Raw genomic sequence first — 57,671 nt, 5'->3', positions numbered from 1 at the left:
GGTGGAGCTGATGCCGATCGCGCAGTTTCCGGGCGAACGCAACTGGGGCTACGACGGCGTGCTGCCCTTCGCGCCAGCGGCGGCTTATGGCTCGCCGGAGGATCTCAAGTCGCTGGTCGACACGGCGCACGACCTCGGCCTGATGGTGTTCCTCGACGTGGTGTACAACCACTTCGGTCCCGAGGGGAATTACCTCGGCGCCTACGCGTCGCCGTTCTTCGACGAGTCGGCGCACACGCCGTGGGGCGCGGCGATCGGCGTCGCCACGCCGCAGGTCGGCGATTTCTTCGTGCACAACGCGCTGTACTGGCTCGAGGAGTTCCGCTTCGACGGCCTGCGCTTCGATGCCGTGCACGCCATCGGCAATCCGGGCTGGCTCTCGTCGCTGGCCGCGCGCGTGCGCGCGGCGACGGGCCCCGACCGCCACGTCCACCTGGTGCTCGAGAACGAGGCGAACCAGGCGAACCTGCTCGGCCCGGGACGTTTCGACGCGCAGTGGAACGACGACTTCCACAACGCGCTGCACGCGCTGGTCACGGACGAAAACGAGGGCTACTACGCGCACTACCATCCCGCGGCGATGGAGAAGTTGCTGCGCAGCCTGCAGGAAGGCTTCGCGTTCCAGGGCGAGGCGATGGGAAACCGTCGGCGCGGCGAACCGAGCGGTCACCTGCCCGCCGCGCGCTTCGTCAATTTCGTGCAGAACCACGACCAGGTCGGTAATCGCGCGTTCGGCGATCGGCTGACGACGCTCATCGCACCCGAGACGATGGAGGCCGCGCTGGCGCTGCTGCTCCTCGCGCCCTTCGTGCCGCTCTTGTTCATGGGCGAGGAGTGGGCGAGTCGCACGCCGTTCCTGTTCTTCACCGACTTCCCCGACGAAGATTTGCGCAAGGCCGTCCGTGACGGCCGGCGCAGGGAGTTCGAGGCGTTCACCAGCTTCGGCGGCGAGGAGATTCCCGATCCGAACGACGGCGACACCTTCCGCTCGTCGATTCCGTCGCGCGACCCCGACGTCGGCGAGGCACGACGCGTGCTGCTCCGCGAGTTGATCGCCCTGCGCCAGAAGCACGTCGCGCCGCATATCGAGAGCGCGCGCGGAGCGGGCGCGGTAGCGCTCGGTGCGCGCGCGCTGCGCGCGTCGTGGACGCTCGGATCGTCGACGCTGACGCTCTTCGTCAACCTCGGAGACGAGGACGTCACGGTCGACCCGCCACCTTCTCCGACATCGGCATGGCTCCACGGCGATGCCGCCGACATCGCGACCCTTTCCCGCGGCGTGCTCCCCGCGCGCCGCACCCTTGCCAGCCTGGAGTCCTGATCCCGTGAACGCCTCTCTCGACGATCGCCTTGCCGTACTGGCCGAACAGGCAGGCATCGACGTGCACTGGCGGGACGCGCTCGACCGGCCGCAGGTGACGCCTCCCGACACCTTGCGCGCCGTGCTGCGTGCCCTCGGGCTCGCGGCGGACAACGCCGACGACATCGAGGCCAGCCTGCGGCGCATCGAGGACGAGCGCAGCGGTCGCGAGATCCCGCGGTTGCTGACCGCCGACGCGGCGGGCCGGCTCGCGCTGCCGGCCTCGCCACGCGGACGGGCCTGGAAGATCCTGCGCGAGGACGGCGGCGTCGTCTCCGAAGGCGAACTGCCGTCGAGCGAGCGCGAGATCGCGGCGCCTTCCGAACCGGGCTATTACACGCTCGCCCTGGGCGACGACGAGGTCACGCTCGCCGTGGCGCCGTCGCGTTGCTTCGGCGTCGCGGACGTGCGCGACGCGCATCGTCCCTGGGGCATCGCCGTGCAGATGTCCGGCCTGCGGCGGCCATCCGACGGCGGCATCGGCGATTTCACCGCGCTGGAGCTGTGCGCACGCGCCGCGGCGGAGAAGGGCGCCGACGCCCTCGCCATCAGTCCGCTGCACGCGCTGTTCGCGGCGGCGCCGGAGCGATACAGCCCGTATGCCCCGTCGAGCCGCCTCTTCCTCAACGGCCTGTACATCGACCCGACGCGCACGAGTGGCGAGCAGACGGTGCGCGCCGTGATCGACACGCACAACCTGCGCCAGGAGCTGGCCGAGCTCGAGTGGCTGGAGCTGATCGACTGGCCGCGCGCGGCGCGTGCGCGCATGACGATCCTGCGTTCGGTCTACGAGTGGGCCTCGGTCGACCTCGCGGGCTCTGAACGTTTCATGGCGTTCCGACGCGAACAGGGCGAGCCGCTCGAACGGCATGCGCGCTTCGAAGCGTTGCATGCGGACTTCACCGCGCATGGGCGTCCGGGCGGCTGGCAGGGATGGCCGGCGGAGTTCCACGATCCGGCGGGCCCGGCCGTGGCGGCGTTCGCGCGCGAGCACTCGCGCGAGGTGGCGTTCCACGCCTGGCTGCAATGGCTCGCGTCGCAAGGCCTGGCGGGTGCGCAGCATACGGCGCGCGACGCCGGCATGAAGATCGGCCTGATCGCAGACCTCGCCGTGGGCGCGGATTCGGGCGGCAGCCACGCCTGGGCGCACCAGGGCGAGGTCCTCAGCGGCCTGTCCGTCGGCGCGCCGCCCGATGCGCTGAACCGGCTCGGACAGGACTGGGGCCTGACGACGTTCTCCCCGCGCGGCCTGCGCGAGTCGGGGTTCCGTGGATTCATCGGCATGCTGCGCGCGGCCCTCGCGCACGCGGGTGGCGTCCGCATCGATCACGTGCTCGGACTGAAGCGCCTCTGGATGGTGCCGCACGGCGCCGGCGCGACCGAAGGCGCGTACGTGCGTTACCCGCTGACGGACATGCTGCGCCTCATCGCGCTGGAGTCGCACCTGCATCGCGCGATCGTCATCGGCGAGGATCTCGGCACGGTGCCGTCCGATTTCCGCGGGACGATCGGTGAAAAAGGGCTGCTTGGCATCCGCGTGCTCTGGTTCGAACGCGCCGCGGACGGCGGCTTCATCGCACCGACGGAGTGGTCGCGCGAGGCGATGGCGACGACGAGCACGCACGATGTGCCGACGGTCGCCGGGTGGTGGAGCGGTCGCGACGTCGAATGGCGACGCCGGACCGGTCTCGACAATCCCGAGGTCGACGAGGTCGCCGAACGCGAGAACGATCGGCACATGCTCTGGCGCGCGCTCTACGCCTCCGGCTCCGCGTGGAACGAGGAGCCGCTTCCCGCTCAGGACGACATCTCACCGGTCGTCGTGGCGGCCGCGCGTCACGTGTCCCTCGCGCCCGCACCTTTGGCGATCTTCCCGGTGGAGGACGTGCTCGGACTGCACGAGCAGCCGAACCTGCCGGGCCCGACCGACGCCGTGCATCCCAACTGGCGGCGGCGCATGCCCGATTCCTCGGCGCGTCTGTTCGACGGCCCCATCGCCCATGCGGTCTGCTCCGCCATCGACCAGACCCGGAACCGTTCATGAGTCCTCCGCGCGCACTGGCGCGCCTGCAGTTCCATGCGGGCTTCACGCTCGACGACGCCGCGGGCGTCGTTCCTTACTACGCCAGCCTCGGCGTCAGCCATCTCTACGCCTCGCCGATCCTGCGCGCGCGCGCCGGTTCGACGCATGGCTACGACGTGGTCGATTGTCATGAGGTCAATCCCGAGATCGGCGGCGAGGACGCGCTGCGTCGTCTCGTCAAGGCGTTGCGCGAACATCGCATGGGCCTCGTGGTCGACATCGTGCCCAACCACATGGGCGTGGGTGTGGAGAACGCATGGTGGATGGACGTGCTCAGGCACGGCCGCGAGAGCCGCTACGCCGGCTACTTCGACATCGACTGGCAAGCCCCCGATCCGTTGCTGCGGGGAAGGCTGCTGCTGCCGATCCTCGGGGCGGGCTACGACGAGGCGCTGCGCGCCGGGCATCTGAAACTGGAACACCGACGCGGCGAATGGGTGCTGCGGGTTTACGACGATCGCCTGCCGCTCGCGCCGGCGACGGTGGCCGGCTTCGCCGACGATGCCGCGGCCACGCACGACACGTCGACCGACGAGGGCAGGGCGGCGCTGCATGCGCTCATCGAGAAACAGCATTACCGCCTCGCGTTCTGGAAGCTCGCGAGCGACATGGTCAACTACCGCCGCTTCTTCGACATCAACGAACTCGCCGGCCTGCGTATCGAACGCACGGCCGTGTTCGAGGACACGCACAAGACGATCTTCCGGCTTTACGCCGAGGGGCTGATCGACGGCGTGCGCTGCGACCACGTGGACGGCCTCGCCGATCCGCGCCGCTACTGCCGCCAGCTGCGGCATCGGCTGGAACGCCTTCGTGCGACACGGCCTGAGGGTGCGCCGCGCGACGCCGCGTACCTCGTGGTCGAGAAGATCCTCGCGCACGACGAGGCGCTGCGCCTCGACTGGCGCACGGACGGCACGACGGGCTACGAGTTCATGGACCAGGTGTCGGCCGTGCTCCACGACGAAGCCGGCGAGTCGTCGTTGACCGGTCTGTGGCGCAGCCTCACGGGCGACGCCGCCGACTTCGGTACGCAGGCGGTGCGCGCGCGGCGGCAGATCCTCGTCGACAGCTTCGAAGCGGAACTCGATCGCACCGCGCGTGCGTTGTTCGCCGCGGCGCGCGCCGACGTGGCGACGCGGGACGTGTCGCTGGCCGCCATCCGCCGTGTGCTCGTCGAGCTGCTCGTGCATTTCCCCGTCTATCGCACGTACGCGGGAGGCACGGGGCGCGACGCGTACGACGAAGCGGTGTTCTCCCGCGCGGTCGAGGGCGCGCTGCGCACCATCCGCGTGGAAGACGTCGAGCTGCTGCACCTGGTGGCCCGTTGGCTGGGCGGCGAGGCGCCGCGCGCGCTGCCGCCGGGCCCGGTGCGACGTGCGCGCGAACGGGCCATCGCCGTCTTCCAGCAGGCCACGTCGCCGGTCGCCGCGAAAGCCGTGGAAGACACGGCGGGCTACCGATACGGCCGCCTGCTGTCGCGTAACGAGGTGGGCGTGGACGCCGCGCACCTCGCGATGCCCCCAGCGGAATTCCACGCGCGTTGCATCGAGCGCGCCGACACCGTGCCGCACAACCTGCTCGCCACGGCCACGCACGACCACAAGCGGGGCGAGGACCTCAGGGCGCGGCTCGCCGTGCTTTCCGAGGAGGCCGGTCGGTGGGTGGTGACGGTCGAGAGATGGCGGGCGCGTCACGCCGACCTGCGCCAGCGGGCCGAGGGCCGCATGGCGCCGTCGGCGTCCGAGGAACTGATGCTCTACCAGATGCTGGTGGGCGCCTGGCCGCTCGATCTGGCGCCCGACGATCAGGAAGGCGTCGAGCGCTTCGCCTCCCGGATCGCCGCGTGGCAGCGCAAGGCGCTGCGCGAGGCCAAGCGCTGGACGCGCTGGACCTCGCCCAACGAACCCTACGAGGACGCCTGCGAGGATTTCCTGCGCGCGCTGCTGTCGGGCGACGCGGCGGCCGAACTGGCGGCGTTCGCCGGCTACATCGCGGCGCCCGGCGCGGCGAACGGCCTGGCCCAGACGGTGCTCCGCCTGACCACGCCCGGCGTGCCGGACCTGTATCAGGGCACCGACTACTGGGATTTCAGCCTGGTCGACCCGGACAACCGGCGGCCGGTAGATTTCGCGGCGCGCCGGGCGTCGCTCGAAGGGGACATGGCTCCTGCGGAGCTGCTGCCGACGTGGCGCGGGGGAGGGATCAAGCAGGCCGTCATCGCGCGGCTCCTGCGGCTGCGCGCGAAGCATCCTGACCTGTTCGCCCAGGGCGGGTACAGGCCGCTCGACGCGACGGGACCCGCGGCGGACCATGTGCTCGCGTTCGTCCGGGAGCGCCGCGGCGAGCGTCTCGTGGTGGCCGTCGCCCGGCACACGGCCCGCTGGCTGGGCGGTGCCGACGGCCCCGCGATCCCGGCGGCGTGCTGGGAAGGCACGACGTTGCAGCTTCCCGACGGGGACTGGACGTCGGTGCTGGGCGAGGGGAACGTCGAGGGCGGGGTGATCGCCGCAGCCGACCTCTTCGGCGGACTGCCCTGCGCCGCGTGGCTGTCCCGGCACGGTTGATCCTCGTCGCGAACCCATCGCCGATACGATCGGCTCCCACCCTCCGGTAGCCACACCCGGAGGTGGGAGCCGATCGCATCGGCGATCCCGCGAAGCGGGCACCTCGCGACAAGCCGCGACCGAAGGGGTGGGAGCCGATCGCATCGGCGATCCCGCGTCAGCGGGCCGGGTGCCGGGGACGCGGCGATTCAGGCCCGGAGCGACTCCACCAGTGCGACGTAATCCCGCATGGCCTGCTCGCGCGTGGTGCCCTTCAGCTTGCCCCAGGCCTCGTACTTGGCCGTGCCCACGAAGTCGAAGAAGCCGGGCTTGCCGCCGTGGACGTCGCCCTCCGACCCCTGCTTGTAAAGCGCGTACAGCCGCAGGAGCGTGTCGTTGTCCGGGCGGTCGTCCAGGCCCATGACCGCATGGGCGGCCGCCTCGAACCGGCGCTGGAGCTCATCGGACATGCGGCGATCGCCACCGGCACAGGGGAAGGTTCCGGGCTTGTAGCACGGCCCCCGGAGGCTGTCCATGGCCGGAATCCGGCCGCCGACGCGATATCATGGCGGTTTCGCGCGAGAGGTTGTTCCCATGGCCCATCCGGCTGCCGTCCCCGTCCTGACCATCGACGGCCCCTCCGGTTCGGGCAAGGGCACGATCAGCCGCCTCGTCGCCGAGCGACTGGGCTGGCACCTGCTCGATTCCGGCGCGCTCTACCGCGCCGTGGGCTACGCGGCGGGCGAGGAGGGCATCGATCTTTCGGACGCCGAGGCGGTCACCCGCTGCGCCGAAACGGTGAAGATCCGCTTCCGGGCCAGCGCCGACGGCGGCGAGACCCGGGTGCTGGTCAACGGGCACGACGCCACCGACGAACTGCGCACCGAGACGGCCGGCGCCGCCGCCTCCGCGATCGCCGTGATCCCGTCGGTCCGCCAGGCCCTGGTGGACCTCCAGCACGGCTTCCGCAAGGCGCCGGGCCTCGTCGCCGACGGCCGGGACATGGGGACGGTGATTTTCCCCGATGCCGCCCATAAGTTCTTCCTGACCGCCAGCGCGGCCGAGCGCGCGAAAAGGCGCTATAAGCAGTTGAAGGATAAGGGGCTCAGCGTTACACTTGCGGTCCTGCAACGAGAGATCGAGGCGCGCGACGAGCGTGATGCGTCGCGGCCGGTCGCCCCGTTGAAGCCCGCCGAGGGGGCCGTGGTGATCGATACCACGGGCATGCCCATCGATGCGGTGGTGGCGAAAGTATTCGCCGTGGTGCGTCCGTAAGGCGCATCCGGCATTGGTGTCCGCGCAGTGCGCGCGGGCTCTTGGCAACGGTGCAGGGCGTCCCTTTTCAGGCATTCCCGCACCCACAACCGGTGGGTCCCCCGTCCGTTTGCGATCACGAAGGTACGCGAACGCGGGTACGGCCTTTCATAACCCTGGAATCAACATGACTGAAAGTTTTGCCGAACTGTTTGAACAGAGCCAGCAGGCCATTTCCAAGCTGAAGCCCGGCTCCATCGTCACCGGTATCGTTGTGGAAATCCGCAACGACGTGGTGGTGATCAACGCCGGCCTGAAGAGCGAAGGCATCGTCCCCATCGAGCAGTTCAAGGACGAGTCCGGCGCGCTGGAAGTGGAAGTGGGCGACGAGGTCAAGGTCGCGCTCGACGCGCTCGAAGACGGCTTCGGCGAGACCAAGCTCTCCCGTGAGAAGGCCAAGCGTTCGATGGTGTGGGACGACCTCGAGCAGGCGTTCGACAAGGAAGAGACCATCACCGGCAAGATCTCCGGCAAGGTCAAGGGCGGCTTCACGGTCGACATCAAGGACGTCCGCGCGTTCCTGCCGGGCTCCCTGGTCGACGTGCGTCCGGTCCGTGACCCGGTCTACCTCGAGGGCAAGGACCTCGAGTTCAAGATCATCAAGCTCGATCGCAAGCGCAACAACGTCGTCGTCAGCCGCCGCGCGGTTGTCGAGACCGAGTTCTCGGAAGAGCGCGAGAAGCTGCTCGAGCGCCTGACGGAAGGCGCGGTCGTGAAGGGTGTGGTGAAGAACCTCACCGATTACGGCGCGTTCGTCGACCTCGGCGGCATCGACGGCCTGCTGCACATCACCGACATGGCGTGGAAGCGCGTGCGTCACCCGTCCGAAGTCGTCAACGTCGGCGACGAGCTGGACGTCCGCGTGCTCAAGTACGACCGCGAGCGCAACCGCGTGTCGCTCGGCCTCAAGCAGCTCGGCGACGACCCGTGGGTCGCCATCGCCCGCCGCTACCCGGTCGGCAGCCGCCTGTTCGGCAAGGTCTCCAACGTCACCGATTACGGCTGCTTCGTCGAGATCGAGCCGGGCGTCGAAGGCCTCGTGCACGTGTCCGAGATGGACTGGACCAACAAGAACGTCAACCCGGCCAAGGTCGTGCAGGTCGGTGACGAGACGGAAGTCATGGTCCTCGACGTGGATGAAGAGCGTCGTCGCATCTCCCTCGGTATCAAGCAGACCCGCTCGAACCCGTGGGAAGCCTTCGCCGCCATGCACAAGAAGGGCGACAAGGTCTCCGGTCAGATCAAGTCGATCACCGATTTCGGTATCTTCATCGGTCTGGAAGGCGGCATCGACGGTCTCGTCCACCTGTCCGACATCTCGTGGCAGGCATCGGGTGAAGACCTCGTCCGCAACTTCAAGAAGGGCGACGAAGTCGAGGCCGTGGTTCTCGCGGTCGATCCGGAGCGTGAGCGCATCTCCCTCGGCATCAAGCAGATGGAGCAGGATCCGTTCGGTCAGTTCATGGCCACGAATCCGCGCGGCACGGTCCTGACCGGCACGGTCCGCGAAGTCGACGCCAAGGGCGCGACGATCGACCTCGGCGAAGGCGTCGAGGGCTACATCCGCGCGAACGACATCGCCAAGGAACGCGTGGAAGACGCCACGCAGTACCTGAAGGTTGGCGACGCCGTCGAGGCGAAGTTCACCGGCATGGATCGCAAGGGCCGTCAGCTGCAGCTGTCGATCCGCGCGAAGGACGAGGAAGAGCTGGCCGATACGATGGCCGACTACCAGTCCGCCGCCGGCGGCACGACCAAGCTCGGCGCGCTCCTCAAGGAGCAGATGAACAAGGCCGACTAACCGTCGGGCGAGGGGCGGCCAACACCGCCCCTCGCTGTTGTTCCACCGTATTTGCGTCAGTTCGAGAATCACCAGGGGACCCATGACAAAGTCGGAACTGATCGAGGCGCTGGCGCGGCGCCAGACCCACCTTGCGTTCAGCGACGTGGAACTAGCCGTCAAGAGCGTGCTCGAACAGATGAGCCACGCCCTCTCCACGGGCGAGCGCATCGAGATCCGCGGCTTCGGCAGCTTCGCGCTCCATTTCCGTCCGCCGCGCATGGGACGTAACCCCAAGACCGGCGAGGCCGTCGCCCTGCCGGGCAAGCACGTCCCGCATTTCAAACCTGGCAAGGAACTACGCGAACGCGTGAACCTCGTCGAGGAAGCGAACGCCGCGCTCTGACGCGGCGTTTTTTTGGCGCGGCCGACGGCCGTCTGCCGTCCCAAGCGCCCGAAACCTGTACGAAAAGCGAACCGGTGGGCACCACCGTGTTCAGCTTTCGGGTACAGTCGCCGGATGCGTCTCATAGCCATCCTTTTCCTTTTGCTCTTCGTCGCCGCGGGCATCGTCTTCGGCGCGCTGAACGCCGATCTGGTGCCGTTCGACCTAGGCTTCGCCCGACTTTCGCTCCCCAAGGGCGGCGCCATGCTCGCCGCGGTGCTGGTCGGCTGGATCCTCGGCGGCATCACGGCCTGGCTGGGCACGTCGCTGAGCCATCGGCGGCGACGTCGGCGCGAGCGCGACGGAAGCAAGGTAGGCAACGCGACCACCGCATGAATCCGATCTGGCTGCTGGCGCTCGTTCCCCCGCTTGCCTTCGCCTGCGGCTGGTGGCTCGCCCGCCGGAATCTCGCGCGGCGTTCGGGCGATCGCGTCAACGAACTTTCGTCCGATTACTTCCGTGGCCTGAACTACCTGCTCAACGAAGAGCAGGACAAGGCGCTGGAGGTGTTCCTGCGCCTGGCCGAGTACAACCGGGACACCGTCGAGACGCATCTGGCGCTGGGCAACCTGTTCCGCAAGCGCGGCGAAGTCGACCGCGCCATCCGTCTCCACCAGCACCTCGTGTCCCGGCAGGGGCTGTCGGATGAGATGAAGACCGTGGCCCTGCTGGAGCTCGGCGAGGATTACATGCGCGCGGGCCTGCTCGATCGCGCGGAAACGTTGTTCTCCGATCTCGTCGCGATGGACGCGCTGGCGCCGTCGGCGCTGCGTCACCTCATCGCGATCTACCAGCACGAGCGCGAATGGCACAAGGCGATCGATCATGCCCGCCGCCTCGAGGCGATGACGGGCGAGGACGAGTCGCCGATGATCGCCCAGTTCTATTGCGAGCTGGCGGAGCAGTCGCGCCAGCACGGCGCGCGTACCGAGGCCCGCGACTACATCCGCGAGGCCTTCGTGTGCCAGCGCGACTGCGTGCGCGCGCACATGATCGCGGGTCGCCTCTCGTCGGAAGACGGCGAAATCGAGCAGGCGATCGCCTCGTACGAGGCCGCGATCGCCGCCGACATCGCGTTCGTGCCGGAGATCCTCCCGCCGCTGCTCAACTGCTACGCGCGCTCGCAGCAGATGGACCGAGCCGAGTCCTTCCTGCGCGAGATCATGGAGCGCTACCACGGCATCTCGCCCGTGCTCGCGTTGACGCGGCTCTACGAGGGCAGGGACGGCGAGCGCACCGCGATCGACTTCCTCACGGGCCAGCTGCGCAAGCGGCCGTCGGTTCGTGGCCTGATGGCGCTGATCGACGCGACGATGGACAAGGTGTCCGGCGAGGCGCGAGAGAATTACCTGATCCTGCGCGACCTCACGCGCAAGCTGCTCGAAGGGCAGGCGATGTATCGCTGCAGCCGTTGCGGATTCGGGGCGAAGGCGCACCACTGGCAGTGCCCGAGTTGCAAGAGCTGGGGCACCGTCCGCCCCATCCACGGCGTCGCCAACGAATGACGCTTCCGGTCTCGCCCGTCGCCACGCTCGCCGGCTGCACGCTCGTCGCCTTCCTCGTCTCGTTCGCCTGCGTTCGCGCGGCGATCGCCTATGCCCATCGCCGCGGCATGCTCGACGCGCCGGGGCGCCGGCGCTCGCACACCCTGCCCACGCCACGCGGCGGAGGCATCGGGATCGTCCTCGGCGCGCTGGTGGGCATGCCTGCCGCGCTGCTGCTCCTTCCCGTGTCCCCCGGGCCCGCGACGGTCGGGGCGTTCACGGTGGCGACGATCGCGGTCGCCGCCATCGGCTGGCTGGACGACCACGGTTCGCTGCCGATCCGCCCACGGCTGGTGATCCAGCTGGCCGCGACGCTGCTGCTCTGTGTCGCCATCGCGTCCCTGAGCACGAGCCTCTGGTGGGCCCTCCCGCTCCTGGTCGCCGGCGTCTGGTGCATCAACCTGCATAACTTCATGGACGGCATCGACGGACTCGCCGCGCAGCAGGCGATCTTCTTCGGCGCCGCCTCGGCCGCGCTGGCCTGGGCCGCGGGCAGCCCTGCGATCGCGGGGGCCGGCCTCGCGATGTCCGCGGCGGCGCTCGGGTTCTGGTGGTTCAACCGCTCGCCGGCGCGAATCTTCATGGGGGACGTGGGCAGCGGCACCCTAGGTCTCATGGTTTTCGCCATTTCGGCGATGTTCTGGGCTTTTCGCACGAACTTACTCTGGCCGTCGTTGATTTTTTCGTCGGCCTTCGTCATCGACGCCACTTTGACGCTGCTCGTGCGAATGCTGCGCGGTGCGCGCTGGTACACTCCGCACCGCGAGCACCTGTACCAATGGCTCGTGAGACGAGGGTCGTCGCACCGGAAGGTGGCCGCCGGCTATTTCGCATGGAACGTCCTCGTCTGCGTTCCCGTCGCATGGATCGCGTTCCGCCTGCCGGCGGTGGCGCCCTTGTGCTTCGGGCTCGTGTATCTGGTTGGAGCAGCGGTCTGGCGTACTGGCAAGCGTGGTTGCTTGCGTCGAAGGGAGCGACATGTTTCTGCGTAGGTTCATAGGCATCATCCACCCCCGCACGGCGGTCGTCGCGCACGACCTGGCCATGGCGGCGTTCGCATGGTGGATCGCCAAGTCGTTGCGCTACGCGCTGATGCCCGACCTCGCGCCGGTCACGTACCTGCCGATGGAGTTCCCCATCGTGCTGCTCGTGCAGGGCGCCGTGTTCAACTGGACGGGGCTGTACAAGGGCGTCTGGCGGTTCGCCAGTCTTCCCGACCTGTGGAACATCATCCGCGCGACGGTGATCGGCGCGTTGATCATCGGCCTGGCCATGGTCATGTACGCGCGCCTCGACGGCGTGCCCCGGTCGGTGCTTCTGGTCTACCCGGTCGTGCTGGTCGTGCTCCTCGGCCTGCCACGCCTGAGCTACCGGTTCTGGAAGGACAGCCGCATCGACCTGTTCCAGTCGGCGCCGACCAAGCGCGTGCTGATCGTGGGCGCGGATCGCGCCGGCGAAGCCCTGTCGCGCGATCTGCGGCGCGACAGCCGTTACAGCGTGATCGGCTTCGTCGACGACAACCTGGCGCTGCGCGGCGCGCAGATCGGCGGCATACCGGTGCTCGGCACCGTCGATCAGCTCGCGGAGTTGTCGAAGGCCGTCGCGGTGCAGATGCTGCTGATCGCCGTGCCCGGCGCGACGACCGCGCAGATGCGCCGCATCGTGGCGTTCTGCGAAACGACGGGCCTGCCGTTCCGCACGGTGCCCCGCCTGGAAGACGTCGTGGCGGGCAGGGCGCAGTTCAACGAGATCAAGGAAGTCGCGATCGAGGATCTCCTGGGCCGCGACGCCGTGGAGCTCGACTGGACCGCGATCCGCGAGAACGTCAGTGGCCGCCGCGTCCTCGTGACGGGCGGTGGCGGCTCGATCGGTTCGGAGCTGTGCCGCCAGGTCGCGCGCCTCGGCGCCAGCTCGCTGACCGTCGTCGAGATGTCCGAGTACAACCTGTACCGCATCGGTCAGGAGCTCACCTCGGCCTATCCCGAGCTCATCTTCAACGGCGTGCTCGCCGACGCGCGCGACGCCACGGCGATCAACCGCCTGTTCGAGGACACCCAGCCGCAGATCGTGTTCCACGCATCGGCGTACAAGCACGTGCCGATGCTTCAGGGGCAGCTGCGCGAGGCGTTCCGCAACAACGTGCTCGGCACCCGCATCGTGGCCGACGCAGCCGTGCGCTGCCGTGCCGAGTCGTTCGTGCTCATCTCCACCGACAAGGCGGTCAATCCGACCTCGGTGATGGGCGCCTGCAAGCGCATGGCGGAAATCTGGTGCCAGAACCTCGCAGCGCATACCTCGACACGTTTCATTACGGTTCGATTCGGTAACGTACTGGACTCCGCCGGTTCGGTGGTCCCGCTGTTCCGCCGGCAGATCCGGCAGGGCGGCCCGGTGACCATCACCCATCCGGAGATCTCGCGTTACTTCATGACCATTCCCGAGGCCTGCCAGTTGATCCTGCAGGCGGCCAGTCTCGGCAAGGGTGGCGAGATCTTCGCGCTCGACATGGGCGATCCGGTGAAGATCCGCGACCTCGCCGAGCAGATGATCCGCCTGGCGGGCAAGCGGCCGGGCTCGGACATCCAGATCGTCTACACGGGACTCCGTTCGGGCGAGAAGCTGTTCGAGGAACTGTTCCACCCGCTGGAGAACTACACGAGCACGACCCACGCAAAGATCTTCCAGGCCCAGCACCGACAGGTGTCGTGGGAACTGCTGCAGACCCAGCTGGCACGCGCCGAAGAGGCCGTGGCCGCGTTCGATGAAGAAACCCTGCGCCGGTGCGTGTCGCAGCTGCTGCCTTCCTTCCGTTGGAGCGAGCCGCAGAGCGACAACGTTCTGCCGCTACGCCGAAACGAAAGTGGAGACATTGCATGACCCAACCCCTGCGCAAGGTCGTATTTCCGGTTGCCGGCCTCGGTACGCGATTCCTTCCCGCGACCAAGGTGGTGGCCAAGGAAATGCTGCCGGTGCTCGATCGTCCGCTGATCCAGTACGCGGTCGACGAAGCCGTGGATGCGGGCGCCGATACGCTGGTGTTCGTCACCAACCGATACAAGCATGCGATCGCCGACTACTTCGACAAGGCCTACGAGCTCGAAGAAAAGCTCGCCGAGAAGAACAAGGACGAGTTGCTCTCGATCCTGCGCGGCATTCTTCCGCGCCACGTTCGATGCGTGTTCGTCACGCAGCCGGAGGCCCTGGGCCTCGGTGACGCGGTGCTTCGCGCCGAAGCCGTCGTCGGCGACGAGCCGTTCGGCATCATGCTCCCGGACGATCTGATCTGGACCAAGGGCAAGGGCGCCCTGCGGCAGATGGCCGATGTCGCGTTCGCGAACGACGCCGGCGTGATCGCCGTGGAAGAAGTGCCCGAGAAGGACACCGACAAGTACGGCATCGTCGACGCCACGGAAGCGCTCAGCGACCGTGCCACGGTGATCCGTCACATGGTCGAGAAGCCGAAGCCGGCCGATGCGCCGTCCAACCTCGCCGTCGTGGGCCGTTACGTGTTGCCGGGAAGCATCTTCGGTTACCTGCACAAGACGACCCCCGGTGCCGGTGGCGAGATCCAGCTCACCGACGCCATCGAGAACCTGCTCAAGGACCAGGGCAAGGTGCTGGCCTACCGCTTCGAGGGCACGCGCTTCGACTGCGGCAACAAGGCCGGCCTCGTGCAGGCCACCATGGCCATGGCGCTGGAAGATCCGAAGCTCGCGCCGATCGTCCGCGAGTTCGCTAACAAGGCCTGATCCAGCCGGGGCCATCACGGCCCCGGTTCCCCTGCCGTAGGAGCGCGCCCTGCGCGCGACAGCTTTTCGCGAAACGCAACACGACCTGCTGCATCAGGCGAGAAGATGTCGCGCGCAGGGCGCGCTCCTACGGCGCCTTGCCGTCGCTCGCGGAACGGCGGGCACGCTTGCGAAAACCCACCCTCTTTGTTGCCAGCCGGACATCGCGATGATGCATGCATCGGAGCTACCCGGTGCGCGTCGCGTTGCCTAGCCTAAGGGCCATGTCATCGCCCCCGGCGCCCCCCGTCGGCCGCGACGTCCAACCGCATCGAAGAGGTCCTCATGAATCTGCCATCCCGAGGCGCGCTTGCGCGCGTCCTGCTCTGCATCGCCTCGGCGACGTCCCTCACGGGTCCGTCCGGTTCCGCGTTCGCGGCCGCTCCTCTGCACGGCGGGCAGGCGCCGGGCTATTACCGCGTCATGGTCGGCGACATCGAGGTCACGGCGCTCAGTGACGGCACCATCGATTTCCCGATGGACGAGCTCCTGACCGGCGAACGCCCCGAGGCGATCCGTAGCGCTTTCCGGAAGGCTTTCCAGCCGCTGCCCGCGGAAACGTCGATGAACCAGTTCCTGGTGAACACGGGAAGCCGCCTGGTGCTGATCGACACCGGTGCCGGCGACGCTTTCGGCCCGACGCTGGGGCGCATGCTCGCCAGCCTCCGGGCCGCCGGTTACGCGCCGGAACAGGTCGACGACATCGTGATCACCCACATGCACGCCGACCACACCGGTGGACTCGCGCGCGACGGTGAACGCGTCTTCCCGAACGCCGTGCTGCACATCGCCCGCGCCGACCTCGATTTCTGGATGAATCCCGCGAATCAAGCGCGGGCTCCCGAAGGCGTCCGCGCGAGCTTCGCGGTCGCGCAGAAGGCGCTCGGTCCCTACATCGCCGCCGGCAGGCTTGCGCCATTCGATGGCGCGACGCAGATCGTGCCGGGTGTCAGGGCGTTGCCCACACCGGGACATACGCCGGGACATACGTGTTACGCCATCGAAAGCAGGGGCCAGATGCTCCTCGCCTGGGGCGATGTCGTGCACGCCTCGCCCGTGCAGTTCGCCGATCCGTCGGTGCGGATCGCCTGGGACAGTCACGACCGCGCCGCGGAGCACGAACGCGAGAAAGTGTTCGCCGACGCCGCCGCCCGGGGCTTCCTCGTCGCGGGCTCCCACCTGCCATTCCCGGCGATGGGCCATGTCGCCCGGGCGGCGGATGGAAAGGGCTACGCGTTCGTTCCCGTGACCTACTCGGTCAACCGGAAGCCCGCCCCGCCGGCACCGACATCGAAGTGACGCCCCGCGAACCGGACACACCCATCGTTACACTGGAGAAGACCTCATGAATCCATCGTTTGCGAGCGCGATCGCCCCCCTGTTTTCCGACGGCGACGCCCGATGCATGGGCGGCATGGGCGTCATGCTGCGCGACTTCGTCTACATGGCCGACCCGGCGGGCGACGACGTCTACGCCGACCATGCCAACGCGCGGCACGTCCTCGCGCGGCTGAAGGGGCAGGAGGCTCCGCGCATGCCGCCGGGCGGCACGCCGTGGGCCGACGAGAAGATCGCGCTTTTCGAGGCGTGGATGCGGGCCTGGCAGCCGTAATGCCGGCAGCGACGATGGCGGTAGCGAGTCAGGCGGTCACGGCGAGGCTGACGCAGGCGGCGATCTTCCTGGTGGCGGTGATCCACACCGGCGACGAAGCGGTCGATGCGGTGCGCGCGTTGTGCTCCGACATGGCCGGGCTCACGCGCGGTATCGGCTTCCGGTTTCCCGAGCGGCACCTGTCGTGCGTCACCGGGATCGGATCCGAGGCGTGGAGTCGCCTGTACCCGGGCCCAAGGCCCGCAGGCCTGCACCGGTTCCGCGAACTGCGCGGTGAGCGGCACGCTCCGTCGACGCCGGGCGATCTCCTGTTCCACATCCGCGCGACGCACATGGACCTCTGCTTCGAACTCGCCACCCAGGTGATGGAGCGGATCGGAGCACACGTGACCACCGTCGACGAAGTGCACGGGTTCAAGTATTTCGACGAGCGCGATCTGCTCGGCTTCGTCGACGGCACCGAGAATCCGGTCGGTGCCGAAGCGGTGGCCGCGACGACGATCGGCGACGAGGACGCCGCGTTCGCCGGAGGCAGCTACGTGATCGTGCAGAAATACCTGCACGACCTGCGCGCATGGAACGCGCTGCCCGTCGAACGGCAGGAGACGATCGTCGGCCGGCGCAAGCTGTCCGACGTGGAACTGCCTGCGAGCGCCAAGGCGTCCTACGCCCACACCGTGCTGACCACCATCGAGGAGGAGGGCGAGGAGCTGAAGATCCTACGCGACAACATGCCCTTCGGCGATATCGGCAAGGGCGAGTTCGGCACGTACTTCATCGGCTACGCGCGCCATCCGTCGCGCATCGAACGCATGCTGGTGAACATGTTCGTCGGTAACCCGCCCGGAAACTACGACCACCTGCTCGACGTCAGCACCGCCGTGACGGGAAGCCTCTTCTTCGTGCCGTCCGCCGCGCTGCTGGAGAGCGCGGCAACGCGCGCCCCGTAGCGGTATCAACGCACCGGCAGCGTCTTCAGGTACGTCGGCCGGCGGAACGCCTGCGCCTTCCGTTCCACGCCGTACGCGATGCCGATCAGCGTCGGCTCGCTCCACTTCGCGCCGAAGAACACCACGCCCACGGGCAGCTCGTGCGCGAAGGCGACCGGCAAGGTGATCGAGGGGTAACCCGCGATCGCCGCGGGCGCGGAAACGCCGCCGACGGTCGGGTCGCCGCTCACGACATGGTCGCCCAGCACGAGGTCGTTGACGAAGGCGGGTCCCCAGCTCGGAGCGAGCAGGGCATCCAGCCGGTCCTTCGCCAGCGCGGCGTCGATGCCTTCGGGGCCGGCGAGGCGCTTGTTGCGGTCGCGCATCGCGACGTACGCGGGATCGTCGATGCCGCCCTTCGCCTGCGCCTGCAGGAAGAGCTCCTGTCCGAACCACGGCATTTCCTTGGCCGCTTCGCGCGTGTTGAAGGCGATCAGGTCGGCCAGCGTCTTCATGGGCTGGTCGGGGCGGGTGGCGAGGTACGCCTCGATGCCGTGCCTGAACTCGTACAGCAGCACGTCGAGTTCGTGCTCGCCGAGTTCCTTCAGGTGTGGGATCTCCACGTCGTCGACGACGGTCGCACCTTCCGACTTCAGCAGCGCGATCGTCGTCTCCAGCGCGCGGTCGGCGTTCGGCTCGATGCCCGCGAGCTGCCGCACGACGCCGATGCGCTTGCCGCGCAGCGTGCCCGGGACGAGCACGGACGCGTAATCGGAGACGTGCCGGTCGGCTTCCGCCGTGGCCGGGTCGCGCGGATCGCTGCCCGCGATCGCCGCGAGCACTGCCGCCGCGTCCGCGACGCTGCGCGCCATCGGGCCGGCGGTGTCCTGGCTCGCCGAGATGGGCACGATGCCCGCGCGGCTGACGAGCCCGACCGTGGGCTTGATCCCGACCAGGCCGGTCATGGAGGCCGGACAGATGATGGAGCCGTCGGTCTCGCTGCCGATCGACACGGTCGCCAGGCCCGCCGCGATGGCGGCGCCCGAGCCGGCGCTCGACCCGCATGCGTTGCGGTCGAGCACGTACGGATTCACCGTGAGGCCGCCGCGCCCGGTCCAGCCACTGGTCGCGTGCGTGGAGCGCATGTTCGCCCATTCGCTCAGGTTGGTCTTGCCGAGGATCACGGCGCCGGCCTTGCGCAGTCGCGCGGCCACCGCCGAGTCGTGCGGCGCTGGCTTCACCGTGAGCGCGAGCGACCCGGCGCTGGTCATCATGCGGTCGCCCGTGTCGATGTTGTCCTTGAGCAGGACGACGATGCCCTTGAGCGGGCCCTCCGCGGGCTTGCGCGCGATGGACAGCGCGTCGGGATTCGTTTCGAGCACCGAGTTCACCGTGGGGCCCGACTGGTCGATCGTCGCGATGCGCTGGAGGAAGAGGCGGGTCATGCCCTCGGGCGTCAGCTCACCCGAAGCGTAGGCGGCGCGCAGTACGGCGATGGAGGCGAACGCGTCGTCTTCTCCGGGCTGGCGCGTGGTCGCGGCGGCAAGGGAAAACGAGGAGGCGATACCCGCGACGAGCGCGAGCGAGCGGGTCCAGCGGTGCGGCATGGTCTTTTCCCCCGGGAGCGGAACGAAGCGTCGCACCGCATCTTACCCAAGGCGCGGGGACATATACTCGACCGATGCCATGCCCGGTCGCAGCGCGTCGCGGGCCACGCCAACGTGACGCCAGGGAGTGCTTTATGCGATGTCTTGTCCGCCGGCTGGTCATCGCCGCCGCGCTCGGTGCCGCGCCCGTCTGGGCGGCCGACCCGCCGACGGTTCCCGATACCCTGGTCCAGCGCATCGCCGCGTGCACGAGCTGCCACGGCGAGCACGGCGAGGGTGGGGACAACGCGTTCAACCCACGGCTGGCCGGCAAGCCCGCCGGATACCTCGTGCGTCAGATGCAGGATTTCCGGCGCGGCCTGCGCCACTACGAGATCATGGAGTACATGGTCGCGCCGCTGACCGACGACTACATGCGCGAGATCGGGGCGTACTTCGCCGCGCAGGAGGTTGCGTACCGGACGCATCCGGTGCCGTCGACGACGCAAGCCGCCATGGCGCGTGGCGAGCAGCTGGTGACACGCGGCGACAGCGGCCGCGGCATCCCCGCGTGCACGGCCTGCCACGGGCCGGGGCTGACGGGGGTGGAGCCCGACATCCCCGGGCTGGTCGGGCTGCCGTACGACTACATCAGTGCGCAGCTTGGCGCATGGCGCACGAACACGCGCGGGACGGTCGAGCCGGATTGCATGGCGACGATCGTCGGGCGGCTGAGCGACGCGGACATCAGCGCCGTCGCGGCGTACCTCGCGCAGCGGCCCGTGCCGGCCGACGCGCACGCGGCGGCGGCCGGCAGCGTGCAACCGCCGCTGCGCTGCGGCGTGCTGGGAGGCTGAGCGATGACACGTACCTCGCGACTCCTCGCTTTGCTCGCGCTGTCGTTCGTCACGCACGTGGCGCTCGCCGACGATGCCGTCGAACGCGGCCGCTACCTCGCCACGGCCGGTGATTGCGCCGCGTGCCACACGCCGCGCGATGGCGCGCCGTATTCCGGCGGCCGCGTCGTCGCCACGCCCTTCGGCGCGATCCCGTCGCCCAACCTCACGCCGGACCGTGACACGGGCCTCGGCGGCTGGAGCGCGGACGATTTCTACCGCGCGATGCACGAGGGAAAGAGTCACGATGGCACCTCGCTGTATCCCGCGTTCCCGTTCACGTCGTACACGAAGGTCACACGTGCCGATACCGATGCGATCTTCGCGTACCTGAAGAGCCTGCCCGCGGTGCGGCGGCCGTCGATCGAGAACACGCTGCGCTGGCCGTATCGCGTGCGCCCGTTGATGGCCGCCTGGCGCGCCGTCTACTTCGACGAAGGCGAATACCAGGCGGACCCGAAACGGTCGGCCGCGTGGAATCGCGGCGCCTACCTGGTGCAGGGCCTCGGCCACTGCAACGAATGCCACACCCGTCGCGACAGCTTCGGTGCGCCGGTCGACGATCCGTTCCTCGCTGGCGGCATCGTGCCCGTGCAGAACTGGTACGCGCCCGACCTCTCGATGGGCCGGCACGGCGGTCTCGCCGGCTGGACCGAAGCCGACGTCGTCGCCTTGCTGAAGACGGGACGCTCGCGGAAGGGCACCGCCTTCGGCCCGATGGCGGAGGTCGTCCTGCGCAGCACGCAGCACCTTTCCGACACGGACCTCGCGGCCATGGCGACGTACCTCGCGTCGCTACCGGAACGCCCGGCGCCACGGCAGCGCGAATCCGCCGCCGGCGCCCGCGAGCTTGCCTTGCGCGGGGGCACGGTCTACACGGAACGCTGCGCGACGTGTCATGGCGCCGACGGCCGCGGCAAGGGCGACGCGTACCCTCCACTGGACGGCAACGGCTCGGTGACCGATCCCACGGGCATCAATGCGATCCGCATCGTGCTGTCGGGCGGATTCGCGCCGGCGACCGCAGCGAACCCGCGACCCTATTCGATGCCACCGTTCTCGCAGACCCTCGGCGACGACGACGCGGCAGCGGTGGTCACGTACATCCGCCAGGCCTGGTCGAACAAGGCGGCCGCCGTGTCGCCCGGCGACGTGCGCGCCTACCGGTCCACGCCCGGAAGCTGAGCGCGCACGGCATCGGCCAGCGCCTGCCAGATGCCGACGTCCCACGATCGCCTGGCCTGCCCCGAAGGCGATGGCAGGACATAGGCCGGAACGCCCGCGAACGTCGCGGGCTGCGCGCCGTAACCGATGCCCTTGCCGAGCGCGGCGACGCCACCGTGCTTGCTGGTGAAGGCGATCGCGCCGGGCGCGACGCGGCGGATCCTCGCCTCGAGCGCCGCGACGTCGAAGGCGTCGGCGGGAAGCTCGGCGTCGTTGCCGTAGTGGAATTTCGAAAGATCGGTGAGTCCGATGCCGAACGAGGTCAGCAGCGGGTATTCGGCAGGGGCGAGGAGACGCGGTGTCAGTCCCGTGGCGAACAGCGTTCGCCAGAACATGTTGCCGGGATGGGCGTAGTAGGCGCCCTCGCGCGCCGAGCGCGTACCCGCCGCGGTGCCGCAGAACACGAGGCGCAGCCCCGGTTCCAGGAGATCGGGGAGCACGAAACCATCGGCGGCGGCAGGTGTGGGCATGCCGTGCACTTTACCCGGCCCGTGCTGCGTCACAACAAAACGTGGACATCCCCGGCGCTAGGGTAAGGAGCCATGACTGTATTGGACTGGCTGCCAGACACCGCACAGCCGTGGACCCGGTTCGCGCTGATCGTCGTCATCGCGCTCGTGGTCGCGGGGCTCGCGCGCCGCGTCGTGCATTTCCTGCTGCGCCGTTTCGCCCTGCGTCATCCGATGGGCGCGAGCATCGTCGCCCGGGCGAATGCGCCGCTCGAGGCCATCGTGCCGCTCGCGATGCTCCTGATCGCCTGTCGCGCCGCGCCCGAGGAGCCGGCGAGGCTTCTCGCCTTCATCGAGCACACGATCGCCCTCGGGCTGATCGCGGCGTGTACCTGGTTCGTCGTGCGCTGCGTGGGTGCGCTGGAAGCCACCGTGTCGCGCTTCAACCCCATCGATCTCGAGGACAACCTCCACGCCCGGCGCCTGCAGACGCAGGTGCGCGTGTTGAGCCGCACCGCCATGGTCGTGGCGATCGTGCTGGGCATCGGTGTCGGACTCATGACGTTTCCCGCCGTCCGCCAGTTCGGCGCCAGCCTCCTGGCGTCGGCCGGCCTGGCGGGCCTCGCCGTGGGCCTCGCCGCGAAGCCGGTGCTCGGTAACCTCATCGCGGGCATCCAGATCGCGTTGACCCAGCCGATCCGCATCGACGACGTCGTGATCGTCGAAGGCGAATGGGGCAGGGTGGAGGAGATCACCAGCACCTACGTCGTCGTGAAGATCTGGGACGAGCGGCGGATGATCGTGCCGCTGCAGTACTTCATCGAGCAGCCGTTCCAGAACTGGACGCGCACGAGTTCGCAGATCCTCGGCACGGTGCTCCTGTGGTTCGATTACGGCATGCCGCTGGATCCGGTCCGGGCCGAGCTCGAGCGTCTGTGCAAGGGCGCGCCGGAATGGGACGGGCGCGTTTGCGTACTCCAGGTGGTCGACAGCAACGACAAGGCGATGCAGCTGCGCGCCCTCGTCAGCTCGGCGGATTCCGGACGATCCTTCGACCTGCGTTGCAAGGTGCGCGAAGGCCTGATCGCGTTCGTTCGCCGCGAGTGCCCGCAGTACCTGCCGCGCCTGCGCGGCGACATCGAGAGCGAGGTGCGCGTGCCGGACGCCCCGTCCGTCGGCCGCCTGTCCATGGGCGGGCGCTGACCGGTCCGAAGCGGGCCTGCAAGCGGAAGCCATCCCCCGCAAGGCCGACGACAGCCGGTCGTGCTAGCGTCTGCGCCAGTTTCCCGATGCCGGTACGCCACCATGTCCATGACCGATCCCGAACACGTCGCACGCCACTGGTTCTCGAAGGGCCTGCATGAACTCGGCCACGCCGAACAGCGCCTGCTCGATCGCCTCGCGAAGCGCAAACTCGTCTCCGAGGACGTCAACGCGGTGTTCCGCTCCGATCTCACCTTCGGCGAACGGCTGGCGGACAACGTGTCGCGCTTCGGCGGCTCGTGGACCTTCATCATCGTCTTCGCCGTGATCCTCATGCTGTGGACCGGCGTCAATTCGTTCGTGCTGAAGCATCCGTTCGATCCGTATCCGTACATCTTCCTCAACCTGATGCTCTCGATGCTGGCGGCCGTGCAGGCGCCCGTCATCATGATGAGCCAGAACCGCCAGGCGGCGATGGACCGCCTCGACGCCGCCAACGATTACAAGGTGAACCTCAAGGCCGAGATCGAGATCATGGGCCTGCACGACAAGCTCGACCAGATCCGCACCGACCAGCTGGCGGCGCTCCTGATGAAGCAGCAGGAGCAGATCGACCTGCTGATGAAACTGGTCGCCGACGACGACGCGCGGAAGCAGGGCGATTGACCAAAAAAAAGCCCGGCTTTCGCCGGGCTTTTCGTTTCACGTCGCCGATCCCGAAGATCAGGGCTGGCCGCGCGAGGCCTTCTTGCGATCGTTTTCCGTCAGGTGCTTCTTGCGCATGCGGATTTCCTTCGGCGTGACTTCGACCAGCTCGTCGTCGTCGATGAAGTCCAGCGCCTGCTCCAGCGTGAACTTGGTCGCCGGCGTCAGCTGGATCGCATCGTCCTTGCCCGAGGCGCGCATGTTGGTCAGCGGCTTCGGCTTGATCGCGTTGACCGTGAGGTCGTTGTCCTTCGCGTGGATGCCGATCAGCTGGCCTTCGTACACGGAGTCGCCTTCGGCCGCGAACAGCTTGCCGCGCTCCTGCAGGGGTCCGAGCGAGTAGGCCGGGGTGGTGCCCGCGGCGTTGGCGATCATGACGCCGTTCTGGCGCTTGGCGATCGGCGCCGGGGTGTACGGACCGTAATGCTTGAACACGTGGAACAGCAGGCCCGAACCCTGGGTGAGGGTCTTGAACTGGTTCTGGAAGCCGATCAGGCCACGCGCCGGGATTTCGTACTCGAGGCGCACGCGACCCTGGCCGTCCGACACCATGTTCTTCAGGTCGCCCTTGCGGATGCCCAGGCGCTCCATGACGCCGCCCTGGTGGATCTCCTCGATGTCGATCACCAGCTCCTCGATCGGCTCCATCTTCTGGCCGTCGATTTCTTTGATAATGACTTCCGGACGCGACACGGCCAGCTCGTAGCCTTCGCGACGCATGTTCTCGATCAGCACCGACAGGTGCAGTTCGCCGCGGCCCGAGACCAGGAACTTGTCGGCGTCGGAGCCGTCCTCGACGCGCAGCGCGACGTTGTGCACCTTCTCGCGATCCAGGCGCTCACGCAGCTGGCGGCTGGTGAGGAACTTGCCGCCCGAGAGATCCTTGTTGCCGACGAACGGCGAGTTGTTGACCTGGAAGGTCATGCTGATCATCGGCTCGTCGACGCTCAGCGCCGGCAGCGCTTCCGGGGTATCCAGCGCCGTCACGGTGTCCGAGATGGTCAGGTCGGGGATGCCCGAGATGGCGACGATGTCGCCGGCTTCCGCCGAATCCTGCTCGATGCGCTCGAGGCCGAGGAAGCCCAGCACCTGGACGATCTTGCCCTGGCGCTTCTTGCCTTCACGATCGATCACGGCGACCGGCATGCCCTTCTTCAGGGTGCCGCGCTGGATGCGGCCGATGCCGATGACGCCGACGAAGTTGTTGTAGTCGAGCTGGCTGATGCGCATCTGGAACGCGCCTTCCGGATCGACGTCCGGCTTCGGGGCGTGCTGCATGATCGCTTCGTACAGCGGGGTCATGTCGCCTTCGCGGGCGTTCTCGTCCAGCGAGGCGTAACCGTTCAGCGCCGAGGCGTAGACGATCGGGAAATCCATCTGCTCGTCGGTGGCGCCGAGCTTGGCGAAGAGGTCCCACACCTGCTCGACGACCCACTCCGGACGGGCGCCCGGACGATCGACCTTGTTGACGACGACGATCGGCTTGAAGCCCATCGCGAACGCCTTCTGGGTGACGAAGCGCGTCTGCGGCATCGGGCCGTCCATCGCGTCGACCAGGATCAGCACGGTGTCGACCATCGACAGCACGCGCTCGACCTCGCCGCCGAAGTCGGCGTGTCCCGGGGTGTCGACGATGTTGATGCGGTTCTTGACGCCCTTCTTCTTGTCTTCCCAGGTGATGGCCGTGTTCTTGGCCAGGATCGTGATGCCACGCTCCTTTTCCTGGTCGTTCGAATCCATCACGCGTTCCGCAAGCACGGTGCGCTCATTGAGCGTGCCCGACTGCTTGAGGAGCTGATCGACGAGGGTGGTCTTGCCGTGGTCGACGTGAGCCACGATGGCGATATTGCGCAGGTTTTCGATCGACATGCGTCATGCGCCGGCGTTCAGCCGGTGCACCTCTTTGGTGTGGGAAGCCGCCGATTATAAAGGAAAAGAAAGACTTTGGCATGACGGCCCCGGCGGAGGGCCGCCGGGGCCCTTGGGGCAGGGAAAGGCCGGGCGGAACCCGGCGCGGCGCGGCCTGGAGCCGTGGGCCGCGCCCAGGACCGTCAGAGCAGCCCGACCTGCTGGCTCGCCGTGTACCAGAGCAGGCCGTAGTGGCCGTACGGGAAGGTGTAGCTGGCCGTCTCGCCCTGGATCTGCGAGGTGTGCACTCCGTAGACGATGCAGACGCCCGTGGCGCAGTTGATCTCGTCCGAGTACGACTTGAACGAGTACATCCTCGCGCCGAACCGCCGGCCGGCGAGGCCGTTCAGCAGGGGACTGCCGATCGACAGGCCCCAGCTGCCGCAGGTGCTGTTCGCCACGTTGTACGGGTAGATGCCGCAGGTGTAGAGGCCGCGGAAGGCACCCGCGATGCCGATGAACGTGTTCACCGAGCCCGAGGCGCCGATGCGGTCGATCACATGGGCGGCGAGCGTGGCGCCCATCGAGTGACCGATGACGTCGATCTTCCCCGTGCACGACGACGCGAGGGCGTCGACGATGGCGTTCTCGACCGGCACCTCCTCGCTGCCGTTGTGGTCGTTGCAGGCGGCGCAGAGGCCGTTGCCCCAGCCCGGGGCGAGGATCTGCGATTCCGCGTAGCCGCGCTGGCGGAGCAGGTCGTGGGTGGCCTGGAAGTCCGAGGGACTGCCGGTGTTGCCGTGCACGAGCACGACGGAATCGACGCAGGCGGCGCGGACGGGGCCGCAGATGAGCAACGACAGGGCGATGAGCGACAGCAGGGAACGCATGGCTTGCCTCCGTGGTGTGACGCGCCTAGACCACTCCCAGCGCGTAGTAGGCGACGATCGCCACGAAGACCGCGAGGGTCTTGATGACGGTGATCGCGAAGATGTCCCGGTACGACTGGCGATGGGTCAGGCCGGTCACGGCGAGCAGCGTGATCACGGCGCCGTTGTGCGGCAGCGTGTCCATGCCGCCGGAGGCCATCGCGGCGATGCGGTGCAGCACCTCCATCGGGATGCCCGCGGCTTCCGCGTTGCGGACGAAGCTCTCGCCCATCGCGGCCAGCGCGATGCTCAGGCCGCCCGAGGCCGAACCGGTGATGCCCGCCAGCGCGGTCACCGACACCGCCTCGTTGACCAGCGGGTTCGGGATGGCGTGCAGCCCGTCGGCCACCACACGAAAGCCGGGCAGGGCGGCGATCACGGCGCCGAACCCGTACTCCGACGCGGTGTTCATCGACGCGAGCAGCGCGCCACCCACGGCCGCCTTGCTGCCCTCGGCGAAGCGCGCGACCACGGGGCGCCAGGCGAACGCGAACACCGTGAGGATGCCGAGCAGCAGCGCGCCCTCGACGGCCCAGATCGCGGCGACCTTCGACACCTCCTGGACGACCGGCGGCGCGGCGCCGACCACGGTCGGCACGAAGGACTGCGTGGTGCCATAGACGCGCGGGATGGCGAGCGTGAGCAGCTTGTTCGCGACGCCGACGACCAGGAGCGGGAGCAGCGCGACGAGCGGATGCGCGAGGCGGTCGCCCGCGTACGTCGCCGGCTCGTCGGCGAGGTCGCCGCCATAGCCTTCGCCGTCCAGCGCCGCGGCCCGACGGCGCCGTTCGAGGTACAGCAGCCCGGCGCCGAGGATGAACACCGAGCCGAGCGTGCCGAGCCAGGGCGCGGCCCAGGTGTCGGTGCCGAAGAACGCCGTGGGGATGATGTTCTGGATCTGCGGGGTGCCCGGCAGCGAATCCATCGTGAAGGTGAAGGCGCCCAGCGCGATGGTGCCCGGGATCAGGCGCTTCGGGATGCGTGCCTGACGGAAGAGTTCCGCGGCGAAGGGGTAGACGGCGAACACCACGACGAACAGGGACACACCGCCGTAGGTGAGCAGCGCGCACACCAGCACGATCGAGAGCATGGCGCGCTTCTCGCCGAGCAGTCCGATCGTGCCGGCGACGATCGCGCGGGAGAAGCCGGACAGCTCGATCAGCTTGCCGAAGACCGCGCCCAGCATGAACACCGGGAAATACAGTTTGAGGAAACCGACCATCTTGTCCATGAACAGGCCGGTGAACATCGGCGCGACCAGTCCCGGGTCGGTCAGCAACACCGCGCCAAGCGCCGCGACGGGAGCGAACAGGATCACGCTGTAGCCGCGATAAGCGACCAGCATCAGGAAAGCCAGCGCGGCCAGCACGATCAGCAATGCCATCGAAACGTTCGTCCCCGGGTGCGGCGCGAGTGGCCGTCGGACGGCGAGTATCCGCAGGTGCCATGCGGCGCGGCACTGTACCAAGGTACAAGTGTGGCCCTCACGGTGGCTTCCTATGCTTCGTGTCATTCGGCGCCGAGGGGGCGTCGCTCATCGGTTACTCGGGGGATGTCCATGAAGCACGCACCGCTGACGCTGGCGATCGGCCTTGCCATCGGTTTCGCCGCCACGCTTCCCGCCATGGCGCAGGACGCCGGGCAGGCGAACGCGCCGACGACGGAAGCGAAGAAGAAGCAGCAGGAGGCCACGCAGCTGAACGAGGTCACCGTGAGCGCCCGCCGTCGCGAGGAATCGCTGGAGAAGGTGCCCGTCGCGGTGAGCGCGTTCTCGGAAGAGGACATGAAGGACCTGCAGGCCACGAGCATCGACGGACTGCAGGGCGCCGTGCCCAACATGAACATCGTGCAGGGACGTGGATCGTCGTCGTCGGTGAACATCTTCATCCGCGGCATCGGTCAGCCGGACGCGCTGCAGACCTTCGATCCCGGCGTCGGCATGTACGTCGACGACGTGTACTACTCGCGCATCCAGGGCGCGCTGATCAGCCTGTTCGACGTCGACCACGTGGAAGTGCTGCGCGGCCCGCAGGGAACGCTGTACGGCAAGAACTCCACCGGCGGCGCCGTGAAGATCGTGACGAAGAACCCGGGCGCGACGCCGGAAGGCTCCGTCGAGGCCACCTTCGGCAACTTCGGCCGCCGCGAGGGGCGCTTCTACGGCTCCACGCCGCTGAGCAAGGACGGCGCCTGGTCGGCGTCGCTCGCCGGCGCGGTCACGCGCAACGACGGCTTCGTGCACGACTACGGCGGCCGCGACTTCAACAACGACGACACGAAGTCGGTGCGCGGCAAGCTGCGCTTCCATCCGTCCGAGACGTTCGACGGCGTGCTCACGCTCGACTACACGAAGATGGACACGGCGCTCACGCTGGGCCAGCCGGTGTCGCCGCTCACCCGCACCGACCTCGTGCGCGGCACGGTCACGCTGCTGCGTCCGAACCTCGACGAAAAGTACGACTTCCATAGCCGCACGTCGTTCCCGCCGGGCGACGGCCAGCACCTCACCCACAAGGGCGTGGCGCTGAACATGAACTGGAAGCTCTCCGACCAGTGGAACCTGAAGAGCATCACGGCCTACCGCAAGCTCGACAGCGATTCGTACATCGACATCGACGCCTCGCAGTTCGAACTGGGCGACGTCTTCGTCGGCTTCCACCAGAAGCAGGCGAGCCAGGAGCTGCAGCTCGCGTTCGACAACGGCAGCAACGTGCAGTCGGTGTTCGGCGCGTACTTCCTGCGCGAGAACGTGCCCTCGACGCAGTACGCGTTCGCGGACGATCTCTTCGCCGTGGCGGGACGCACCGTGCCGTTCCTGCGCACGATCGGCGACGACCTCACCACCAAGAGCTGGGCCGGTTTCGCGCACGTGAACTGGGAGTTCGTGCCGAGCTGGACGCTGGCCGCCGGTATCCGTTACAGCAAGGAGAGCAAGGATTACGACCGCTCCACCAGCACGTTCTGGGGCGCGCCGCTCACGGCGCTGAACGAGACCGTCGCCTTCGCGCGCGACAAGGACTGGAAGGCCTGGACGCCGACCGTCAGCCTGCAGAAGCAGTTCGATCCGCAGACCATGTGGTACGTCTCGGCCAGCCGCGGCTTCAAGTCCGGTGGCTTCAACGGGCGCGCCAATTCGGTGGCGGAAACCCGCTCGGCGGAATTCGATCCCGAATACGTGTGGACGTTCGAGACCGGCCTGAAGATGCGCAGCGTCGACAACCGCCTGCAGGCGAACCTCGCGGCGTTCCACAGCGACTACAAGGATTTCCAGGCCCGCGTGTCGGAGATCCAGAATCCCGGTTCGTTGACGCCGACGTTCGCGTTCCCGGTGATCAACGCGGCGAAGCTGAAGATGGACGGCTTCGAGGCCGAAGGCGTCGCGCTGCTCGGCGAAGGCACGCGCCTCAGCACCCAGATCGGCTACCTCAAGGCGAAGTACGACCGCTTCGACGACGCGCGCCTCGACCCGACCAATCCGGCGTACAACCCGCAGATCCACGCGCACGTGCCGTTCTCGCCGAAGTGGACCGCGCGCATCGCCGCGACGCAGACGTTCAACGTGGGCGGGGGCGCGCTGACGATCGGCGCCGACGCTTCGTACCGCACGGAGACCTGGCTCAGCGTCGACAACTACGACGCGCTGTCGCAGAAGGCGTATACGGTGGTCGGCGCGTTCGGCATCTTCGATTCCGGCGACGGCCACTGGCAGTTCCGCGTCGGCGTGCGCAACGCCACCAACAAGGTCTACAAGACCGATGGCCAGGAGTTCTCGAGCGTGGGTAACATCCGCACGGCCTACTACGGGATGCCGCGCAACTACTACGGCTCCGTGCGCTACAACTTCTAAGAGGGGAACCCGATGAAACGCTTGCTGCTCCTCGTCGCGCTCGGCGCCGGTGCCGCGTCGGCGGCCGACGCCCCCGCGCGCCTGCCCGCCCTGAAGCTCGATCCCGCGCGCGTCACGGTGGCGGGATTGTCCTCGGGCGCCTATATGGCGACGCAGGCGCAGGTCGCGTATCCGGAGGTGTTCCACGGCGCGGCGCTGATTGCCGGTGGCCCCTACGGGTGCGCGGCAGGCAAGCTCGAAACCGCGCTCGGTTCGTGCATGAAGGGCACGCCGCCGCCGGACGTGAAGGCGCTCGCCGCCGCGGCGAAGACGAAGGCCGCGAGGGGCGACATCGGTCCGCTCGCGCAGCTGGCGGGGGCGAAGATCTACGCGCTGCACGGCGCGCAGGACGCGCTCGTCGCGCCGGTCGTGGGCGACGCGTCGGCCGGTTTCTACGACGCGCTGAAGGCGGTCGAGCCCGCGCTGGCGGGAATGCGGGTGGTGAACGACGGCAAGCGCGCGTTCGCGCACAACCTGCCGATCGCCGCGAGCGGTGACGACTGCGGCAAGTCGGTCCCGCCGTTCCTCGGCCATTGCGGCATCGACGCGGCGGGAGAGATCTTCGCGCAGCTCTACGGCAAACCGGCGAAGGTCGCGGGCACGGCGAAGGGCGAGCTGCGCGAGTTCGACCAGGACGCGTACAAGGCGGACGGCAAGGATGCGTTCCTCGGCGCGAAGGGATTCGTCTACCTGCCGCCGGATTGCCTCGCCGGCAAGCCCTGCGGCGTGATGGTCGCCCTGCATGGCTGCAAGCAGAACGTCGACCTCGTCGGGAAGGCCTTCGTGGAAGACGCCGGTTTCAACCGCTGGGCGGACGTCTACGACGTGGCCGTCCTGTATCCTCAGACCCGCGCGGTCTTCGCGCCATTGAATCCGCAGGCATGCTGGGACTGGTGGGGCTACTCGGGGGAGAACTACGACACGCGCGCCGGCGTCCAGCTGCGCTGGCTGGTCGACGCGCTGCATGGTCTCGGCCTCCCTCCCATTCGTTGATGCCACCCCGTAGGAGCGCGCCCTGCGCGCGACAGCTTTTCGCGAGAAGCGACAGGATCTGTTCCCCCATCGCGAGAAGCTGTCGCGCGCAAGGCGCGCTCCTACGTGAGCCGGTTTCGCCGTGAATCCCTGGCTCGTCACCCTCGCCGCGGCGCTGTGGCTGTGCATGCTGTTCGGCGTGGCGCTGTTCGGCGAGCGGCGGCCCGCGTTCCTGGAGCGTCGCTGGGCCATCGTCTACGCGCTCTCCCTCGCGATCCACTGCACCTCGTGGACGTTCTACGGCACGGTGACCCAGGCGTCCCGCTCGGGCTGGTGGCTGCCGCCGACGTTCGTCGGCGCGATCCTGATGTACGTGTTCGCGGTCGGTGTCCTGCGTCGCCTCGTCGTCATGGCGCGCGACTACAACGCCGGCTCCGTCGCGGACCTGATATCGGCGCGCCTCGGCCGTCACCGCGGCCTCGCCGCGCTGGTCACCGTGGTGATGCTCATCGGCATCGTGCCGTACATCGCGCTGCAGCTGAAGGCGGTGGCGATGAGTTATGGCCTGCTCGCGCAGGGCCGCGACGCCGAGGCCCCCGCCTGGCAGGACAGCGCGCTTTACATCGCGCTGCTCATGGCCGCGTTCGCGATGCTGTTCGGCACGCGTCGTGCCTCCGCGATGGCGCACAACCGCGGGCTCGTGCTCGCGATGGCGTTCGAGTCGCTGTTCAAGCTGGCGGCGATGCTCGCGCTCGGCAGCCTCCTCGTCGGCGCGGCGCCGGATCCGGCGGCCGTGGCGCGCGCGGCCGCGATGCCGCACGACGCCGGCGGCTTCCCCGCGCTGATCCTGCTCGGCGCGCTCGCCATGTTCACGCTGCCGCACCAGTTCCACGCCGGCATGGTGGAATGCCGCGACGTGCGCCACGTGTCCACGGCCCGCTGGCTGTTCCCGCTCTACATGCTGCTGATCTCGCTGCCGATCCTGCCGCTGGCGCGGCTCGGCGACGCGACGCTGGCGCCGCTGGGCGTGCCGTCCGATCTTTACGTGCTGGCGTTGCCGCTGTCGCGCGAGCAGGGCGGCCTCGCGCTGTTCGCGTTCCTCGGCGGCCTCTCGGCCGCGACGAGCATGGTCGTCGTCGCCACGCTCGCGCTGAGCCTGATGGTCGTCAACCATTTCATCGCGCCGGTGCGCGTGCGCGGCGGATGGGGCAGGGGCGAGCGGGGCGACCTGCGCGGCGAGGTCATCACGCAGCGTCGCGTCGCGATTCTCGGCGTCATCCTCCTGGCCTGGGCCTATAGCCGGATGCTCGCCGGCAACGACGCGCTGGCCGACATCGGCGCGATCTCGTTTTCGGCCCTCGCCGGCCTCGCGCCGACATTGCTGTTCGCGGTGTACCGGCCGCGGACGGGTGCGCGCGCGGTGGGCGCGGGGCTCGCGGTGGGCACGCTCGTGTGGCTTTACGTGGTGCTGCCCGCGCTGGTGACGCCGGAGCCCGCATGGGTAGAGGCGGGACCCTTCGGCATCGCGTGGCTGGCGCCCGACCGCCTGTTCGGACTGGACGACTGGAGCCGCCTCGGGCGGGCCGTGGTGCTGGGCATCGGAGCGAACCTCGCGACGATCGCGCTGGTCGCGCCGTCGCGTTACGGCCGCGTCGCGATGCCCGCCACGGAGCTCGGGCGCGTGGACGTGGGCGACCTGCGGGCACTCGCCGCACGCTTCCTTCCTTCCGATCGCGTGGCGGCGCTGTTCGCCGACGCGGTGCCGACGGGCGCCGCGGGCGGCGCGCTCGCCGCGCTGGTGGAACACGAGCTGGCGGGCGTGATCGGCGCGGGCTCCGCGCGGCTCCTCCTGCAGGTGGTGCATCGCCAGCGCCAGGACGAACTCGATACCGTGGCCGCCATTGTCGACGAGGCCACCGAAGACCTTCGCTTCAACCAGCGCGTGCTCGAGGCGGCCCTGGAAACGATGAGCCAGGGCATCTGCGTCGTCGACGCCGAGCTGCGGCTCGTGGCGTGGAACCGGCCGTACGCGGAACTCTTCGGCTATCCGCCGAATATGCTGCGCGTGGGCCGGCCGGCGGCCGACCTCATCCGTCACAACGTGGCGGCGGGCCTGATCGGGCCGGGCGAGATCGCTTCGCGCGTGGAGCGCCGCCTCGCGCTGATGCGCGCGGGGTCGCCACACCTCGCGGAGCGGCGTTTTCCGGACGGCACCGTCGTGGAGATCCGCGGCAACCCGATGCCCGGCGGCGGCTACGTGGCCACGTTCACCGACGTCACGTCGTTTCGGGAGACCGAGGACGAGCTGATCCGCGCCAACGAGACGCTCGAACTTCGCGTGACGGAGCGCACGGTGGAACTGCGCCAGGCGAACGAGGCGAAGAGCCACTTCCTCACCGCCGTGTCGCACGACCTGCTGCAGCCACTGCACGCGGCCCAGCTGTTCGCGCACGCGCTGCGCACGGGCCATGGCGACGCGGACACGGCGCGTCACCTCGATGGCGCGCTGGCCGCGACGGAAGACCTGCTCGCCGGGCTGCTCGACATCGCGCGACTGGAGGGCGGCCGCCTGACGCCGCGCATCGTCGACGTGGCGCTCGCGGACATCGTCGGGCCGCTCGCGGCGGAAAGCCGCGCGCTCGCCGCGGAGCGCGGCATCCGCTTCGACTGCGTGCCGACGCGCGCATGGGTCCGCACCGATCCGCAGCTGCTTCGCCGCATCGTGCAGAACTTCCTCGCCAACGCGCTGCGCTACGCCGGCGGCGGTCGCGTCGTGCTCGGTTGCCGACGGGTGGGCGGCGCCGTGCGCATCGAAGTGTGGGATACCGGGCCGGGCATCGCGGAGAACGACCGCGCATCCATCTTCGAGGCCTTCCGTCGTGGCGAGGCCGCGGTGGGGCAGGGGCTGGGTCTCGGCCTCGCGATCGCGGAGCGCACCGCGACGCTGCTCGATCACCCGCTGGGCCTGCGCTCCTGGCCGGGGACGGGCAGCGTGTTCGAGGTCTCGGCACCGCTCGCGCCCCGCGGCGCGAGCGAACCGGCGGCGGTCGCGGCGGCCGGCGCGTTGCCTGCCGGGCACGGGATCGTCGTCGACAACGATCCCGTGGCACTGGCCGCCACGGCCAGCCTGTTGCGCGGCTTCGGCTGGACCGTGGACGCGCTGCGCGCTCCCGAGGACGACGCGTCGCCGCCCGACCTGCTCGTGCTCGACTACCACCTCGACGCGGGACGCACGGGGCTCGACGCGTTGCGCGTCCTGCGCGAGCGCTTCGGCGACGTGGCCACGGTGTTCGTCACGGCGGATCGCGACATCGACCTGCGCACGCGGCTGCAGGACGCCGGCGGCACGGTGCTCTACAAGCCGCTCAAGCCACTGGCGATGCGCCAGGCCATGCAGCGCCTTGCGCCACGGCCCGTCGCGGCATCCGGCTGACGTCAGGGGCCACTGTCGGCCAGGTCGAGCGAGCGCAGCAGCACGCCGGCCTGGGTGCGGTTGCGCACCTCGAGCTTCTCGAAGATCGCGGTGACGTGCGCTTTCACGGTGCGCTCCTGCACGTTCAGCCGGTCGGCGATCTGCTTGTTGAGCAGCCCTTCGGCGAGCATCGACAGCACGCGGAACTGCTGTTCGGTGAGGCGCGCCAGTCGCGCGGCGAGAGCCGTATCGCCGGCATCCGCGGGCAGCGCGGCGACCGCGCGGGCCAGCTCGGGCGGCAGCCACTGGCCATCCGTGAGCACGGCGCGCACCGCGTCGGCGATGGTCGCGGGATCGGCGCTCTTGGGCAGGAAACCGGCGGCGCCGTGCGCGATCACGCGCTTCACGACGGAGGGCTCGTCGTGCGCGGACACGACCAGTACCGCGACACCCGGATACTGCCCGCGCAGCGCGGCGAGGCCGGAAAGGCCACGGCTGCCCGGCATGCGCAGGTCGAGCAGCACGAGGTCGGTATCCGGTTCCGCCGCGAGGAAGGCGAGCATCGCGTCGAGATCGGCGACGTCGGCGACCGACGCGTCGGGCACGGCGGCGGAGGCGGCCTGGCGAAGCGCGGCGCGGAACAGGGGATGGTCGTCGGCGACGAGGATGCGGGTCATCGGGCGTGACGGTAACGACGTAACGCCTCCGCGTCGAGTGCGCCTGCCCTTTCGTACGATGGCGCGACGCCGCGCGCTTGCTATCGTGGCCCGATGTCACGCATCTTCCCCCTGGCCGTCATCGCCGCCGCTTCCCTCGGTGTCCTCTCCTGCGCGACGGCGCCCGCCACGAGGAAAGGCTCCATGTCCGCAACCGATCGCTTCGGCGACGTCCGCATCACCGAGCATCGCCACGGTGACGACCTGCTGAGCGCGGGCCTCGGATTGCGCGGCCTGGCCGGCACCACCACGGCGTTCGCGCAGCCGGCGTCGCCGACGCCGGCGGAACTGCGACGCCGCGCGATCCAGGCGAGCTGGAAGGGCATCGCGGACCTCGGCCCGCTCGGCGGCTTCGGCACGGTCTACGGCGGCGTACCCGACGTCCCCGGCCGCGAATTCACCGCGTTCGCGACGTTGCCGGGCGCCCATGCGCCGCATCGCGTGCTGGTGCAGGTGCCCGACGATTTCGACCGGGCGAAGCGCTGCCTCGTCGTCACCGCGTCGTCGGGTTCGCGTGGCATCTACGGGCCGATCGCCCTCGCGGGTGCATGGGGCCTGCCGCGCGGCTGCGCGGTGGCATACACCGACAAGGGCACCGGCGCGGGTTATTTCGATCCGGTGGACGGCAGTGGCGTCGCGCTCGACGGCACGCGCGCGAAGGCGGGAACCGCGCCCCTGGAATTCGAGCCGAAGGGGCTCGCCCCGGACGCCGGCATCGCGGTGAAGCACGCGCATTCGGGCGACAATCCGGAAGCCGACTGGGGCAGGCACGTCCTGCAGGCCGCGCGCTTCGGCCTCGCGATGCTCGATCGCGCGTTTCCCGCCGAAGCGCCGTTCACGGCGAAGAACACCCGCATCATCGCGACCGGCCTGTCGAACGGCGGCGGCGCGGTGCTGCGCGCGGCCGGCGACGACGAGGACGGCATCCTCGCCGCGGTGGTCGCGCTCGAGCCGAACATCCACGTCGAGGGCCGCGGCCGTCCGTTCTACGACTACGCCACCGAGGCCGCGCTGCTCCTGCCGTGCGCGCTGGCGGCCCCCGAATTCGACGGCCTGCCGTTCGCCCGCGTCGCGCACGCCGCGCCGCCCGCCTGGGCGATCCGCTGCGCGTCGCTGCGAGCGCATGGCCGGTTCGTCGCGAACACTCCCGCCGCCCAGGCGTCCGAAGCGCTCGCGATGCTGCGCGCCTCCGGCTGGCAGGACGACGCGCTGAAGGTCGGCGCGTCGTCGACGTCGCTCGATCTCTGGCGCGCGGTCACCGCGGCCTATGCAAGCGCCTACCTGCGGCGGCCGGCCGACGGCATGCCCTGCGGTTTTTCCTATCGGGCCCAGCACACGGCGGGCGTCGCGGCCCCCGCGGACGCCGTGGTCCGGGCCGCCTGGTGGGCGGACGGTTCGGGCGTGCCGCCCGGGGCCGGCGTGCTCCTGGCAGGCGGCACCGACGTCTCGCTCGATCCGACGCTGCCGGGCAACCTGTGCCTCCGCGAGTTGTGGACGGGGCAGGGCGACGAGGTCCGCGCGCTCCACGCGGGGGTGGCTGCCACGGCCGCGGCGTTGCCGCGCGCGGGGCTGCCGGTCTTCGTGGTGCACGGCGCCCAGGACGGCCTGATCCCGGTGGCCTTCAGCTCCGATCCGTATGTGGCGTGGCTGCGCGCCTCGGGCCGTTCACCCGTGTACTGGAAGGTGCCGTACGCGCAGCACTTCGACGCCTTCCTCGCGTTTCCCGATTTCGGCGACCGGCACGCCCCGTTGCTGCCCTTCGGCTACGCCGCGCTGGATCGTGCCTGGGCGCATCTCTCGGAAGGCCGGCCGCTGCCCGAGGACGCCGCGGTGCGGGATGCCCGCCCACGCGGCCCGGGCGCGCTCACCGCGGCGGCGCTCGGGTTGCCCGTGCGTTGACGGTCGTCACGTCTTCTCGCTTGAACTCTTGGGGAACGGGCGCCATCTTCGGTAGCCTTGCAGCCCCTCCGGACCGGTCGCGACGTGCGATCGGGCCGTATTTCAACGATTTACAGGAATCGCGATGACCATCAACGTCACCATGAAGACGAGCAAGGGCGACATTCACCTTCGCCTCCACGACGACAAGACCCCGCTGACGGTCGCCAACTTCGTCAACCTGGCCAAGCGTGGCTACTACGACGGCCTGTCGTTCCACCGCGTCATCGCCGACTTCATGATCCAGGGCGGCTGCCCCGAGGGTTCGGGCCGCGGCGGTCCGGGCTACCGCTTCGGCGACGAGTTCGACAGCAGCCTCAAGCACGACAAGCCGGGCATCCTGTCGATGGCCAACGCGGGCCCCGGCACCAACGGCTCGCAGTTCTTCATCACGCATGGCGCCACGCCGTGGCTCGACGGCAAGCACAGCGTCTTCGGTGAAGTGGTCGGCCCGGACGACCAGAAGGTCGTCGACAAGATCCGCCAGGACGACACCATCGAGAAGGTGGAAGTCTCCGGCGACGTCGACGCGCTGCTCGAGAAGCAGGCGGCGAAGGTGAAGGAATGGAACACGGTGCTGGACGCTCGCTGAGCCGTCCGGGCCCGATCCGAAAACGCCGCCTCCGGGCGGCGTTTTCGTGTCCGGGCGGGGACCCGGGGTGCGGTGTGCGAGTGCGTCCTGCGCGTTACATCCTTTGGGGCCGTCTGTCAGAGGTCGTGCGGCGCTTCGCGAAAGATGTCGCGCGCAGGGCGCGCTCCTACTGTCGCTCGATGGCAGCGGCAGTCCCGGGCCCGTGTTAAAATAGCGGCCTTTGCCCTGTCCCCGTCAGAGGAAACGATGCCGCAGCTCGCCAAGCGTATCGGTCGTGCCAAGCCCAGCGCGATCATGGTCATCGCCGAGAAGGCCAAGCGCCTGAAGGCCGAAGGACGCGACATCGTCAGTTTCTCGATCGGCGTGCCCAACTTCCTCCCCGGCGAGCACGTGTACGCCGCCGCCCGCGAGGCGCTGGCGAAGGATTCCGGCCAGTACGGCAGCAACCGCGGCCCCGACGCGCTGGTCGACGCCTTCCTCGCGCACATCGAAGCGCTCGGCCTCACGGGCTACACCCGCGCGAACGTCAGCACCGGCGTGGGCGCCAAGCAGATCCTCTACAACCTCGCCGAGGCCCTGCTCGACGAGGGCGACGAGATCGCCTTCCCGGCGCCGTACTGGACGAGCTACCTCGACATCGCCGAGATCGTCGGCGCGAAGATCAACATCCTGCCGTGCCCGCCGGAGCAGCACTACAAGCTCACGCCGGCGCAGCTCGAGGACGCGCTGAAGCGCAAGCCGCGCGTGTTCCTCTTCAACAACCCGTCGAACCCCACCGGCATGGTGTACACGCGCGACGAGATCGCCGCGCTGGCCGACGTGATCGCGAAGTATCCCGATACCTGGATCATCACCGACGACATCTACAACACGATGGTCTTCGACGGTGTCGGTTACCACAACTTCGTGCACGTGCGCCCCGAACTGAAGGACCGCGTGATCTTCGTCGACTCGCTGTCGAAGACCTACGGCATGCCCGGCTGGCGCGTGGGCTTCATCGCCGCGCCGGAAGCCGTGGCGCTCGCGGTGACCACGCTCAATTCGAACCACATCACGAGCCTGCCCGAGGTCGTCACCGCCGCGGCGGTCGCCGCGCTGGCCGGTCCGCAGGACATCCCGGCGGCGAAGTGCGTCGAGTTCGCGGCCAAGCGCGATCGCGTCTACGACGCGCTCGTGTCGATTCCCGGCGTCGTCTGCCCGCGTCCGCAGGGCGCGTTCTACGCGTTCCCCGACATCTCGGTGGCCTTCGGCAAGAAGCACGGCGGCGTCGAGATCACGTCCGACGTCGACTTCTGCGCCGCGCTGCTCGATGCCAAGGGCGTCGCCTGCGTTCCGGGTTCGGCCTTCGGCGAGCCGCGCGCGCTGCGCATTTCCTATTCCTGCCCCGACGAGGCGCTCGACAAGGGCATGGCCCGCATCGTCGAGTTCTTCGCCGAGCTCAACTGATCGAAGTCCCACGCGATATACCTGAGGAGTCGTAAGATGAAAGCACCCGTTCGCGTTGCCGTCACCGGCGCTGCCGGCCAGATCGGCTATGCCCTCCTGTTCCGTATCGCCGCCGGCGACATGCTGGGCCCGGACCAGCCGGTGATCCTCCACCTGCTCGAGATCACTCCGGCGCTGCCCGCGCTGCAGGGTGTCGTGATGGAACTCAACGACTGCGCCTTCCCGACGCTCGCGGGCGTCGTCGCCACGGACGACGTGAACGTCGCCTTCAAGGATGTCGATTACGCGCTGCTCGTCGGTGCGCGTCCGCGCGGCCCGGGCATGGAGCGCAAGGACCTGCTCGAAGCCAACGGCGCCATCTTCGGCCCGCAGGGCAAGGCCCTGAATGACCACGCCAAGCGCGACGTGCGCGTGCTGGTCGTCGGTAACCCGGCCAACACCAACGCGCTGATCGCGCAGCAGAACGCCCCGGACCTCGATCCGAAGTGCTTCACCGCGATGGTCCGCCTCGACCACAACCGCGCGCTGTCGCAGCTCGCCGAGAAGACCGGCACGCATTCGACGGACATCAGGAAGCTGACGATCTGGGGCAACCACAGCTCGACGCAGTACCCGGACCTCCACGAGACCACCGTGAAGGGCAAGGCCGCGCTCGAGCAGGTCGACCAGGCCTGGTACGAGAGCGAGTTCATCCCGACCGTGCAGCAGCGCGGCGCGGCGATCATCAAGGCGCGCGGCGCGTCGTCGGCCGCCTCGGCCGCCTCGGCCGCGATCGACCACATGCGCGACTGGACGCTCGGCACGGCCGAAGGCGACTGGGTCTCGATGGCGATCCCCTCCGACGGCTCGTACGGCGTCGAGCCGGGCGTGATCTTCGGTTACCCGGTGACCGTCAAGGACGGCAAGTACGCGATCGTGCAGGGCCTGGCGATCAACGCGTTCTCGCAGGCGCGCATCGACGCGACCGAGAAGGAACTGCGCGAGGAGCGCGCTGGCGTCGAGCACCTGTTCGCGAAGTAATCCGCGAGCGTGCGATGCGAAGCGAAAGGCCGCGCCGCGAGGCGCGGCCTTTTTCGTGGTCGACGTGCCGGGGAGCGCGCTGGCGCGCGAACGGTTCTTGCCGCAAGCTGGTTCGCGAGCCGGCGCGATTTCCACGACCGCTCGCCCGGTTTACTCCACCGATACGCTCATTGCGGAATGCTCCCGACATGGCCCATAGCTCGAAACTCGTCGTCTACGTCGCGCTCGCCGCCAACATCGGCATCGCGATCGCGAAGTTCATCGCCGCGGCCATCAGCGGCAGTTCCAGCATGCTGTCGGAGGGCGTGCATTCGCTGGTCGACAGCGTGAACGAGATCCTGCTGCTCTACGGGCTGCGCCGCTCGCGCCAGCGACCCAACCGGCAGAACCCGCTCGGCTTCGGGCGCGAGCTGTACTTCTGGAGTTTCATCGTCGCGCTGCTGGTGCTGGCGCTCGGCGCGGGGTTCTCCCTTTACGAAGGCGTCAACCACATCCTGGTGCCCGAGCCGCTCGGCGACCCGACGGTCAACTACATCGTTCTCGCGGTGAGTGCGCTGTTCGAAGGAAGCTCGTGGTGGCTGTCGCTGAAGAGCGTGCAGCGGAAGAAGGGCAGCCTCGGCTACTTCGAGGCGTTCCGCAACACGAAGGACCCGACGACCTATTCCGTGCTGTTCGAGGACAGCGCCGCGCTGCTTGGCCTCGGCATCGCCGCCATCGGCGTGTATCTATCCCATGCGCTCGGCGACCCGCGCATCGATGGCTGGGCCTCGATCGGCATCGCCGTCGTGCTGGCGCTGGCATCGGCGATGCTGGCGCGCGAGAGCAAGGCGCTGCTCATCGGCGAACCGGCACAGCCCAACCTGCTCGCGAAGGTGTGCGGCATCGCGGGGCAGGTGCAGGGGGTGGAGGCGGTCAACGGCGTGCTGACCGTGCAGGTCGGCCCGGACCAGGTGCTGGTGGCGCTGTCGATGGCGTTCGACGATCACCTGACCACGGTGGAGATCGAGGAGCGCGTGCGCACCATCGAGGCGCGTACCAAGGAGGCGAACCTGCCGATCGTCGCGTTGTTCATCAAGCCGCAGACCCCGGAAGGCTGGCGGGCCCGGTTGCGCGAACTGGACGGGCGTTGAGGTGCCGGCGAAGGGCGGGAGCCGATCGTATCGGCGATGAGTGGTGCGCCGCCGTCGCGGGTGCGAACGGCGGCGCATGCCGCATCAGGAGTGCTCGCCTTCCTTCGGCGGCTTGCCACGGCCTTCGATGTGGCCACCGAAGCCCATGCGCATCGCGGACAGCAGGCGCTCGGCGTAGGTGTGGTCCTGGCGCGAACGGAAGCGGGCGAACAGGGCGGAGGTCAGCACTTCGGCCGGCACGGCCTGCTCGATGGCCGCGTTGACGGTCCAGCGGCCTTCGCCGGAGTCGTCGACGTAACCGGAGTAGTTGTCGAGCTCCGGACCCTTCGCCAGCGCGCTGGCGGTGAGGTCGAGCAGCCACGACGAGACCACGCTGCCGCGACGCCAGACTTCGGCGATGTCGGCCATATCGAGCTCGTAGCGCTCGCGCTCCGGCAGGTGCGCGGCGTTGCGGTTCTTCAGGATGTCGAAGCCTTCCGCGAACGACTGCATCATGCCGTACTCGATGCCGTTGTGGATCATCTTGACGAAGTGACCCGCGCCGGCCGGACCGGCATGCATGTAGCCGTTCTCGACGCGCGGATCGCGGCCATCGCGGCCTTCGGTGCGCGGAATGTCGCCGGCGCCCGGCGCGAGCGTCTTGAAGATGGGATCGAGGTAGTCGACGGTCGGCTTGTCGCCGCCGATCATCATGCAGTAGCCGCGATCGAGGCCCCACACGCCGCCGGAGGTGCCGACGTCGACGTAGTGGATGCCCTTGGTGGCGAGTTCCTCGGCGCGACGGGCGTCGTCCTTGTAGAAGGTGTTGCCGCCGTCGATGATGACGTCGTCCTTGCCGAGCAGGCCGGACAGGGTCTGGATCGTGTTCTCGGTGATCTCGCCGGCGGGCAGCATCACCCACACGACCTTCGGCGACGGCAGGGCCGCGACCAGCGCCTCGACCGAGGTGACGGCTTCGCCGCCGTCCTTCGCCAGCGCCGCGCGGGCGCCCTCGGCGTTGTCATAGACCACGGTCTGATGACCGTCCCTCATCAGGCGGCGGGCGATATTGCCGCCCATGCGGCCCAGTCCGATCAAACCGATTTTCATGCGTGGGTTCCTCGATGTGTGCAACGTGGGGAATATGCGGATACCCGCCGTGGATGCAAGGTATACATAGGGATGTCCGGCGCGGCACCGGGTCCGCCGGACCCATCCACGCATGCTCCGGCCACGGGGGTTAACCCCGTCATAGTGCGTCCTGGAGGCCGCGAAGTCGACCTTCGGTGACTTACGGCAGGCTGGAGCGGGGCTTCGCCGCGCGGGTATCCTCAGCGGTCGTCCCTTCAAGTGCGCCCGATGAAAACATCCGCCGTCCGCCTGTCGCTCGCCGCCATCGCCCTGATCGGGACGCTTGGCGCCTCGGCCGCCACGTTCGATCCGCGCGAGGTCTTCGCACCGTTCGTCTATCCACAGCCCGTCAACGCCTACCGCTCCGGCAGTGGCATGCCCGGCCCGCTGTTCTGGCAGAACCGTGCCGACTACGACCTGGCCGCGACGCTGGACCCGGTCGCCAACACGATGACGGGCAGGGCGACGATCCATTACACGAACGACAGCCCGGACGCGCTCGACGTGCTCTGGCTGCAGCTGGACGAGAACCGCTTCACCGCCGACGCGCGCGGGAACTTCACGGCCGGCAGGACCGAGAAGCGGCACACGGACGGCTTCCGCATCGCCTCGGTGACCGTGGGCGGCAAGGCGGCGACCTATGTCGTCAGCGACACGCGGATGCAGGTGCGCCTCCCCGAGGCGGTCGCGGCGCGCGGTGGCAAGGTGAGCGTCACGATCGCGTATTCCTACGATCTGCCCGGCGACTTCGGTGGACGCACCGGTTTCGCGCCGTCGAAGAACGGCGACATCTACGAGATGGCGCAGTGGTACCCACGCATGTGCGTCTACGACGACCTGCGCGGCTGGGACACGGCGCCCTACCTCAACAGCGAGTTCTACCTCGAGTACGGCGACTTCGATTATGCGATCACCGTGCCCTCGGACATGATCGTCGCCGGTTCCGGCGAGCTGGTGAACCCGGAGGACGTGCTCACCGCGACGCAGCGCGAGCGCCTGGCGAAGGCGCGCGAGAGCGACGCGACCGTCATGATCCGCACGCCCGAGGAGGTCACGCAGGCGTCGAGCCGGCCGAAGCAGGGCGGCACGCTGACGTGGAAGTTCCGCATGCGGAACACGCGCGACGTCGCCTTCGGCGCGTCGAAGGCGTACGTGTGGGACGCGGCGCGCATCAACCTGCCGGAAGGCCGCAAGGCGCTCGCGATGTCCGTGTACCCGGTGGAGAGCGTGGGCGAGAAGGGCTGGGGTCGTTCGACGGAGTACCTGAAATCGTCGGTCGAGCACTTCTCGACGAAGTGGTACCCCTATCCGTACCCCGTGGCGATCAACGAAGCGGGTTCCGCCGCGAGCGGCATGGAATACCCGGGCATCGTGTTCGATCCCATGAAGGCGCCGGCCAAGGCGCTGCACATGGTGACCGCGCACGAGATCGGGCACACGTGGTTCCCGATGATCGTGGGCAGCGACGAGCGCCGCAACGCGTGGATGGACGAAGGGTTCAACACCTTCATCGACGTGTACGAGGCGGACGCCTTCAACCACGGCGAGTTCGCGCCCAAGCGCGACGGCGAATACGCGCCGAAGGGCGGCAACCCCGTCGACGAGATCCTGCCCCTGCTGGCCGACGCCGACGCGCCGCCGCTGCTGATCGGCGCCGACATGGTCAAGGAGAAGTACCGCCACCCGGCCACGTATTTCAAGGCGGCGCTGGGCCTCGTGCTGCTGCGCGAGGAAATCATCGGGCCGGAGCGTTTCGACCCGGCGTTCCGCAAGTACATCGCGACCTGGGCCTACCGCCACCCGACGCCCTCGGACTTCTTCCGGCTGATGGAAAGCCAGGCGGGCGAGGACCTGTCCTGGTTCTGGCGCGGCTGGTTCGCCAACAACTGGCAGCTCGACATGGCCGTGACGGCGGTCGACGGCGGGACCGTGACGGTGGAAAATCGCGATCGCCTGGTCATGCCCGCGACGCTGCGGGTGACCTTCGACGACCGGACCACCCGCGACATCCGCGTGCCGGTGGAGACCTGGCAGCAGCACACGAGCTTCGGCGTGAGCGTGCCCGGCGGCCGCCGGATCGTCCGTGCCGAGATCGACCCCGACCACCGGATCCCGGACCGGGACCGGTCCAACAACGTCTGGCCGCGCTGAGGAGCGTCATGTCGCCGCGCAAGGCAGCCATTTCCAACCTGTTCGCCATCGTCGTCGCGGCGGTGGCGTGGCCGGCGCTGCTGCTGCAGTACTGGCTCATGTTCTGGTCGGCGTCTCCCGGCGTCGTGACGGTGCGCTTCTTCAGCTACTTCACGATCCTCTCCAACGTGCTCGTCGCCCTGGTCGCGGCGGCGGCCGCCACGGGTGGCAACTGGAAGCCGTTGCGCGGCCTGCGGCGTCCGGCGGTCCGGGGGCTCGCGGCGCTCTGCATCGCGGTGACCTGCCTGGTCTACGCCACCGTGCTGCAGGGGCAGTGGCATCCACTCGGGCCGCAGCTGGTGGCCGACCGCGCCCTGCATTACGTCGTGCCCGTGCTTTACCTGGCCTGGTGGGTGTTCCTGCTGCCGCACGGCGAGCTGGCGTGGCGCGACGCGGCGCGATGGCTGCTGTTCCCCTTCGCGTTCTGTCTCTGGACGTTCGCGCGCGGCAGCGTCGTGCACGAGTACCCGTACCCGTTCATGGACGTCGACAGGCTCGGTTACCCGGCCGTGCTGCTGAACTCGTGCATCGTCGGGGCGCTGTTCCTCGTCCTGGGCACGGGCCTGGTCGCGGTCGACCGGGCACTCCGGAATCGGTAACGTCGAGGGGCTACAATGGCGGAATGATCTTCCGCTGGTTCGAATCCCTCATCGACATCTTCCGCGACGCGCCCGACCGGGCGCCGCCGAAGGGCGTCGTCCGCTTCTACGCGTACTACCTCGGCCAGGTGTGGAAAGTCTTCGTGGCCGCCCTGGTCGTCGGGCTCGCCGTCGCCCTCATCGAGGTCGCCCTGTTCGACTTCCTGGGGCGGGTGGTCGACATGGCGCAGAAGACGCCGGCGGCGGTGTTCTTCCAGACCCACTGGCGCACGCTGACGTGGATGGCGTTCGTCGTCGTGATCCTGCGGCCGCTGTCGATCGGCATCCACGACCTGCTGGTCAACCAGACGCTCAACCCGGGCATGACCACGATGGTGCGCTGGCAGCACCATCGCTACGTGCTCAAGCAGAGCCTCTCGTTCTTCCAGAACGACTTCGCGGGCCGCATCGCGAACCGGATCATGCAGACGGCGCCGTCGTTACGGCAGTCGGCGGTGCAGGTCGTCGACGCGCTCTGGTACGTCACCGTCTACGCCGGCACCTCGGTCTATCTGTTCGCGAAGGCGGACGTCAGGCTGGCCCTGCCGCTCGTGCTCTGGATCGCGGGGTACGTCGGCATGCTGGTGTACTTCGTGCCGCGCGTGAAGGAACGCTCGTGGAAAGCGTCCGAGGCGCGTTCCAAGCTGATGGGCCGCATCGTGGACGGCTACAGCAACGTTATGACGCTGAAACTCTTCGCGCACACGCATCGCGAAGAGGCCTATGCGAAGGAGGCGATGCGGGAACAGACGGACAAGGTCCGCTCGTCCAGCCGCATGGTCACCGGCATGGACGTCGCCATCACCTCGCTCAACGGCGTGCTCATCGCGGCGACCAGCGGCCTGGCCCTCTGGCTGTGGTCGCGGGGTACGGTGTCGACGGGGCAGGTGGCCCTGGCCGTGGGCCTGGTCATCCGCATCAACAACATGTCCGGCTGGATCATGTGGGTGGTCAACGGCATCTTCGAGGACATCGGCACCGTGCAGGACGGCATCACCACGATCTCGCAGGAGCGGACCGTGGTCGATCGTCCGGACGCCGTGCCGCTGCGCGTCACGCGCGGCGAGGTGCGCTTCGAGAACATCCATTTCCATTACGGCAAGGCGGGCGGCGTGATCGGCGGCCTCGACCTGCTGGTCCGTCCGGGCGAGAAGATCGGTCTCGTCGGGCCGTCGGGCGCGGGCAAGTCGACGATGGTCAACATCATGCTGCGCCTCTACGACCTCGAGGACGGCCGCATCGCGATCGACGGCCAGGACATCGCGAAGGTCACGCAGGAATCCCTGCGCTCCAGCATCGGCGTGGTGACGCAGGACACCTCGCTGCTGCATCGGTCGATCCGCGACAACCTGCTCTATGGCCGGCCGGACGCGACGGAGGCCGAACTGCTCGCCGCCGTGCGGCAGGCGCGCGCCGACGAGTTCATCCCGGGCCTCTCCGATGGCGAGGGCCGCACGGGCTTCGATGCCCATGCGGGCGAGCGTGGCGTGAAACTCTCGGGCGGCCAGCGCCAGCGCATCGCGATCGCGCGCGTGCTGCTCAAGGACGCGCCGATCCTCGTGCTCGACGAGGCGACCTCCGCGCTCGATTCCGAAGCCGAGGCCGCGATCCAGGAAAGCCTGGAGACGCTGATGCAGGGCAAGACGGTGATCGCGATCGCGCACCGCCTGTCCACCATCGCGAAGATGGACCGGCTCGTGGTGATGGAGCACGGCGCGATCGTGGAGACGGGGACGCATGCCGAACTGATCGCCCATGGTGGCCTCTACGCGCGCCTTTGGGCGCATCAGACGGGTGGCTTCGTCGGCGTGGAGTAATGGGAGCGACGCCATGAATTCCCCGAAAGGCTGCCTTGCAAACGCTTCGCTTGTGGTATCGCCGGTTCCGGCGACAATGACGCTCCCATCCCCATGAAGAACACGATGAACGCCGCCGCCGAAACCCCGGTCGACACCGCCGCTCCCGCCGCGCGCGACTGGCGGACCACCGTCGAATTGACCATTCTCGGGGCCATCTGGGGCGGCTCGTTCCTCTTCATGCGCGTCGCGGCGAAGGATTTCGGTCCGTTCCCGCTGGTCGCGACGCGCCTGGCGTTCGGCTCGGTGATCCTGCTCCCGCTGCTCTGGCGCGCGCGGCCGACGATCCGGCCCTCGCACCTGTGGAAGATGCTGGCCCTCGGCGCCCTGAGCGCGGCGATCCCGTTCACGCTGTTCGCGTGGGGCGCGGAACGCGCGCCCGCCGGCATCGGCGCCATCGCCAACAGCATGACCGTCCTCTTCGCCGCGCTGGTGGCCTTCGTCGGCTTCGGCGAGAAGATCGGCGTTCGCAAGGCCATCGCGCTGGTCGCGGGCTTCGTCGGCGTGGTGATCCTCGCCAGCGGACGCACGGCCGGCGAAAACGTCGCCCCCGCGGCGCTGGCGGGCGCCGCGGCGTCGTTCTGCTACGGACTGGCCGGCAACCTCATCAAGCGCTTCCTCTCCGACATCGCCCCGACGGCCGTCGCGGCGGGCTGCCTGCTCGGCGCCACGATCCTCACCGCGCCGCTCGCGGCGCTGACCTGGCCCGAGGCGGCCATTCCGGCGAAGTCGTGGGTCGCGGTCGTGGCCCTCGGCGTGCTCTCGACCGGTCTCGCCTACGCCTTCTACTTCCGCCTGATCCAGCGGATCGGCGCGCCGCGCGCGGCCACGTCGACGTACCTGGTGCCGCTGTTCGGCGTGGGCTGGGCGTGGATGTTCCTGGGCGAGGCCCTGACACCGACGATGGCGCTCGCCGGCGCCATCATCCTGGGCAGCGTCATCTTCAGCCAGAAAAGCAAGAGCTGATCGGCCCTTCCACCCGGTCGCCCGGCGTGGAATAGTCCGGCGCTACCACTGTTGCCGGGACCGTCCATGCCGCGCCTTCGCCACCTCCTCGCCTTCGGCGTCACGTCCTTCGTCTTCGCGATCGCCGCGAACGCCCAGGACACCGCCCCCGCGGCCACCGCGTCCGCGACTGGCGCCGCCCCGGCGCGCCCCGCGGCGCTGGCCGACTTCGAGGCCTACCTCGACGCCACGCGCAAGCAGTTCGACGTGCCGGGCATCGCGGTCGCGATCGTCAAGGACGGTAAGGTGGTGCTCGAGCTCGGCTCGGGTGTGCGCAAGCTGGGCGATCCCGCGAAGGTCGACGCGCACACGCAGTTCGCCATCGCGTCGAACACCAAGGCGTTCACCGCGGCCTCGCTGGCGATCCTCGCCGACGAGAAGAAGCTCGACATGAACGACCGCGTGATCGACCGGTTGCCGTGGTTCCAGATGTCCGATCCGTACGTCACGCGCGAGATGCGCGTGCGCGACCTGCTGGCGCATCGCAGCGGCCTCAGCCTCGGCGCCGGCGACCTCCTGTACTGGCCCGCCACGACGTACACCACGAAGGAGGTGGTGCAGCGACTGCGCTACGTGCCGCTGACGAACAGCTTCCGCGCCGAGTACGCGTACGACAACATCCTCTTCGCGGTCGCGGGCCTCGTCATCGAGCAGGTTTCGGGAAAATCCTGGAGCGACTTCGTGCGCGAGCGCATCTTCCAGCCGCTCGGCATGACCGAATCGCAGACGAGTGCGCCTGGCCGCATCGCCGCCGGCGACGACATCGCCACCGGTCACGCGAAGTTCGACTTCAAGGACCTGAAGCCCGTGCCGCCGATGTCGTGGAGCAACAATCCCTCGGCGGGCGGCATCTATTCCAGTGTCCACGACCTCTCGAAGTGGATGACCATGCAGCTGGCCGGCGGCGCCTACACGGACGCCTCGGGCAAGGCGCAGCGCCTCTTCAGCGAGAAGCGCCAGGCGGAGATGTGGTCGCTGATCACGCCGATCCGGATCCCGGAACCGAGCGTGCCCGAGCTCGCGCCGGCGAAGCCGAACTTCTCCGGCTACGGCGAAGGCTGGTTCGTTTCCGACTACCGCGGTCACAAGCTCGTGTGGCACACCGGTGGCTGGCCCGGCATGGTCTCGCGCCTGACGATGGTGCCCGACCTCAAGCTCGGCGTGGTGGTGCTGACGAACCAGGAATCCGGCGCGGCGTTCCAGGCGGTCACGATGCGGGCCCTCGACGCCTTCATGGACGCACCGGTGAAGGACTGGATCGCCGCGTACGCCGCCAGCGTGAAGAAGGCGGAAGGCAACGCCGACGACAGCATGAAGAAGCACGAGGCCGCGCGCATGAAGGGCGCGAAGCCGTCGCTGCCGCTGGACGGCTACGCGGGCACGTACCGCGATCCGTGGTACGGCGACGTCAACGTGGCGAAGCAGGGCGGCAAGCTGGTGATGAGCTTCACGAAGACCGCCCAGCTCACCGGCACGCTCGAACCGTGGCAGCACGACACCTTCGTCGCGCACTGGGACGACCGCTCGCTCAACGGCGACGCGTTCGTCAACTTCGTGCTCGATCCCGATGGCAAGGTACGCGAGGTCCGCATGGAACCGGTCTCGCCGCTGACCGACTTCAGCTTCGACTTCCAGGACCTGCGCCTGGCGCCGGTTCCGTAGGAGAGCACCTGGCGCGATGGGGTGCTCGCCGCACGCACCCATCGCGGCCAGGTCCGCTCCTACGAAAGCGACGAGCGTCACGCCGACGGATCGGGATCCGTCGACGCCTTCGGCGCGCCCGCACCCGTCGGCCCGATCATGTCGCCCATGTTGCCGCCGGACCTCAGCACGAGGTCCTGCGGACGCAGCAGCGGAATGTCGGCGCCGCGGAGGCGCGCGATGATGTCGAACAGCAGGTCGCTCTTCACGTTGCCGACGTCGCGCGGGCTGCCGACGTAGCACGTCGCGGCGAACGTCATCGCGGCGCGATCGATGTTGTCGAGCGTGACGGACGGCGCGGGCGTGGGCTGCACGGACGCATGGCCCTGCATGGCGTCGAGCATGTGCTGGCGCACGTCCACCGGATCGCAATCCAGCGGCATCGGCAGCTTGATCAGGACACGGCCCTGCGGGTTGGCCATCGTCATGTTGCGCACGGGCTTCGTGATGAACGAGGAGTTCGGCACGATGATCGTCGAGCGGTCGGATACCTGGATTTCGGTCGCGCGCACGTTGATGCGGCGGATGTCGCCTTCGGCGTCGTCGAGCACGACCCAGTCGCCGACTTTTACCGGGCGCTCGGCGAGCAGGATCAGGCCGGAGATGAAGTTCTGCACGATCGCCTGCAGACCGAAGCCGATGCCGACCGACAGCGCCGACGCGACCCATGCCACGTTCTGCACCGACAGGCCCATCGCCAGCAGGGCGATCGCCACCACGATCACGATGCCGACGTAGCCGAGCAGGGTGGTCAGCGAACTGCGCATGCCCGGATCGAGGTTCGTGCGCGGCAGGTACTGCTCCGACATCCAGTTCTTGACGACGCGGACGGCGAGCAGGCCGAGGAAGAACAGCGCGATCGACGTCAGGATCTGGCTCGGCTTCAGCTCGACGTTGTAGATCTTCAGCGACTGCAGCTTGCCGCCCAGCGCGAGGATGTCCGACGCGCCGGCGCCGAAACCCGAGACGACGGCCGTCAGGCCGAACAGGAACAGGCCCAGGCGCACGATGCCGGAAAGCAGCACGCCGGCCTGGTCGAGCAGCTTCGGATGCGTGCCGAACACCGCCTGCGCCCGCGCGCTCATCGGACCCTTCTCGGAGAGCAGCGTCTCGAAGAGGTCGTCGACGAGGCGCATGGCGAGGTAGGTGGAGGCGATCACGATGGCCGTCCACACGACCTGGCCGGCGATGAACGCGGCGAAGGCGATGAAGCCGGTGAGCAGGCCGATCCACGACGCGGCGATCGCGATCCATGCCGCCGCGATGAACAGGCTCGCCCAGATGGGTCGGGGCGCCGGCGGGGTACCGTCCGTGTCGTGATGGTGCGTGCGGCCGAGGCGAAGCAGCGCGAAGGCGGTGAGCGTCGTGAACACGACGGCCTGCAGGCTCGTCGTGACGACGGTGATGGAGAGGCTCGTGCCGATGGCGCGGTTGAGCTCGCGCAGGAACACGAACAGGACGACGGACAGCGAGATCGCCATCGGGAAGCGACGCAGCGCGTCCGCGGTCTCGTCGGGAATCGCGGGAAGACGCCACGACGGCCGCTTCGGCGAGAGCAGCGCGCGGCCCAGGCCCGCGATGAATGCGCCGAAGAACACCAGACGCACCAGCGCGCGCACCACCTCGTCGGTGTCGGAGCTGAAGGTCTCGTTCCAGTTGAGGCCCAGATAGATGAGCTGCGTGCCGAGGCCGGTGGTCAGCGTCGAGGTGAGCGCGATGCCGAGGATCAACGCCGAGCGGCGCAGGCGACCCGGCGGCATGCGGTTCGCCGTGAGCTGGCGGACGCGGTGTTCGATGTAGAGCCGCACGCCGGTCATCAGCAGCAGGCCGAGCAGCACGCAGGTGATCAGCGCGACGCGGTTGCCGGCGGTCCAGCTCTCGGCGATGTCTTGCTTCACGCCATCGGCGAAGGCGCGCAGGTTGGCGGAATCGCGCGGGAAGGCCGCGGCAGGCTCGGACCAGAACGGGCGCGAGAGGGGAGAGTTGGTACGTCGCGAAATGGTTTCCTGGAAGCGCGTGCGCCGCAGTTCGGCCAGCTGGTTCGCCGTCTGCTGCGCTTCGAGCGCGATCGCGTCCGCCTGCTTCACCTGCGCGTCCACGGCGTCGAACGCCTTCTGGGCGTCCTTGCGCGCGGAGGCGAGTTCGGGGGCTTCCTTCGTGCCGGCCGCGGGCGCGGGACCCAGCTGGTCGAGGCGAGCCTTGGCGGCGTCGCGACCCTGCTGCAGCGAGCTGGACAGCTTCTGCGCGTCGCTGGCGATGCCGGTCGATTTGCCGCGCAGGTCGTCGATCGTGCTGTCTTCGATGTGCTCGTCCTTCATGGTCTTTTCGACCTGGTCGAGCTGACCGCGCAAGTCGTCGATCTGCTGGGCGGGGCTGGCGTCGTCCGCCTGTGCGAAGGCGCCGCCGGTGCCGGCGAGGAGGAGGGCGATGAAGAAGATTCGTAGGATGCGCATGGCGTGATGATCGAAGCCGGTTCCGATCCGGTCAATTGCCCGGAGGTATGCGGTACCCTCGGTGAACGGCGCGTGCTGGCCCGTGTTGCGGCAATGCAGCTTTGCCGGCGCGTAGCCGCCCGTTATCCTGCCGCCCCTTTCGTCACGCCTGGAAGCCCACATGCGCAAGATGCTGGTCGCCGGTAACTGGAAGATGCATGGCTCCCGTATCGTCGGCAGCGCGCTGGTGCACGAAATCGCCCGGAGCGTGGGCGAACGCGTGAAGGCCGGCGCGCTGGCCTGCGAGGACGTCGTGCTCTTTCCGCCCACGACCCACCTCGGCGAATTCGCGGCGAAGTTCCACGACAGCGGCCTCGGTTTCGGGGCGCAGGACGTCTCCGAGCACGTCGGCACCGGCGCCTATACCGGCGAGGTTTCCGGGGAGATGCTGCGCGACGTCGGTGCCCGCTGGGTCATCGTCGGCCATTCCGAGCGGCGCCAGTATCACCATGAATCCGACGAACTCGTCGCGCGCAAGTTCGCGGCGGCGCTGAAGGCGGGCCTCACCCCGATCGTATGCGTCGGCGAGACGAAGGAAGAGCACGAGGAAGGCCGCGCCGAGGAAGTGATCGGCCGCCAGCTCGGCGCCGTGCTGGACCTCAACGGCATCGAGCCGTTCCGGGACGCGGTGGTGGCGTACGAGCCCGTCTGGGCCATCGGAACGGGCCTGACGGCCACGCCGGAGACGGCGCAGAAAATTCATGCGTTCATCCGTAGCCAACTGGGAAAAAAGGATGCTAATATCTCGCTCCTGACCCGGGTGCTTTACGGCGGAAGCGTCAAGCCGGCCAATGCGGCCGAACTTTTCGCCCAGCCGGATGTGGACGGGGGACTGATCGGCGGCGCGGCTTTACTCGCCAACGATTTCCTGGATATATGCGCCGCGGCGCGTCGATAATTCGCGACACGGCAAACCAAGAAGACATGTTCATTCTCTTCAGCGTTTTCTATATCCTGATCGCCGCGGCGATGATCGTGCTGATCCTCATGCAGCGCGGTGCCGGTGCGGAGGCAGGTTCGGGTTTCGGCGGCGGTGCATCCGCCACCGTGTTCGGTGCGCGTGGTTCGTCGAGCTTCATGACGCGTGCCACGGCCGTCCTGGCCACCCTGTTTTTCCTGCTCAGCCTCGGCATGGGCATTTACCTCGGTCGCACGGGCAATCCCCAGCCGGCCGCGGATCTTGGTGTGATGTCCGGCGTTACCACGTCGGCCGCTCCCGCCAACAACGCACCGGTGGTCCCGGCCGCGTCGGACGTGCCTCAGGCACCCGCCGCTTCGGCCCCGGCAGCGAACAACGATGTTCCGGCCGCGAAGCAGGAAGCCACTCAGGCTCCCGCCGAACCGGCCAAGAAGTAATAACGCAACACGCAGTAAAAGTTATGCCCAGGTGGCGGAATTGGTAGACGCACTACCTTGAGGTGGTAGCGGCTTAGGTCGTGGGGGTTCGAGTCCCCCCTTGGGCACCAACAGAGATCCGGACAACCTCAACCGGATCGCAAAGAAACCCGCGAAAGCGGGTTTTTTTGTGCGCGGTCGCTCGTACGAACGCCTCGCCGTAGGCACCGGCGTGCGCCGGTGCGACGATGAGGATATATGGACGGGATCGCCTCTTCGTGCGCCAAAAGCTACCTCACCGTCGCACCGGCGAAAGCCGGTGCCCACGGCGAGGCGATCACAAGAGCGACGAGGCCACACGCTCGTCGCACCGGCGAAAGACGGTGCCCACGGCGGGGCGATCACAAGAGCGACGAGGCCACACGCTCGTCGCACCGGCGAAAGCCGGTGCCCACGGCGAGGCGATCACAAGAGCGACGAGGCCACACGCTCGTCGCACCGGCGAAAGCCGGTGCCCACGGCGAGGCGATCGGAAGGGCGAGGCGCTTAGCCCGCGTTCTGCAGCACCCACTGCCAACGCCGTGGCACCTTGCCTTCGGGACCCGGCGTCGGCTGCGTGACGGGATGGCTATGCGGCGGGGCGAGCTCCGGACCGTCGACGATGTCTTCGGTGATGTAGCTGTAGAACCAGTCTTCGCCGGGTTCGAAGCTCTGGATGATCGGATGTCCGGTCTCGTGGTAATGCTTCGTCGCGTGCTTATTCAGCGAATCGTCGCAGCAGCCGATGTGGCCGCATTGCGCGCAACGGCGAAGGTGGAACCACCAGCTGCCCGTGGCGAGGCATTCGACACAACCGGTGCCGCTCGGCGGGACATCGGGGTCGATGCCCTTGATGCGTTTGTCTTGCATGGGTTTATCCTGCGGTGGCGCGGTCAGAGCAATCGACCGGCACGCCTTAGGGCCGCTGCCTGCATGCGGTCGACCGAGGTTGCCAGCGAGCGTAATGCAATCCGCAGTTCGAGGGAATTCGGACAGCCACAGGCGAGGAGGGACTCGATTCGCTCGGCGGCATCGGCGACGCAAACGTGATCGTGCTCGAGGGCGTGCCGGGCGACATGGTTGGCCCGGAACTGGGCCTCGTCGTAGTCATGGTGAAGCAGCGCCTGGAGCAATCCCAGGGCTTCCAGGGAGATCTCCTCGGCTGCCATGACGTTGTGCATCCGACGATTAGGGCCCCATCGGCGGCTGCACGCAATCGGCCATCCGGCCTACTCAAGGTCGCCGCGTTGCGGCCGGGGTGCATGCCTGCGCCGTCGGCTATCCTCCGCGCAGTTCACTATCCATCGAGGCCTCCCGTGCATCTTGCCGCCACCGCGCTCACCGTCCTGGTCATCCTGATCCACCTCTACATCGTCGTGCTGGAGATGGTCCTGTGGCGCTCGCGAGGACCGAAGGTCTTCGGCATCACGCCCCAGTTCGCGAGCGACAGCGCCGCGCTCGCCTCGAACCAGGGCCTCTACAACGGGTTCCTGGTGGTCGCCCTGCTGCTCGGCCTCGTCCTGCGCGAACCGTTCGCCACGGCTTTCGTCTTCTATGGCCTCGGATGCGTGGTCGTGGCGGGGCTGTGGGGTGCGCTGACGGCGAGCCGCCGGATCCTGTACGTGCAGGCGCTCCCCGCCGCCCTTGCACTCGCCGCGCAATGGCTCGCCCGCTGAAGCGTGCGGCACGTCGGGGTCCGTATCGACGTCGTCGTCCATAATCGGCCCGAACACGCGAGGCGGAGCGACGCATGCCGGATACGGATCTTCCCCTTGGCCATCCCGAGATCACGCCGCCGCCGCGTCCGCGCACGTTCGAGCTCGGCCTGGCCCTGGCCGGGGCGGTCTCCGGGGGCGCGTACGCCGCGGGCGTCCTCGATTTCATCTACGAGGCCCTGGAGCGCTGGTACGCGGCGAAGCGGGCCGGCGAGGCGGTGCCGTCGCATGACGTGCTGCTGCGCGACATCTCCGGCGCGTCGGCGGGCAGCATCAACGGGGTGCTTTCCGCCATCGCGCTTCCTTACGCCTTCGAGCATGTCCACGCGGCGACCGACGGCGCGACGGCGGCCCGGAACCCGTTCTACGACACGTGGGTCAACCGGGTCGACATCAAGGGGTTCCTGGGCACCGACGATCTGGACAAGGACCTGCCCATCGCGTCGCTGCTCGACACGCGCTGCCTCGATGCGATCGCGGAGGATGCCCTGCGCTTCGAGGCGGCACCTGCGAGCCGGCCCTACATCGCGAATCCGCTGAAGCTGGTCTTCACCGTGACGAACCTGCGCGGCGTGCCCTACGAGGTGCCCTTCGCGGGAACGGGATCGGACGCCGGACACGGCATGGTCGCGCACGAGGACTACCTGCGCTTCGCCGTCGATACGGGGCAGGGGGCGTACGACCGTCGCTGGCACTATCCCGACGACCTCTACGTGGCGCATCCCAAACGCCTGCCGGACCGCGGGTGGACCGCGCTCATGAACGCCGCGCTGGCGTCGTCGGCTTTCCCAGGTGGTCTGCGCTACCGCGAGATCGAACGGCGCTGGAGCGACTACATGCAGCGCAGCGTCGTGGTGCCCGACGAGAACGGCATGTCGCGCGTGGTGCCGATCGAGCCGAAGCTGGACGAGGGCGAGCACATGGGCGCGAGCTACCGGTTCGTCGGCGTCGACGGCGGTGCGATGGACAACGAGCCGTTCGAGCTCGCGCGGACGGAACTGGCCGGCACGCTGGGCCGGAATCCGCGACGTGGCGATCAAGTCAACCGCATCGTCCTCATGGTGGACCCCTTTCCGGAGCCGGACGACCTCGGACCGGAGTTCGCGGCGTCGATCAACGTCGTCGGCGCCCTGACCGCGTTGTTCGCCTCATGGAAGCAGCAGGCGCGCTTCAAGCCGCGGGAAATCGCGCTGGCGATGGACGATGCCGTCTACAGCCGTTTCCTCATCGCGCCCATCCGTCCCGCCACCGAAGGCGAAACGCGCTGGCTGGGCGGACGGGCGATCGCCGCCGGCGCGCTGGGCGGTTTCGCCGGGTTCCTCGCGCAGGCCTACCGGCGGCACGATTTCCTGCTCGGACGCCGCAACGCGCAGCGCTTCCTCTCGGAGCATTTCCTCGTGCCGGCCAGCAATCCGATCGTCGCGGCGTGGGCCGGCGATCCCGCGCTGGCGCACTTCCTGCGCGAGCGCGATGGCGAAACGCACGCGCCCGTGATTCCCCTCGTCGGCGACTGCGCGTGCGCGGCGCGCGAGGAATGCCTGCCGGCGTGGCCACGCGGGGCGCTCGATCCCCTGAGCCTCATGCCCGACATCAGCAAGCGTCTTGACGCGCTGTATCGCGTGGCCACCGACAAATGGAAGGATAAGATTCTGACCTGGCTCGCATGGCATACGTATGCACGGCGCAAGCTCCTCCGCTTCGCCGCGACGCGGCTCGTGGACGCCCTGCGGCGGCACGAGCTCTGGTAAACGAAATGACGAAATCGTGTTTGGATCGTGCTAATACGGCAAGTGATTCGTCGATGTAACACCCGTTCGTGAGGAAACGCCCAGAAAAGCGAATCCGCATCTGGTCGTCGCGTGGAAACGGGAGTAGGTTGGACCACGCCCCTCCCTCGTGTCAGAACCTATGAATACATCAGCCGCGCCACGCGCGATCGTTTTCGAGGATCATTCCGGACTGGCCTCCGCGCTCGCGGACATGCTGGAGGAGCGGTTTGGCTACGACGTCGCCGCATGCGCGACATGCATCGAAGAGGCGTTGCGGCTGGCGCACGTGGAGCGTTGCGATGTGGCCGTCGTGGACATCGATCTCCAGGGCGTCAAGGTATATCCCGCGCTCGACGAGCTTCAGCGCCGCGGCATCCCCTTCATCCTCGCGACCGGTTCGATGCAGGTGGACATTCCCGCCAAGTACCGGGCGCCGCTCATCCGCAAGCCGTATAGCGCGCAGCAGCT

47 protein-coding genes and 1 tRNA gene (2 of these 48 running past the window's edge) are annotated in these 57,671 nt (G+C 68.5%); 37 read left to right on the top strand and 11 right to left on the bottom strand.

Annotated features, from left to right (window positions below; genetic code table 11):
* The 3 genes in view from treZ to treY are tightly spaced (at most 4 nt apart) and all read left to right on the top strand, a layout consistent with a single transcriptional unit that may run on beyond the window.
* On the top strand, positions 1-1,321 hold the 3' portion of the coding sequence (treZ, locus tag J2X58_RS07260; protein ID WP_310047269.1) for a malto-oligosyltrehalose trehalohydrolase. Its footprint begins 434 nt before the window's first position; 1,321 of the gene's 1,755 nt are visible here — the last part of the coding sequence; its start codon lies beyond the left edge, outside the window; its stop codon occupies positions 1,319-1,321.
* 4 nt (positions 1,322-1,325) lie between these two features.
* Complete coding sequence (gene malQ / locus J2X58_RS07255) at positions 1,326-3,404, top strand: 4-alpha-glucanotransferase (protein ID WP_310047267.1); 2,079 nt, start codon at positions 1,326-1,328, stop codon at positions 3,402-3,404.
* On the top strand, positions 3,401-6,010 hold the full coding sequence (gene treY, locus J2X58_RS07250) for a malto-oligosyltrehalose synthase (RefSeq protein WP_310047266.1): 2,610 nt from the start codon (positions 3,401-3,403) through the stop codon (positions 6,008-6,010). Before malQ ends, treY begins: the two co-directional genes overlap by 4 nt.
* 188 nt (positions 6,011-6,198) lie before the next feature.
* Here treY and J2X58_RS07245 read toward each other — a convergent pair whose 3' ends face one another.
* A complete protein-coding gene (locus tag J2X58_RS07245) occupies positions 6,199-6,459 on the bottom strand; it encodes an acyl-CoA-binding protein (protein WP_090052884.1) in 261 nt (86 codons plus the stop codon).
* Positions 6,460-6,583: 124 nt separating this feature from the next.
* On the opposite strand from J2X58_RS07245, the gene cmk reads away from it, so the two are divergent.
* The 11 genes from cmk to J2X58_RS07190 all read left to right on the top strand — a co-directional run bounded on the left by cmk (position 6,584) and on the right by J2X58_RS07190 (position 17,422).
* The gene (gene cmk, locus J2X58_RS07240) at positions 6,584-7,264 is read left to right on the top strand and encodes a (d)CMP kinase (protein WP_090052886.1); all 681 of its coding nucleotides are present in this window, start codon (positions 6,584-6,586) and stop codon (positions 7,262-7,264) included.
* A gap of 166 nt (positions 7,265-7,430) precedes the next feature.
* Positions 7,431-9,104 (top strand): 30S ribosomal protein S1, encoded by a 1,674-nt coding sequence (rpsA, locus tag J2X58_RS07235; protein WP_090052888.1) that lies wholly within the window; start codon positions 7,431-7,433, stop codon positions 9,102-9,104.
* Positions 9,105-9,186: 82 nt separating this feature from the next.
* Positions 9,187-9,489: an integration host factor subunit beta gene (locus J2X58_RS07230; protein WP_090175780.1), complete on the top strand. Its 303-nt coding sequence runs from the start codon at positions 9,187-9,189 to the stop codon at positions 9,487-9,489.
* A 114-nt stretch (positions 9,490-9,603) separates the two neighbouring features.
* Positions 9,604-9,864 (top strand): LapA family protein, encoded by a 261-nt coding sequence (locus J2X58_RS07225; protein WP_310047264.1) that lies wholly within the window; start codon positions 9,604-9,606, stop codon positions 9,862-9,864.
* Complete coding sequence (lapB, locus tag J2X58_RS07220) at positions 9,861-11,033, top strand: lipopolysaccharide assembly protein LapB (RefSeq protein ID WP_310047263.1); 1,173 nt, start codon at positions 9,861-9,863, stop codon at positions 11,031-11,033. Before J2X58_RS07225 ends, lapB begins: the two co-directional genes overlap by 4 nt.
* Complete coding sequence (locus J2X58_RS07215) at positions 11,030-12,064, top strand: glycosyltransferase family 4 protein (protein ID WP_310047260.1); 1,035 nt, start codon at positions 11,030-11,032, stop codon at positions 12,062-12,064. The genes lapB and J2X58_RS07215 overlap by 4 nt, the downstream gene beginning before the upstream one ends.
* Positions 12,051-13,949 (top strand): nucleoside-diphosphate sugar epimerase/dehydratase, encoded by a 1,899-nt coding sequence (locus J2X58_RS07210; protein WP_090175774.1) that lies wholly within the window; start codon positions 12,051-12,053, stop codon positions 13,947-13,949. Before J2X58_RS07215 ends, J2X58_RS07210 begins: the two co-directional genes overlap by 14 nt.
* The gene (gene galU, locus J2X58_RS07205) at positions 13,946-14,821 is read left to right on the top strand and encodes a UTP--glucose-1-phosphate uridylyltransferase GalU (protein ID WP_090175772.1); all 876 of its coding nucleotides are present in this window, start codon (positions 13,946-13,948) and stop codon (positions 14,819-14,821) included. The genes J2X58_RS07210 and galU overlap by 4 nt, the downstream gene beginning before the upstream one ends.
* Before the next feature lie 324 nt (positions 14,822-15,145).
* Positions 15,146-16,159: an MBL fold metallo-hydrolase gene (locus J2X58_RS07200; protein WP_310047259.1), complete on the top strand. Its 1,014-nt coding sequence runs from the start codon at positions 15,146-15,148 to the stop codon at positions 16,157-16,159.
* Positions 16,160-16,205: 46 nt separating this feature from the next.
* Positions 16,206-16,472 (top strand): hypothetical protein, encoded by a 267-nt coding sequence (locus tag J2X58_RS07195; RefSeq protein WP_310047258.1) that lies wholly within the window; start codon positions 16,206-16,208, stop codon positions 16,470-16,472.
* A 14-nt stretch (positions 16,473-16,486) separates the two neighbouring features.
* Positions 16,487-17,422, top strand: a complete 936-nt coding sequence (locus tag J2X58_RS07190; protein ID WP_310047257.1) for a Dyp-type peroxidase — start codon at positions 16,487-16,489, stop codon at positions 17,420-17,422.
* A 5-nt stretch (positions 17,423-17,427) separates the two neighbouring features.
* On the opposite strand, the gene J2X58_RS07185 is transcribed toward J2X58_RS07190, so the two are convergent.
* Positions 17,428-19,008, bottom strand: coding sequence for an amidase (locus J2X58_RS07185; RefSeq protein ID WP_310047255.1), 1,581 nt, complete (start codon positions 19,006-19,008; stop codon positions 17,428-17,430).
* Between the two features lie 134 nt (positions 19,009-19,142).
* Here J2X58_RS07185 and J2X58_RS07180 point away from each other — a divergent pair, with 134 nt between their 5' ends.
* A complete protein-coding gene (locus J2X58_RS07180; protein WP_310047253.1) occupies positions 19,143-19,844 on the top strand; it encodes a c-type cytochrome in 702 nt (233 codons plus the stop codon).
* 3 nt (positions 19,845-19,847) lie between these two features.
* Positions 19,848-21,068, top strand: coding sequence for a cytochrome c (locus J2X58_RS07175; RefSeq protein WP_310047251.1), 1,221 nt, complete (start codon positions 19,848-19,850; stop codon positions 21,066-21,068).
* Here the strand turns inward: J2X58_RS07175 and J2X58_RS07170 are convergent.
* On the bottom strand, positions 21,044-21,577 hold the full coding sequence (locus J2X58_RS07170; protein ID WP_090052906.1) for a mismatch-specific DNA-glycosylase: 534 nt from the start codon (positions 21,575-21,577) through the stop codon (positions 21,044-21,046). The two genes, J2X58_RS07175 and J2X58_RS07170, sit on opposite strands and share 25 nt — an antisense overlap.
* A 72-nt stretch (positions 21,578-21,649) precedes the next feature.
* Here J2X58_RS07170 and J2X58_RS07165 point away from each other — a divergent pair, with 72 nt between their 5' ends.
* Together J2X58_RS07165 and J2X58_RS07160 are read left to right on the top strand one after the other, a co-directional pair.
* Entirely contained in the window at positions 21,650-22,759 is a 1,110-nt protein-coding gene (locus J2X58_RS07165) for a mechanosensitive ion channel domain-containing protein (RefSeq protein WP_090052908.1), read from the top strand.
* A gap of 102 nt (positions 22,760-22,861) precedes the next feature.
* Positions 22,862-23,425 (top strand): DUF1003 domain-containing protein, encoded by a 564-nt coding sequence (locus J2X58_RS07160; protein WP_090175764.1) that lies wholly within the window; start codon positions 22,862-22,864, stop codon positions 23,423-23,425.
* Between the two features lie 57 nt (positions 23,426-23,482).
* On the opposite strand, the gene typA is transcribed toward J2X58_RS07160, so the two are convergent.
* The 3 genes from typA to J2X58_RS07145 all read right to left on the bottom strand — a co-directional run bounded on the left by typA (position 23,483) and on the right by J2X58_RS07145 (position 27,625).
* Positions 23,483-25,333, bottom strand: coding sequence for a translational GTPase TypA (gene typA, locus J2X58_RS07155; protein WP_090175762.1), 1,851 nt, complete (start codon positions 25,331-25,333; stop codon positions 23,483-23,485).
* Positions 25,334-25,515: 182 nt separating this feature from the next.
* On the bottom strand, positions 25,516-26,202 hold the full coding sequence (locus J2X58_RS07150) for an alpha/beta fold hydrolase (RefSeq protein ID WP_310047248.1): 687 nt from the start codon (positions 26,200-26,202) through the stop codon (positions 25,516-25,518).
* A 25-nt stretch (positions 26,203-26,227) separates the two neighbouring features.
* Entirely contained in the window at positions 26,228-27,625 is a 1,398-nt protein-coding gene (locus J2X58_RS07145) for a GntP family permease (protein WP_310047247.1), read from the bottom strand.
* Positions 27,626-27,799: 174 nt separating this feature from the next.
* On the opposite strand from J2X58_RS07145, the gene J2X58_RS07140 reads away from it, so the two are divergent.
* From J2X58_RS07140 to J2X58_RS07130, 3 genes are all read left to right on the top strand, one after another.
* Positions 27,800-30,088 carry a TonB-dependent receptor gene (locus J2X58_RS07140; RefSeq protein ID WP_310047246.1) on the top strand — a complete coding sequence of 763 codons (2,289 nt, stop codon included), beginning with the start codon at positions 27,800-27,802 and terminating at the stop codon, positions 30,086-30,088.
* A gap of 12 nt (positions 30,089-30,100) precedes the next feature.
* Positions 30,101-31,120, top strand: coding sequence for a PHB depolymerase family esterase (locus tag J2X58_RS07135; RefSeq protein ID WP_310047245.1), 1,020 nt, complete (start codon positions 30,101-30,103; stop codon positions 31,118-31,120).
* Positions 31,121-31,286: 166 nt separating this feature from the next.
* Positions 31,287-34,532 carry a PAS domain-containing hybrid sensor histidine kinase/response regulator gene (locus J2X58_RS07130; protein WP_310047900.1) on the top strand — a complete coding sequence of 1,082 codons (3,246 nt, stop codon included), beginning with the start codon at positions 31,287-31,289 and terminating at the stop codon, positions 34,530-34,532.
* Positions 34,533-34,534: 2 nt separating this feature from the next.
* Here J2X58_RS07130 and J2X58_RS07125 read toward each other — a convergent pair whose 3' ends face one another.
* Positions 34,535-35,188 carry a response regulator transcription factor gene (locus tag J2X58_RS07125; RefSeq protein WP_310047244.1) on the bottom strand — a complete coding sequence of 218 codons (654 nt, stop codon included), beginning with the start codon at positions 35,186-35,188 and terminating at the stop codon, positions 34,535-34,537.
* A gap of 183 nt (positions 35,189-35,371) precedes the next feature.
* Here J2X58_RS07125 and J2X58_RS07120 point away from each other — a divergent pair, with 183 nt between their 5' ends.
* From J2X58_RS07120 to J2X58_RS07100, 5 genes are all read left to right on the top strand, one after another.
* Positions 35,372-37,126, top strand: coding sequence for a 3-hydroxybutyrate oligomer hydrolase family protein (locus J2X58_RS07120; RefSeq protein ID WP_310047243.1), 1,755 nt, complete (start codon positions 35,372-35,374; stop codon positions 37,124-37,126).
* A 124-nt stretch (positions 37,127-37,250) separates the two neighbouring features.
* On the top strand, positions 37,251-37,757 hold the full coding sequence (locus J2X58_RS07115) for a peptidylprolyl isomerase (RefSeq protein WP_090175753.1): 507 nt from the start codon (positions 37,251-37,253) through the stop codon (positions 37,755-37,757).
* Positions 37,758-38,003: 246 nt separating this feature from the next.
* Entirely contained in the window at positions 38,004-39,203 is a 1,200-nt protein-coding gene (locus J2X58_RS07110) for an aminotransferase class I/II-fold pyridoxal phosphate-dependent enzyme (RefSeq protein ID WP_310047241.1), read from the top strand.
* Positions 39,204-39,239: 36 nt separating this feature from the next.
* Positions 39,240-40,223, top strand: coding sequence for a malate dehydrogenase (locus J2X58_RS07105; protein WP_310047240.1), 984 nt, complete (start codon positions 39,240-39,242; stop codon positions 40,221-40,223).
* A gap of 188 nt (positions 40,224-40,411) precedes the next feature.
* The gene (locus J2X58_RS07100) at positions 40,412-41,353 is read left to right on the top strand and encodes a cation diffusion facilitator family transporter (protein ID WP_090052928.1); all 942 of its coding nucleotides are present in this window, start codon (positions 40,412-40,414) and stop codon (positions 41,351-41,353) included.
* 84 nt (positions 41,354-41,437) lie between these two features.
* Here the strand turns inward: J2X58_RS07100 and gnd are convergent, their stop codons facing one another.
* Entirely contained in the window at positions 41,438-42,442 is a 1,005-nt protein-coding gene (gnd, locus tag J2X58_RS07095; RefSeq protein WP_090052930.1) for a phosphogluconate dehydrogenase (NAD(+)-dependent, decarboxylating), read from the bottom strand.
* A 249-nt stretch (positions 42,443-42,691) separates the two neighbouring features.
* Here gnd and J2X58_RS07090 point away from each other — a divergent pair, with 249 nt between their 5' ends.
* The 5 genes from J2X58_RS07090 to J2X58_RS07070 all read left to right on the top strand — a co-directional run bounded on the left by J2X58_RS07090 (position 42,692) and on the right by J2X58_RS07070 (position 49,814).
* A complete protein-coding gene (locus J2X58_RS07090; protein ID WP_310047238.1) occupies positions 42,692-44,614 on the top strand; it encodes a M1 family metallopeptidase in 1,923 nt (640 codons plus the stop codon).
* An 8-nt stretch (positions 44,615-44,622) separates the two neighbouring features.
* Positions 44,623-45,252, top strand: a complete 630-nt coding sequence (locus J2X58_RS07085; protein WP_310047237.1) for a Pr6Pr family membrane protein — start codon at positions 44,623-44,625, stop codon at positions 45,250-45,252.
* Positions 45,253-45,275: 23 nt separating this feature from the next.
* Positions 45,276-47,108, top strand: a complete 1,833-nt coding sequence (locus J2X58_RS07080) for an ABC transporter ATP-binding protein (protein ID WP_310047234.1) — start codon at positions 45,276-45,278, stop codon at positions 47,106-47,108.
* A gap of 93 nt (positions 47,109-47,201) precedes the next feature.
* Entirely contained in the window at positions 47,202-48,113 is a 912-nt protein-coding gene (locus J2X58_RS07075; protein WP_310047231.1) for a DMT family transporter, read from the top strand.
* Positions 48,114-48,179: 66 nt separating this feature from the next.
* Entirely contained in the window at positions 48,180-49,814 is a 1,635-nt protein-coding gene (locus tag J2X58_RS07070; RefSeq protein ID WP_310047229.1) for a serine hydrolase, read from the top strand.
* 77 nt (positions 49,815-49,891) lie between these two features.
* Here J2X58_RS07070 and J2X58_RS07065 read toward each other — a convergent pair whose 3' ends face one another.
* Positions 49,892-52,306: a DUF3772 domain-containing protein gene (locus tag J2X58_RS07065; protein ID WP_310047228.1), complete on the bottom strand. Its 2,415-nt coding sequence runs from the start codon at positions 52,304-52,306 to the stop codon at positions 49,892-49,894.
* Between the two features lie 160 nt (positions 52,307-52,466).
* Between J2X58_RS07065 and tpiA the strand changes: the two genes are divergently transcribed.
* The 3 genes from tpiA (at position 52,467) to J2X58_RS07050 (ending at position 53,811) form a co-directional block, all read left to right on the top strand.
* Entirely contained in the window at positions 52,467-53,243 is a 777-nt protein-coding gene (gene tpiA, locus J2X58_RS07060; protein WP_090052939.1) for a triose-phosphate isomerase, read from the top strand.
* Between the two features lie 26 nt (positions 53,244-53,269).
* Positions 53,270-53,701 (top strand): preprotein translocase subunit SecG, encoded by a 432-nt coding sequence (gene secG / locus J2X58_RS07055; RefSeq protein WP_310047227.1) that lies wholly within the window; start codon positions 53,270-53,272, stop codon positions 53,699-53,701.
* Between the two features lie 25 nt (positions 53,702-53,726).
* Positions 53,727-53,811, top strand: a tRNA-Leu gene (locus J2X58_RS07050).
* A 415-nt stretch (positions 53,812-54,226) separates the two neighbouring features.
* Here J2X58_RS07050 and J2X58_RS07045 read toward each other — a convergent pair.
* Positions 54,227-54,589 carry a UBP-type zinc finger domain-containing protein gene (locus J2X58_RS07045; protein WP_310047226.1) on the bottom strand — a complete coding sequence of 121 codons (363 nt, stop codon included), beginning with the start codon at positions 54,587-54,589 and terminating at the stop codon, positions 54,227-54,229.
* A 23-nt stretch (positions 54,590-54,612) separates the two neighbouring features.
* The gene (locus tag J2X58_RS07040) at positions 54,613-54,888 is read right to left on the bottom strand and encodes a hypothetical protein (RefSeq protein WP_139206023.1); all 276 of its coding nucleotides are present in this window, start codon (positions 54,886-54,888) and stop codon (positions 54,613-54,615) included.
* Between the two features lie 147 nt (positions 54,889-55,035).
* Here J2X58_RS07040 and J2X58_RS07035 point away from each other — a divergent pair, with 147 nt between their 5' ends.
* The 3 genes from J2X58_RS07035 to J2X58_RS07025 all read left to right on the top strand — a co-directional run.
* Entirely contained in the window at positions 55,036-55,395 is a 360-nt protein-coding gene (locus J2X58_RS07035; RefSeq protein ID WP_310047225.1) for a DUF1304 domain-containing protein, read from the top strand.
* Between the two features lie 74 nt (positions 55,396-55,469).
* Positions 55,470-57,182 (top strand): patatin-like phospholipase family protein, encoded by a 1,713-nt coding sequence (locus J2X58_RS07030; protein WP_310047224.1) that lies wholly within the window; start codon positions 55,470-55,472, stop codon positions 57,180-57,182.
* A gap of 160 nt (positions 57,183-57,342) precedes the next feature.
* A protein-coding gene (locus tag J2X58_RS07025) for a response regulator (protein WP_090052947.1) crosses the window boundary here: on the top strand, positions 57,343-57,671 show its 5' portion. It continues 46 nt past the right edge of the window; 329 of the gene's 375 nt are visible here — the first part of the coding sequence; its start codon is at positions 57,343-57,345; its stop codon lies beyond the right edge, outside the window.

The organism is Luteibacter sp. 3190, from assembly GCF_031456385.1.
Classification (GTDB): domain Bacteria; phylum Pseudomonadota; class Gammaproteobacteria; order Xanthomonadales; family Rhodanobacteraceae; genus Luteibacter.
Note: the sequence above shows the minus strand (reverse complement) of the source record. Positions and strands in the feature narration are given on the sequence as shown.

Coding starts and splice junctions, on each gene's coding strand:
- J2X58_RS07215 (WP_310047260.1), top strand. CDS start 11,030: ATGACGCTTCCGGTCTCGCCCGTCGCCACGCTCGCCGGCTGCACGCTC.
- J2X58_RS07135 (WP_310047245.1), top strand. CDS start 30,101: ATGAAACGCTTGCTGCTCCTCGTCGCGCTCGGCGCCGGTGCCGCGTCG.
- J2X58_RS07225 (WP_310047264.1), top strand. CDS start 9,604: ATGCGTCTCATAGCCATCCTTTTCCTTTTGCTCTTCGTCGCCGCGGGC.
- J2X58_RS07195 (WP_310047258.1), top strand. CDS start 16,206: ATGAATCCATCGTTTGCGAGCGCGATCGCCCCCCTGTTTTCCGACGGC.
- treY (WP_310047266.1), top strand. CDS start 3,401: ATGAGTCCTCCGCGCGCACTGGCGCGCCTGCAGTTCCATGCGGGCTTC.
- rpsA (WP_090052888.1), top strand. CDS start 7,431: ATGACTGAAAGTTTTGCCGAACTGTTTGAACAGAGCCAGCAGGCCATT.
- J2X58_RS07130 (WP_310047900.1), top strand. CDS start 31,287: ATGCTGTTCGGCGTGGCGCTGTTCGGCGAGCGGCGGCCCGCGTTCCTG.
- J2X58_RS07145 (WP_310047247.1), bottom strand. CDS start 27,625: ATGGCATTGCTGATCGTGCTGGCCGCGCTGGCTTTCCTGATGCTGGTC.
- J2X58_RS07125 (WP_310047244.1), bottom strand. CDS start 35,188: ATGACCCGCATCCTCGTCGCCGACGACCATCCCCTGTTCCGCGCCGCG.
- J2X58_RS07100 (WP_090052928.1), top strand. CDS start 40,412: ATGGCCCATAGCTCGAAACTCGTCGTCTACGTCGCGCTCGCCGCCAAC.
- J2X58_RS07180 (WP_310047253.1), top strand. CDS start 19,143: ATGCGATGTCTTGTCCGCCGGCTGGTCATCGCCGCCGCGCTCGGTGCC.
- J2X58_RS07075 (WP_310047231.1), top strand. CDS start 47,202: ATGAAGAACACGATGAACGCCGCCGCCGAAACCCCGGTCGACACCGCC.
- J2X58_RS07090 (WP_310047238.1), top strand. CDS start 42,692: ATGAAAACATCCGCCGTCCGCCTGTCGCTCGCCGCCATCGCCCTGATC.
- J2X58_RS07070 (WP_310047229.1), top strand. CDS start 48,180: ATGCCGCGCCTTCGCCACCTCCTCGCCTTCGGCGTCACGTCCTTCGTC.
- J2X58_RS07150 (WP_310047248.1), bottom strand. CDS start 26,202: ATGCGTTCCCTGCTGTCGCTCATCGCCCTGTCGTTGCTCATCTGCGGC.
- typA (WP_090175762.1), bottom strand. CDS start 25,333: ATGTCGATCGAAAACCTGCGCAATATCGCCATCGTGGCTCACGTCGAC.
- J2X58_RS07175 (WP_310047251.1), top strand. CDS start 19,848: ATGACACGTACCTCGCGACTCCTCGCTTTGCTCGCGCTGTCGTTCGTC.
- cmk (WP_090052886.1), top strand. CDS start 6,584: ATGGCCCATCCGGCTGCCGTCCCCGTCCTGACCATCGACGGCCCCTCC.
- J2X58_RS07245 (WP_090052884.1), bottom strand. CDS start 6,459: ATGTCCGATGAGCTCCAGCGCCGGTTCGAGGCGGCCGCCCATGCGGTC.
- secG (WP_310047227.1), top strand. CDS start 53,270: ATGTTCATTCTCTTCAGCGTTTTCTATATCCTGATCGCCGCGGCGATG.
- J2X58_RS07045 (WP_310047226.1), bottom strand. CDS start 54,589: ATGCAAGACAAACGCATCAAGGGCATCGACCCCGATGTCCCGCCGAGC.
- gnd (WP_090052930.1), bottom strand. CDS start 42,442: ATGAAAATCGGTTTGATCGGACTGGGCCGCATGGGCGGCAATATCGCC.
- J2X58_RS07210 (WP_090175774.1), top strand. CDS start 12,051: ATGTTTCTGCGTAGGTTCATAGGCATCATCCACCCCCGCACGGCGGTC.
- J2X58_RS07190 (WP_310047257.1), top strand. CDS start 16,487: ATGGCGGTAGCGAGTCAGGCGGTCACGGCGAGGCTGACGCAGGCGGCG.
- J2X58_RS07040 (WP_139206023.1), bottom strand. CDS start 54,888: ATGGCAGCCGAGGAGATCTCCCTGGAAGCCCTGGGATTGCTCCAGGCG.
- J2X58_RS07230 (WP_090175780.1), top strand. CDS start 9,187: ATGACAAAGTCGGAACTGATCGAGGCGCTGGCGCGGCGCCAGACCCAC.
- J2X58_RS07080 (WP_310047234.1), top strand. CDS start 45,276: ATGATCTTCCGCTGGTTCGAATCCCTCATCGACATCTTCCGCGACGCG.
- galU (WP_090175772.1), top strand. CDS start 13,946: ATGACCCAACCCCTGCGCAAGGTCGTATTTCCGGTTGCCGGCCTCGGT.
- lapB (WP_310047263.1), top strand. CDS start 9,861: ATGAATCCGATCTGGCTGCTGGCGCTCGTTCCCCCGCTTGCCTTCGCC.
- J2X58_RS07140 (WP_310047246.1), top strand. CDS start 27,800: ATGAAGCACGCACCGCTGACGCTGGCGATCGGCCTTGCCATCGGTTTC.
- J2X58_RS07105 (WP_310047240.1), top strand. CDS start 39,240: ATGAAAGCACCCGTTCGCGTTGCCGTCACCGGCGCTGCCGGCCAGATC.
- J2X58_RS07185 (WP_310047255.1), bottom strand. CDS start 19,008: ATGCCGCACCGCTGGACCCGCTCGCTCGCGCTCGTCGCGGGTATCGCC.
- J2X58_RS07200 (WP_310047259.1), top strand. CDS start 15,146: ATGAATCTGCCATCCCGAGGCGCGCTTGCGCGCGTCCTGCTCTGCATC.
- J2X58_RS07085 (WP_310047237.1), top strand. CDS start 44,623: ATGTCGCCGCGCAAGGCAGCCATTTCCAACCTGTTCGCCATCGTCGTC.
- J2X58_RS07110 (WP_310047241.1), top strand. CDS start 38,004: ATGCCGCAGCTCGCCAAGCGTATCGGTCGTGCCAAGCCCAGCGCGATC.
- J2X58_RS07165 (WP_090052908.1), top strand. CDS start 21,650: ATGACTGTATTGGACTGGCTGCCAGACACCGCACAGCCGTGGACCCGG.
- J2X58_RS07120 (WP_310047243.1), top strand. CDS start 35,372: ATGTCCGCAACCGATCGCTTCGGCGACGTCCGCATCACCGAGCATCGC.
- J2X58_RS07115 (WP_090175753.1), top strand. CDS start 37,251: ATGACCATCAACGTCACCATGAAGACGAGCAAGGGCGACATTCACCTT.
- J2X58_RS07170 (WP_090052906.1), bottom strand. CDS start 21,577: ATGCCCACACCTGCCGCCGCCGATGGTTTCGTGCTCCCCGATCTCCTG.
- J2X58_RS07030 (WP_310047224.1), top strand. CDS start 55,470: ATGCCGGATACGGATCTTCCCCTTGGCCATCCCGAGATCACGCCGCCG.
- J2X58_RS07065 (WP_310047228.1), bottom strand. CDS start 52,306: ATGCGCATCCTACGAATCTTCTTCATCGCCCTCCTCCTCGCCGGCACC.
- tpiA (WP_090052939.1), top strand. CDS start 52,467: ATGCGCAAGATGCTGGTCGCCGGTAACTGGAAGATGCATGGCTCCCGT.
- J2X58_RS07160 (WP_090175764.1), top strand. CDS start 22,862: ATGTCCATGACCGATCCCGAACACGTCGCACGCCACTGGTTCTCGAAG.